Origin of the sequence: Micromonospora chalcea, from assembly GCF_002926165.1 — a bacterium.
GTDB classification, from domain to species: domain Bacteria; phylum Actinomycetota; class Actinomycetes; order Mycobacteriales; family Micromonosporaceae; genus Micromonospora; species Micromonospora chalcea.
This window is the reverse complement of the sequence record NZ_MAGP01000117.1, coordinates 1-55702: the sequence shown is the minus strand read 5'-3', so window position 1 is coordinate 55702 and position 55702 is coordinate 1. Positions and strand designations below refer to the sequence as shown.

Annotated in this window: 54 protein-coding genes and 2 tRNA genes (1 of these 56 cut by a window edge); 24 read left to right on the top strand and 32 right to left on the bottom strand. The window is 73.8% G+C overall.

All coding sequences use genetic code 11. The features are described 5' to 3' along the window. On the bottom strand, positions 1-134 hold the 5' portion of the coding sequence (locus tag BAW75_RS17415) for a biotin/lipoyl-binding carrier protein (RefSeq protein WP_043328500.1). Its footprint begins 82 nt before the window's first position; only the first 134 of its 216 coding nucleotides appear in the window; the start codon lies at positions 132-134; the stop codon falls past the left edge of the window. A gap of 238 nt (positions 135-372) precedes the next feature. Between BAW75_RS17415 and BAW75_RS33495 the strand changes: the two genes are divergently transcribed. Continuing rightward, on the top strand, positions 373-447 hold the full coding sequence (locus tag BAW75_RS33495) for a 50S ribosomal protein bL37 (protein ID WP_369752275.1): 75 nt from the start codon (positions 373-375) through the stop codon (positions 445-447). Positions 448-530: 83 nt separating this feature from the next. Here the strand turns inward: BAW75_RS33495 and rsrA are convergent, their stop codons facing one another. The 5 genes from rsrA to BAW75_RS17390 form a co-directional block, all read right to left on the bottom strand. After that, on the bottom strand, positions 531-818 hold the full coding sequence (gene rsrA, locus BAW75_RS17410; protein ID WP_043330951.1) for a mycothiol system anti-sigma-R factor: 288 nt from the start codon (positions 816-818) through the stop codon (positions 531-533). 2 nt (positions 819-820) lie between these two features. After that, a complete protein-coding gene (locus BAW75_RS17405; RefSeq protein ID WP_043328498.1) occupies positions 821-1627 on the bottom strand; it encodes a sigma-70 family RNA polymerase sigma factor in 807 nt (268 codons plus the stop codon). 228 nt (positions 1628-1855) lie between these two features. After that, a complete protein-coding gene (locus BAW75_RS17400) occupies positions 1856-2467 on the bottom strand; it encodes an alpha/beta hydrolase family protein (RefSeq protein ID WP_104114251.1) in 612 nt (203 codons plus the stop codon). 96 nt (positions 2468-2563) lie between these two features. After that, positions 2564-2956: a WhiB family transcriptional regulator gene (locus BAW75_RS17395; protein WP_030503699.1), complete on the bottom strand. Its 393-nt coding sequence runs from the start codon at positions 2954-2956 to the stop codon at positions 2564-2566. 212 nt (positions 2957-3168) lie between these two features. Next, positions 3169-3876: an SOS response-associated peptidase gene (locus tag BAW75_RS17390; RefSeq protein WP_104114250.1), complete on the bottom strand. Its 708-nt coding sequence runs from the start codon at positions 3874-3876 to the stop codon at positions 3169-3171. Between the two features lie 102 nt (positions 3877-3978). Between BAW75_RS17390 and aroA the strand changes: the two genes are divergently transcribed. The 5 genes from aroA to BAW75_RS17365 all read left to right on the top strand — a co-directional run bounded on the left by aroA (position 3979) and on the right by BAW75_RS17365 (position 9039). Beyond that, positions 3979-5280 carry a 3-phosphoshikimate 1-carboxyvinyltransferase gene (gene aroA / locus BAW75_RS17385; protein WP_104114256.1) on the top strand — a complete coding sequence of 434 codons (1302 nt, stop codon included), beginning with the start codon at positions 3979-3981 and terminating at the stop codon, positions 5278-5280. A gap of 204 nt (positions 5281-5484) precedes the next feature. Beyond that, positions 5485-6378 carry a ribosome small subunit-dependent GTPase A gene (gene rsgA, locus BAW75_RS17380; protein ID WP_205798140.1) on the top strand — a complete coding sequence of 298 codons (894 nt, stop codon included), beginning with the start codon at positions 5485-5487 and terminating at the stop codon, positions 6376-6378. Between the two features lie 55 nt (positions 6379-6433). After that, positions 6434-7126, top strand: coding sequence for a DUF6348 family protein (locus BAW75_RS17375; protein ID WP_104114249.1), 693 nt, complete (start codon positions 6434-6436; stop codon positions 7124-7126). A 68-nt stretch (positions 7127-7194) separates the two neighbouring features. Then, a complete protein-coding gene (hisN, locus tag BAW75_RS17370) occupies positions 7195-8013 on the top strand; it encodes a histidinol-phosphatase (RefSeq protein WP_104114255.1) in 819 nt (272 codons plus the stop codon). Between the two features lie 60 nt (positions 8014-8073). Beyond that, complete coding sequence (locus tag BAW75_RS17365; RefSeq protein WP_176722743.1) at positions 8074-9039, top strand: hypothetical protein; 966 nt, start codon at positions 8074-8076, stop codon at positions 9037-9039. On the opposite strand, the gene BAW75_RS17360 is transcribed toward BAW75_RS17365, so the two are convergent. Beyond that, on the bottom strand, positions 8922-10190 hold the full coding sequence (locus tag BAW75_RS17360) for a glycosyltransferase (protein ID WP_064447891.1): 1269 nt from the start codon (positions 10188-10190) through the stop codon (positions 8922-8924). The two genes, BAW75_RS17365 and BAW75_RS17360, sit on opposite strands and share 118 nt — an antisense overlap. A gap of 194 nt (positions 10191-10384) precedes the next feature. Between BAW75_RS17360 and BAW75_RS17355 the strand changes: the two genes are divergently transcribed. The 3 genes from BAW75_RS17355 (at position 10385) to BAW75_RS17345 (ending at position 12764) form a co-directional block, all read left to right on the top strand. Beyond that, complete coding sequence (locus tag BAW75_RS17355; RefSeq protein ID WP_043328486.1) at positions 10385-11383, top strand: SDR family oxidoreductase; 999 nt, start codon at positions 10385-10387, stop codon at positions 11381-11383. An 80-nt stretch (positions 11384-11463) separates the two neighbouring features. Further along, positions 11464-12111 (top strand): ATP-binding protein, encoded by a 648-nt coding sequence (locus BAW75_RS17350; RefSeq protein ID WP_244206160.1) that lies wholly within the window; start codon positions 11464-11466, stop codon positions 12109-12111. A gap of 80 nt (positions 12112-12191) precedes the next feature. Continuing rightward, entirely contained in the window at positions 12192-12764 is a 573-nt protein-coding gene (locus tag BAW75_RS17345) for a DUF5709 domain-containing protein (RefSeq protein ID WP_104114248.1), read from the top strand. On the opposite strand, the gene BAW75_RS17340 is transcribed toward BAW75_RS17345, so the two are convergent. Next, on the bottom strand, positions 12765-13397 hold the full coding sequence (locus BAW75_RS17340; protein ID WP_176722742.1) for a response regulator: 633 nt from the start codon (positions 13395-13397) through the stop codon (positions 12765-12767). A gap of 11 nt (positions 13398-13408) precedes the next feature. Beyond that, positions 13409-14530, bottom strand: coding sequence for a MacS family sensor histidine kinase (gene macS / locus BAW75_RS17335; RefSeq protein ID WP_064447892.1), 1122 nt, complete (start codon positions 14528-14530; stop codon positions 13409-13411). Between the two features lie 115 nt (positions 14531-14645). Here macS and BAW75_RS17330 point away from each other — a divergent pair, with 115 nt between their 5' ends. Beyond that, complete coding sequence (locus BAW75_RS17330; RefSeq protein ID WP_104114247.1) at positions 14646-15101, top strand: ATP-binding protein; 456 nt, start codon at positions 14646-14648, stop codon at positions 15099-15101. Here the strand turns inward: BAW75_RS17330 and BAW75_RS17325 are convergent. Continuing rightward, positions 15082-16020: a ribose-phosphate diphosphokinase gene (locus BAW75_RS17325; RefSeq protein WP_069087346.1), complete on the bottom strand. Its 939-nt coding sequence runs from the start codon at positions 16018-16020 to the stop codon at positions 15082-15084. The two genes, BAW75_RS17330 and BAW75_RS17325, sit on opposite strands and share 20 nt — an antisense overlap. Positions 16021-16084: 64 nt before the next feature. Here BAW75_RS17325 and glpK point away from each other — a divergent pair, with 64 nt between their 5' ends. Further along, the gene (gene glpK / locus BAW75_RS17320; RefSeq protein ID WP_208635265.1) at positions 16085-17569 is read left to right on the top strand and encodes a glycerol kinase GlpK; all 1485 of its coding nucleotides are present in this window, start codon (positions 16085-16087) and stop codon (positions 17567-17569) included. Between the two features lie 3 nt (positions 17570-17572). On the opposite strand, the gene BAW75_RS17315 is transcribed toward glpK, so the two are convergent. Then, a complete protein-coding gene (locus BAW75_RS17315; RefSeq protein ID WP_043328477.1) occupies positions 17573-18406 on the bottom strand; it encodes a phosphoribosylaminoimidazolesuccinocarboxamide synthase in 834 nt (277 codons plus the stop codon). A gap of 124 nt (positions 18407-18530) precedes the next feature. Here BAW75_RS17315 and BAW75_RS17310 point away from each other — a divergent pair, with 124 nt between their 5' ends. After that, positions 18531-19856, top strand: coding sequence for an ABC transporter substrate-binding protein (locus tag BAW75_RS17310; RefSeq protein WP_104114245.1), 1326 nt, complete (start codon positions 18531-18533; stop codon positions 19854-19856). A gap of 65 nt (positions 19857-19921) precedes the next feature. On the opposite strand, the gene BAW75_RS17305 is transcribed toward BAW75_RS17310, so the two are convergent. From BAW75_RS17305 to BAW75_RS17275, 7 genes are all read right to left on the bottom strand, one after another. Continuing rightward, positions 19922-20170: a hypothetical protein gene (locus BAW75_RS17305; RefSeq protein WP_043328474.1), complete on the bottom strand. Its 249-nt coding sequence runs from the start codon at positions 20168-20170 to the stop codon at positions 19922-19924. Positions 20171-20278: 108 nt separating this feature from the next. After that, positions 20279-20352, bottom strand: a tRNA-Met gene (locus BAW75_RS17300). A gap of 136 nt (positions 20353-20488) precedes the next feature. Then, positions 20489-20562: transfer RNA gene (locus tag BAW75_RS17295), tRNA-Met, on the bottom strand. Between the two features lie 50 nt (positions 20563-20612). After that, the gene (locus BAW75_RS17290; protein WP_104114244.1) at positions 20613-21542 is read right to left on the bottom strand and encodes a hypothetical protein; all 930 of its coding nucleotides are present in this window, start codon (positions 21540-21542) and stop codon (positions 20613-20615) included. Continuing rightward, entirely contained in the window at positions 21532-22041 is a 510-nt protein-coding gene (locus tag BAW75_RS17285; RefSeq protein WP_043328470.1) for an RNA polymerase sigma factor, read from the bottom strand. The genes BAW75_RS17290 and BAW75_RS17285 overlap by 11 nt, the downstream gene beginning before the upstream one ends. Positions 22042-22189: 148 nt before the next feature. After that, positions 22190-25186 carry a UPF0182 family membrane protein gene (locus tag BAW75_RS17280; RefSeq protein ID WP_222949565.1) on the bottom strand — a complete coding sequence of 999 codons (2997 nt, stop codon included), beginning with the start codon at positions 25184-25186 and terminating at the stop codon, positions 22190-22192. A gap of 127 nt (positions 25187-25313) precedes the next feature. Further along, a complete protein-coding gene (locus tag BAW75_RS17275) occupies positions 25314-26327 on the bottom strand; it encodes a YlbL family protein (RefSeq protein ID WP_176722737.1) in 1014 nt (337 codons plus the stop codon). Positions 26328-26442: 115 nt separating this feature from the next. Between BAW75_RS17275 and BAW75_RS17270 the strand changes: the two genes are divergently transcribed. After that, positions 26443-27714, top strand: coding sequence for a zinc-dependent metalloprotease (locus BAW75_RS17270; protein ID WP_104114243.1), 1272 nt, complete (start codon positions 26443-26445; stop codon positions 27712-27714). Positions 27715-27877: 163 nt separating this feature from the next. On the opposite strand, the gene BAW75_RS17265 is transcribed toward BAW75_RS17270, so the two are convergent. Both BAW75_RS17265 and BAW75_RS17260 read right to left on the bottom strand, forming a co-directional pair. After that, the gene (locus BAW75_RS17265; RefSeq protein WP_104114242.1) at positions 27878-28498 is read right to left on the bottom strand and encodes a glycosyltransferase family protein; all 621 of its coding nucleotides are present in this window, start codon (positions 28496-28498) and stop codon (positions 27878-27880) included. 107 nt (positions 28499-28605) lie between these two features. After that, positions 28606-29127, bottom strand: a complete 522-nt coding sequence (locus tag BAW75_RS17260) for a M48 metallopeptidase family protein (protein ID WP_043328464.1) — start codon at positions 29125-29127, stop codon at positions 28606-28608. Positions 29128-29598: 471 nt separating this feature from the next. Between BAW75_RS17260 and BAW75_RS32360 the strand changes: the two genes are divergently transcribed. The 3 genes from BAW75_RS32360 to BAW75_RS17250 all read left to right on the top strand — a co-directional run bounded on the left by BAW75_RS32360 (position 29599) and on the right by BAW75_RS17250 (position 32405). Further along, positions 29599-29766 (top strand): DUF5679 domain-containing protein, encoded by a 168-nt coding sequence (locus tag BAW75_RS32360; protein ID WP_007464795.1) that lies wholly within the window; start codon positions 29599-29601, stop codon positions 29764-29766. A gap of 169 nt (positions 29767-29935) precedes the next feature. Beyond that, complete coding sequence (locus tag BAW75_RS17255) at positions 29936-31048, top strand: TOMM precursor leader peptide-binding protein (protein ID WP_146074852.1); 1113 nt, start codon at positions 29936-29938, stop codon at positions 31046-31048. Positions 31049-31058: 10 nt separating this feature from the next. Then, a complete protein-coding gene (locus BAW75_RS17250) occupies positions 31059-32405 on the top strand; it encodes an ABC1 kinase family protein (RefSeq protein WP_104114240.1) in 1347 nt (448 codons plus the stop codon). Positions 32406-32722: 317 nt separating this feature from the next. Here the strand turns inward: BAW75_RS17250 and BAW75_RS17245 are convergent, their stop codons facing one another. From BAW75_RS17245 to BAW75_RS17235, 3 genes are all read right to left on the bottom strand, one after another. Then, entirely contained in the window at positions 32723-33088 is a 366-nt protein-coding gene (locus BAW75_RS17245) for a WhiB family transcriptional regulator (RefSeq protein WP_030503670.1), read from the bottom strand. Positions 33089-33219: 131 nt separating this feature from the next. After that, positions 33220-33474 (bottom strand): hypothetical protein, encoded by a 255-nt coding sequence (locus BAW75_RS17240; RefSeq protein WP_082931090.1) that lies wholly within the window; start codon positions 33472-33474, stop codon positions 33220-33222. 129 nt (positions 33475-33603) lie between these two features. Beyond that, positions 33604-35727, bottom strand: a complete 2124-nt coding sequence (locus BAW75_RS17235) for an ATP-dependent DNA helicase UvrD2 (RefSeq protein WP_104114239.1) — start codon at positions 35725-35727, stop codon at positions 33604-33606. Positions 35728-35818: 91 nt separating this feature from the next. Here BAW75_RS17235 and BAW75_RS17230 point away from each other — a divergent pair, with 91 nt between their 5' ends. Further along, positions 35819-36061: a mycoredoxin gene (locus tag BAW75_RS17230; protein WP_043328458.1), complete on the top strand. Its 243-nt coding sequence runs from the start codon at positions 35819-35821 to the stop codon at positions 36059-36061. Positions 36062-36118: 57 nt separating this feature from the next. On the opposite strand, the gene BAW75_RS17225 is transcribed toward BAW75_RS17230, so the two are convergent. Continuing rightward, positions 36119-37372: an MFS transporter gene (locus BAW75_RS17225; protein WP_104114238.1), complete on the bottom strand. Its 1254-nt coding sequence runs from the start codon at positions 37370-37372 to the stop codon at positions 36119-36121. Between the two features lie 205 nt (positions 37373-37577). Here BAW75_RS17225 and BAW75_RS17220 point away from each other — a divergent pair, with 205 nt between their 5' ends. The 3 genes from BAW75_RS17220 (at position 37578) to BAW75_RS17210 (ending at position 39336) form a co-directional block, all read left to right on the top strand. Continuing rightward, entirely contained in the window at positions 37578-38558 is a 981-nt protein-coding gene (locus tag BAW75_RS17220) for a helix-turn-helix domain-containing protein (protein ID WP_104114237.1), read from the top strand. Between the two features lie 71 nt (positions 38559-38629). Next, positions 38630-38869 (top strand): DUF397 domain-containing protein, encoded by a 240-nt coding sequence (locus tag BAW75_RS17215; protein ID WP_064447901.1) that lies wholly within the window; start codon positions 38630-38632, stop codon positions 38867-38869. Positions 38870-39066: 197 nt separating this feature from the next. Beyond that, complete coding sequence (locus tag BAW75_RS17210; RefSeq protein ID WP_064447902.1) at positions 39067-39336, top strand: hypothetical protein; 270 nt, start codon at positions 39067-39069, stop codon at positions 39334-39336. 184 nt (positions 39337-39520) lie between these two features. Here the strand turns inward: BAW75_RS17210 and nudC are convergent, their stop codons facing one another. Genes nudC through BAW75_RS17195 form a run of 3 tightly spaced genes read right to left on the bottom strand, consistent with a single transcriptional unit; the run spans position 39521 to position 43115 of the window. Then, positions 39521-40468 (bottom strand): NAD(+) diphosphatase, encoded by a 948-nt coding sequence (gene nudC, locus BAW75_RS17205; protein WP_064447903.1) that lies wholly within the window; start codon positions 40466-40468, stop codon positions 39521-39523. After that, complete coding sequence (locus tag BAW75_RS17200; RefSeq protein ID WP_104114236.1) at positions 40465-41808, bottom strand: M16 family metallopeptidase; 1344 nt, start codon at positions 41806-41808, stop codon at positions 40465-40467. Before BAW75_RS17200 ends, nudC begins: the two co-directional genes overlap by 4 nt. Then, on the bottom strand, positions 41805-43115 hold the full coding sequence (locus tag BAW75_RS17195) for a M16 family metallopeptidase (RefSeq protein ID WP_064447904.1): 1311 nt from the start codon (positions 43113-43115) through the stop codon (positions 41805-41807). Before BAW75_RS17195 ends, BAW75_RS17200 begins: the two co-directional genes overlap by 4 nt. 148 nt (positions 43116-43263) lie before the next feature. Between BAW75_RS17195 and BAW75_RS17190 the strand changes: the two genes are divergently transcribed. From BAW75_RS17190 to BAW75_RS17175, 4 genes are read left to right on the top strand one after another with little or no spacing between them, the layout of a single operon-like run. Beyond that, positions 43264-44325 (top strand): ABC transporter substrate-binding protein, encoded by a 1062-nt coding sequence (locus tag BAW75_RS17190; protein ID WP_064447905.1) that lies wholly within the window; start codon positions 43264-43266, stop codon positions 44323-44325. Beyond that, on the top strand, positions 44322-45101 hold the full coding sequence (locus tag BAW75_RS17185; RefSeq protein WP_030503658.1) for an ABC transporter ATP-binding protein: 780 nt from the start codon (positions 44322-44324) through the stop codon (positions 45099-45101). Before BAW75_RS17190 ends, BAW75_RS17185 begins: the two co-directional genes overlap by 4 nt. After that, positions 45091-45975 (top strand): ABC transporter permease, encoded by an 885-nt coding sequence (locus BAW75_RS17180; protein ID WP_104114235.1) that lies wholly within the window; start codon positions 45091-45093, stop codon positions 45973-45975. The genes BAW75_RS17185 and BAW75_RS17180 overlap by 11 nt, the downstream gene beginning before the upstream one ends. A 4-nt stretch (positions 45976-45979) precedes the next feature. After that, positions 45980-46423, top strand: coding sequence for an RrF2 family transcriptional regulator (locus BAW75_RS17175; protein WP_043328446.1), 444 nt, complete (start codon positions 45980-45982; stop codon positions 46421-46423). A 150-nt stretch (positions 46424-46573) separates the two neighbouring features. On the opposite strand, the gene BAW75_RS17170 is transcribed toward BAW75_RS17175, so the two are convergent. The 5 genes from BAW75_RS17170 to BAW75_RS17150 all read right to left on the bottom strand — a co-directional run. Further along, positions 46574-46759: a hypothetical protein gene (locus BAW75_RS17170; protein ID WP_043328445.1), complete on the bottom strand. Its 186-nt coding sequence runs from the start codon at positions 46757-46759 to the stop codon at positions 46574-46576. Between the two features lie 163 nt (positions 46760-46922). Continuing rightward, on the bottom strand, positions 46923-48176 hold the full coding sequence (locus BAW75_RS17165) for a DEAD/DEAH box helicase (RefSeq protein WP_030503654.1): 1254 nt from the start codon (positions 48174-48176) through the stop codon (positions 46923-46925). A 178-nt stretch (positions 48177-48354) separates the two neighbouring features. Next, positions 48355-48558, bottom strand: coding sequence for a transcription antiterminator/RNA stability regulator CspE (gene cspE / locus BAW75_RS17160; protein ID WP_013288421.1), 204 nt, complete (start codon positions 48556-48558; stop codon positions 48355-48357). A 204-nt stretch (positions 48559-48762) separates the two neighbouring features. Continuing rightward, a complete protein-coding gene (locus BAW75_RS17155; RefSeq protein WP_104114234.1) occupies positions 48763-52167 on the bottom strand; it encodes an ATP-dependent helicase in 3405 nt (1134 codons plus the stop codon). After that, positions 52164-55702: ATP-dependent helicase (locus BAW75_RS17150; RefSeq protein WP_420915016.1), on the bottom strand; the 3539-nt coding region annotated here is incomplete at its 5' end. The genes BAW75_RS17150 and BAW75_RS17155, both read right to left, overlap by 4 nt.

Here is a 55702-nt window from a genome sequence, read left to right as displayed (position 1 = left end):
TCGGCGACCACCGGGATCTCCATCTTCATCGACTCCAGGATGACGAGCGTGTCGCCCTCGGACACGGTGTCGCCGGCCGACACCACGACCTTCCAGACGTTCGCCACCATCTCGGCGCGGATCTCCTCGGCCATCTTCCGGCCCTCCCTCTCCCCGACGACTCCCCGACAGTCCTGCGAACGGTATCCAATCATGACGCCGGTCACGCCGGGCCGCGCACCACCGGGCACGCGATGCGCCCCAGCGCGCTCCGGCGGGCTGCGTCGGCACTAGCATCGTGCGGGTCGGCCACCGGCGAGCCGGGGAGCCACACCGCGACCTCCGCCGCGGCCAGCCGCGGACGGAACCGTGACCAGCACAAGGAGGCAGAGCATGGCGAAGAAGGCCCGCAAGAAGAAGGCCCGGAAGAAGAGCAGCGCCAACCACGGCAAGCGCCCCAACTCCTGATCATCGGGAGCAGCGCGGCACCTGCCGGAAACGCGTGACGGCCCGGGTCCGATCATTCGGACCCGGGCCGTTCCGTCGCTTGTTCAGTCGGCCAGTTCGCGGGACTCGGTGGTCTCGAAGACCACCAGCTCGGTCAGCCGCAGACGCAGCCGCTCACGCAGCTTCTCCGGCGCCGAGTCGTTGCCGCAGCACCGGGCCACGAGCGCCTTGACCTCCTGCTCGATGCCGTACTCGCGCAGGCACGGCCCGCACTCGTCCAGGTGGTGCCGGATCAGCAGCCGGCGCTCCTCGCCGCACTCCAGGTCGAGGTAGAGGTAGACCTCGGCGAGCACCTCGCGGCAGTCCGTCTCGTGCGGTTGTCCACAGCTCACGGTCACACCTCCCGGCTGGCGGCGGCGGTCGAACCCTTCTTCGACGAGGCGGCGCTGAAACCGCGCTCCGCCGCGTACTGCTCGAGCAGCTTCCGCAGATTACGTCGGCCACGGTGCAGACGGGACATCACGGTGCCGATCGGCGTGCCCATGATGTCGGCGACCTCCTTGTAGGAGAAGCCCTCGACGTCGGTCAGGTAGACGGCCAGGCGGAACTCCTCCGGCAACTGCTGGAGGGCCTCCTTGACGTCGCTGTCCGGGAGCCGGTCGAGCGCCTCCGTCTCGGCCGAGCGCAGGCCGCTGGAGGTGTGCGACTCGGCCTCGGCGAGCTGCCAGTCGGTGATCTCCTCGGTCGGCGCCTGAATGGGCTGCCGCTGCCGCTTACGGTAGGTGTTGATGTAGGTGTTGGTCAGGATCCGGTAGAGCCAGGCCTTCAGGTTCGTGCCCTGCTCGAACTGGTGGAAGGCGGCGTACGCCTTCAGGTACGTCTCCTGAACCAGGTCCTCCGCGTCGGCCGGGTTGCGGGTCATCCGCAGACCGGCGGCGTAGAGCTGGTCGACGAAGGGCATAGCGTCCCGCTCGAAGCGGGCCCTGCGCTCGTCCGTCTTCTCGGTGGTCAACCGCACATCCCCTCGCGTCGGATGCTTTCCCGCTGAGGATACGCGTACCCACTTTCCGGCAGATTCACTTCCGGAGTCTGTGCCGGTGCTCACGACCGACGCCGCGGGCCACTCCGGCGCGTCGAGCAGCCGCCTGAGCTGCCGCTCGTCCCGTTCGTCCCGTTCCCGGCTCCGTGTCTGTATCGGCACCGGTCACCCCCCTCGCGCTGGCACTGTCGTCGTCCACAGGGAGGTAACGCGAGGTACGGGGTGCGGCATTCCACAGGTCCCACCCGATCCTGGCCCCGGCGGCGGCCGCGACCGCCGCTGGGACCAGGAAGGGCCTGGGAGGGTGGCCCCGGCGCACCCGAACCGGGCGGCCGGCACCAACCGGTGCAACGACCCGCCGCGGGCGACGGTCACGGCGCGCGCCGCCGCTCAGGACAACCATCCGTGTACGCGCAGCCAGTCCCGGACCACGGCGGCCGTGCCGGCCGGGTCGCCCCGCAGGTCGTGCCGCTGTCCCAGCCGGACCACCACCTCGATCCCCGGGCCGGATTCGGGCACGCCGAACGGGTCCCGGTCGCCGTTGACCACGAGCGTGGGCAGCCCGGTGAGCAGTTCCGCGGCCCGGGAGCGTTCCGGCCGGCCCGGCGGGTGCAGCGGGAACGCCAGCGCGACGACTCCAGCCGCCCCGACGGCGGCGGCGGTGCGGCAGGCCACCCGGGCGCCGCTGGACCGGCCGCCGACCACCCAGTCGCGCACCTGCGGGGCGCGCCGGCGAAGCTCGGCCAGCACCGCCGTCCACGCCTCGTCGAGGTGCCCGGCGGGAGCGGGCGCGCGCCGCCCGGCGACCCGGTACGGCTGGGTCACCAGGGCCACCCCGGCCCCGGCGTCGCGCACCGCGTCCCGGACCGCCGTGAGGTCCGGCGCGTCCACGTCGCCGCCTGCCCCGTGGCCCAGCACCAGCACTGTCGCGCCGTCTGCGGGCGGGTGGAAGCGGAACCGGGCCCGTCCCCGGGGTGTGTCGATCTCGTCGTCGTGCCGCACCGGCCCATTCTGCGCGTGCCGGTCGGCCGGCGGCGCCGGGACGGGCCGAACCGGTCGTCGCCCGTGACCTGCGAACAGGCCACGGGCGACGAGGGATCAGCTCAGCGGCACCAGGGTGAGCAGGCGGTCACGCACCGGCGGGCCGGCGTCGTCGATCGCGTCCGGATCGGGCTGGACCTCGCTGCGCCAGGCCACGAGCATGGCTCGGCGTTCGCGCGGCGTGGTGCCGCCCCAGACGCCGTGGCAGTCGCCCACCTCCAGCGCCCAGGCCAGGCAGGAGCCCTGGACGTCGCACGTGCGGCAGAGCGCCACCGCCGCGTCGGCCGGCTCGTTCGGCGCCGGGAAGAACGTCTCCGGATCGACGTTCTGACAGGTGCCTCTGGTGCGCCACGCCTCGTCCTGGCGTCGTTCGTGCAGAGCCCGCAGCAGTCGTGGGTCGCGCCGTGCCGCGGCGACCTCGTGCGGGCGGGGCATGCGTGCCCGTGTCAATACACCCACCTCCCCCGTGGGACCGGCAGAGATCTTTCAGCAAGATCGATGGGTGTCGTCGCCCCGTGCGAACCAACGCCCATCACCGGCGCTGTGTTCTATCGCATTCGCATACGTAAGGACAAGAGTCTTCAATGAAACTGACTGAACGTCCGGGCGACTTTTCCGGCGCAACCCCGGCAAACGGGGCGCGTCGATGTGGCGGAGCGTGATCAGAACAGGGTCGGCCCGGAGACCGCCTCCACGCCCTCCGGAGACACCCGCGCGATCAGCTCGGGACCGTCGTTGCGGACGTCGCCGACCGCCCGGGAGACCGGGCGGATCTCCAGCCCGGCGAGCAGGCCGGCGTCGGGCGGCGCGAGCAACCCGGCCGGGTCGTCGGCGGGGCCGAGCCAATCCGCCCAGCGATCCGGCGCCAGCAGCAGCGGCATCCGGTCGTGCACCTCGGCCAGCTCGCCGACCGCAGCGGTGGTGAGCACGCTGAACGTGAGCCGGGCCACCCCGGCCGACTCCCACACCGACCAGATGCCGGCGAAGGCGAGCACCGAGCCGTCCCGGGGCGTCATGAAGTAGGGCTGCCGCCCGCCACCGGCGAGCCGGACCCACTCGTACCACCCGTCGGCCGGCACCAGGCACCGGCGCCGGGCGAACGACGGCGCGTACGCCCGGCTGGTCGCGACCGTCTCGGCCCGCGCGTTGATCATGCGGGCGGCGCCGGCGGCGCTGCGGGACCACCCCGGCAACAGCCCCCAGCGGCCCAGGGAGAGCAGCCGGTGCCCCTCCGGAGCGAGCCGGACCAGCGGCACCGGATCGGTCGGGGCGACGTTGAAGTCCGGCGCCACCCCGCCGGTCTCGTCAGCCGAGGAGAACAGCGCGCTCAGGTCACCGGCGCTCCGGGTCGTGGCGTACCTCCCGCACATGGCGCCCACGCTAGCCCCATCCGGACGTTTCGGCTGTCCCGCCCAACGGGAGCAGCGGCCACGGACGGTTCCACCGGGCCGGGAACTTGGCAGAATGTGACCGTGGGGAATCCGATCGCTACCCGTCAGCCGCAACCGTGGACCGCGCCGACCGCCAGCGACCCGGTCGCCGCGACACTGCGCCTGCCCGGCTCCAAGTCGATGACCGCCCGGGCCCTGGTGCTCGGCGCGCTGGCCAGCGGGCCGTCGACACTGGCCCGGCCGCTGCGCGCCCGGGACACCGAGCTGATGGCCGGCGGCCTGCGCGAGCTGGGCGCGCACATGTCCATCTCCGACGACGACCGCTGGCTGGTCCGCCCGCATCCGCTCGCCGGGCCGGCGCACGTCGACGTCGGCCTGGCCGGCACGGTGATGCGCTTCCTGCCGCCGGCGGTGGGGCTGGCCGCCGGCCGGGTCACGTTCGACGGCGACCCGCACGCCCGCACGCGCCCGCTCGGCCCGCTGATCGGCGCGCTGCGGGCGCTCGGCGTCCGCATCGACGCCCCGCCGACGGGCAGCCTGCCGCTCGTCGTGCTCGGCGCCGGGCAGGTGACCGGCGGCGACGTGGTCATCGACGCCTCCGCGTCCAGCCAGCTCGTCTCCGGGCTGCTGCTGGCCGCGCCCCGGTTCGACCGGGGCGTGGTGGTCCGGCACCAGGGTCCCCCGGTCCCGTCCGCGCCGCACCTGCGGATGACGGTGCAGATGCTGCGCGCCGCCGGCGCCGCGGTGGACGACACCACGCCGGACGTCTGGGCCGTCGAGCCGGGCCCGCTGTCCGGGCGGGGCTGGGAGATCGAACCCGACCTCTCCGGCGCCGCGCCGTTCTTCGCCGCCGCGCTGGTCACCGGCGGCGAGGTGACGTTGCAGGACTGGCCGCGCAGCAGCCTCCAGCCGGTCGAGCGGCTGCGGGAGCTGCTGCACCGGATGGGCGGCGAGGTGACGCTCGGCACCGACGGCCTGACCGTGCGGGGCACCGGCACGGTACGCGGGCTGGACGCCGACCTCTCCGACGTCGGCGAGCTGACCCCGGTGCTGACCGCGCTCACGCTGCTGGCCGACGGCCCGTCCCGGCTCACCGGCATCGGCCACATCCGGGGCCACGAGACCGACCGGGTCACCGCACTCGCCAAGGAGTTCACCGCGCTCGGCGCGGACATCACCGAGACCCCCGACGGGCTGGACATCCGGCCCCGCCCGCTGCGCGGCGGGACGTTCCGCACGTACGCCGACCACCGGATGGCGCACGCGGCGGCGGTGGCCGGGCTGGCCGTCCCCGGCATCGAGGTCGACGACGTGGCGTGCACCTCCAAGACCATGCCGGAGTTCCCGGCACTATGGTCGGGGATGGTGACCGGCAAGAACTGACAGCGGGGGGACGTCCTGGCGACGAAGCGGCGCGAGTACGACGAGGACGACGTCCGGGTCCGACCGGGCCGGTCGTCGCGGCCGCGTACGCGCACCCGCCCCCGGCACGCCGACGCCGTCGACGGGTTCGTCATCGCCGTCGACCGGGGCCGCTACACCTGCGTGCTGCCCGGGGCCGGGCCGGATGCCCCGCTCGTCACCGCCATGCGCGCCCGCGAGCTGGGACGCAAGTCGGTGGTGGTGGGTGACCGGGTGGGTCTGGTCGGGGACACCTCCGGCGCGCCGGGCGCGCTGGCCCGGATCGTGCGCATCGCCGAACGGACCTCGGTGCTGCGGCGTACCGCGGACGACGACGAGACCACCGCCGAGGGGCGGCTGGAACGGGTGGTGGTGGCGAACGCCGACCAGTTGGTGATCGTCAGCGCGCTCGCCGACCCGCCGCCGCGTACCGGGTTCATCGACCGCTGCCTGGTGGCCGCGTACGACGCCGACATCGAGCCGCTGCTCTGCCTCACCAAGGCCGACCTGGGCGGCCCGGAGGCGGTGCTCGGCTACTACACCGAGCTGGAGCTGCCGTACGTGCTGATCCGCCCGGACTCCGACCTGGCCGCGCTGCGCGCGCTGCTCGCCGGCCGGGTGTCGGTGATGGTGGGTCACTCCGGCGTGGGCAAGTCGACGCTCGTCAACCGCCTGGTCCCGGACGCCGAACGCGCGGTGGGCACGGTCAGCGCGATCGGCCGGGGCCGGCACACCTCGACCAGCGCGGTGGCGTTGCGGCTGCCCGCCGAGCCCGGCGCCGACGGCGACACCGGCTGGATCGTCGACACCCCGGGGGTACGCAGCTTCGGGCTGGCCCACGTGTCCGCCGAGAGCCTGCTGCACGGCTTCCCGGACCTCGTCGAGGCGACGGTGGACTGCCCGGCCAACTGCCCGCACACCGCCGACGAGGCGGACTGCGCGCTGGACGCCTGGGTGGCCGCCGGGAAGGCGGACGCGCGCCGGCTCGCCTCGTACCGCCGGTTGCTGGCCTCCCGCAGCGGCGAGGGCGACCCGCGCGAGCCGGAGCGCAACCCCGGCGATCCGCTCGCCGGGTCCTGACCGGCGTCGCCGGCCGGGCCCACGGCGCCGGGCCTCACCGGTACGCTGACCCACCATGATCGATCCCCGGCCGACCCCACGGCCTCTGCCCGCCGAGCGGGTGCTGGAGCTGGCCGCGCCGATGCTCGCCGAGGTGGGTGGCGAGTGGCGGATGACCGACGGGCCGATGCTGCGGTCGGGATCGCTGGGCGTCCGGGTCCTTCCACCGGACAGCGACGACTACCGCCACCTGGACCTGGAGCTCCTGCTGAACGCGGACCGGCCGGACGTGCCGACGATCGTCGACTGCACGCTCGGCCTGGCCGCCGACCCGGTCGAGGTGGCCCGTCAGGCGATCGGGGCGTGGATCGAGACCTGCCTGGTGACGGTCCTGGAGATGATCGAGCAGCGAGGGCGGCTGGCGAGCCACTTCAGGTCGGGCGACAAGGGCGGGTTCGCCGGCTGGCATGCGATCGTCGGCGGCGTGACCGGATGGTCCGCCGACGGCTCGCAGCACAAGCAGGAGTGGTTCGCCGAGGCGATGCCGTGGTCGACCCTGGCGCCGGTGATCGCGGCCGGGCTGGACCGTCCACATCTCAACGGCATTCGCATGCTGGTCGGCCAGGGTGGTGACGTCACCGAGTGCGAGGTGCGGATCAACGGCCGGCGGCACGAGCCGTCCGCCGCCGCGCTCGCCGCTCTGGACTGGCCGCGCACCGACCGTTTCGGCCTGGCACGCACCTTCGTCCTCCTGGTCGGCCCCGACTGAGGCGGTGACAGCGCTCGGGTGACGCCCCGACGACCGACGGTCGTGGTCACGCCACTAGCGTGTCCGTCATGACCGGGTACGCCGACGATCTCGCCCTCGCCCACCTGCTCGCCGACGCCGCGGACGCGGTCTCCTCGGCCCGGTTCCGCGCGCTGGACCTGCGCGTCGAGTCGAAGCCGGACCTGACCCCGGTCTCCGACGCGGACACCGCCGTGGAGCGGGAGATCCGCGCGCTGCTGGCCACCCACCGTCCCGGCGACGGCCTGCTCGGCGAGGAGTACGGCGAGCAGCCGCCGGCCGGTCCGGACGGGCGGCGCTGGGTGATCGACCCGATCGACGGCACGAAGAACTTCGTCCGGGGCGTACCGGTCTGGGCCACCCTGATCGCGCTGCTGGAGCACGACCGGCCGGTGCTCGGCCTCGTCTCCGCCCCGGCGCTGGGCCGCCGCTGGTGGGGCGCGCTCGGCGCGGGCGCGTTCGCCGGCGCCGGACCGGCGGACGGCACGCCGATTCGGGTCTCCGGCGTCACCGCGCTCGGCGACGCGAGCATCTGCTACTCGTCGCTGACCGGGTGGGAGCAGGCCGGCCGGCTGGAGGCGATCCTCCAGCTCATGCGGGACACCTGGCGCAGCCGCGCGTACGGCGACTTCTACGGTTACATGCTGCTGGCCGAGGGGGCGCTGGACGTGATGGTGGAGCCGGAGCTGTCGCTGTGGGACATCGCCGCGCTGGTGCCGATCGTCACCGAGGCGGGTGGCGTGATCACGGATCTGGCCGGCCGGCCGGCCCCGGCGGGCGCGGACTCCGCCGACATCAGCGCCGTGGCCAGCAACGGCGCGCTGCACGACGACATCCTGGCCCGGCTCGGCCGTCCAGCCGAGCGCTGAACCGGGAAGAGCCTCTATCCTCGCCAGGTGGTTTCCTCCGGTTGGTGCTTCCTGGCAGCGATGATCGTCGCGTACGGCTTCGCCAACCTTCTCCAGTCGGTCGCCGCGGCGCGGACAACCGTGCACCACACGTTCGACCCGGGGCTGCTGCTGCGCCTGGCCGGGCACCGGACGTACCTGATCGGCCTGACCTGCCAGGTGGTCGGCTTCGTGCTGGCGTTCCTGGCCCGCCGCGACCTGCCGCTGTTCCTGGTGCAGGCGAGCGTGGCGGCCGGGCTCGGGGTGACCGCCGTGCTCGGCGTGCTGGTGCTCAAGTGGCGGTTGCCGGCCGCCGAGGTGGTGCTGCTGGTGCTGCTGTTCGCCGGCATCACCGCGCTGGTGCTGTCGGCCCAGCCGGCGCCGTCGCGGCAGCTCGGCACCGCCGGACTGGTCGGCCTGGCGGTGGCGGTGTTCGCGATCGCCGGGTCCGGGTTCTTCGCCGCCCGGCTGCACGGCGCGCTCGGGTCGGTGGTGCTCGGCTCGCTGGCCGGGATGGCGTTCTCCGCCGCCGCGGTGGCGGCCCGCCCGCTCGCCTCGGCCGGATCGGTGGAGGCGTTCGTCCGCGACCCGCTGCTCTACCTGCTGATCGTGCACTCGGTCATCGGCCAGCTGCTGCTCGGCCTGGCCATGCAGCGCGGGTCGACCACGGCGGCGGTGGCCGCGATGGACGCCGCCGGGGCGGTGCCCGCGGCGATCGTCGGCCTGCTGCTGCTCAACGACAAGATCTGGCCCGGCCGGGAGTGGCTGGCCGGTCTGGGCTTCCTGGTCACGCTCGCGGCGGTGGTCGGCCTGACCCGGTACGCCGAACCGCAGCACCACCACGCCAGCGCCCGCCAGAAGGCGATTGTGGGCGCCGGGATGGTGCCGGTTCAGGCCGCCTCGACCGGTCCCCGTTCCGAGACGGCCACCTCGACCGGCGGCGTCACCTCGACCGGCGTCGGCTCGATCGGCGTGGCCGGGCGGCGACGCCCGATCACCCGCTCGTAGAGACGTTCCAGCGCGGCGGCGGTACGTTCCCAGGTGTAGCTGCACCGGACCCGGTCCACCGCGGCGTGCCCGTACGCGAACCGCCCGGCGTTGTCCGACAGCAGCCGGCGCAGCGTGACCCCGAGCGTGCGTACGTCACCGGGCGGCACCAGCTTGCCGGTCACCTCGTCCACCACCGCGTCGGCGATGCCGCCCATGGCGTAGCCGACCACCGGCACGCCGCAGGCCATCGCCTCCAGCGACACCCGCCCGGCCGACGCGTAGTGCGGCGTGCAGGCCACCACGTCGGCGGAGCGGTACCAGGTCGCCATCTGGTCGTGCGGCACCGCGCCGACCAGCTTCACCTGCTCCGCCACCCCGGCCCGCTCGGCCAGCTCCCGCAGCCGGCGCGCCTCGGCGTGCCCGTCCAGCCGCTCGGCCGGCGGGCCGCCGGCGATCACCAGCTCCGCGTCGCCGACCAGCCGCATCGCCCGGATCAGGTCGTCCTGCCCGTGTCCGGGGGCGAGCCCGCCGACGGAGAGGATCCGGGCCCGCTGGTCGCGGGGCGCCGCCTCGCCGTCCGGGTGGAACTGGCCGGTGTCCACCCCGGTCGGCACCATCGCCACCGACGTGCGCTGCAGGCCCATCCGGGTCAGCTCGTCCACCTCGTCGTTGCACTGGGCCACCGCCACGTCCACCGCCCGGGTCAGCGCCCGTTCCAGCGGGATGCGCTCGCCCGGGCCGCCGTACCGGGGCCCGAGGTGCCGCAGCTGCTCGACGCCGAGCGAGTGGAACGTCTGCACCACCGGGATGTCGGTGGCGCGTACCGCGTGGGCGGCGGCCAGCCCGCCGACCCAGTAGTGGCCGTGCACCACGTCGGGGGTCCAGTCACCGGCCCACTGCCCGGCCAGCCAGCGGCCGTACTCGGCGACGAAGGGCACCAGCTCGGCGGTGGAGAGCACGTCGGGCGGGCCGACCGGCACACGTTCCACCCGGTAGCCGTCGAGTTCGGTCAGGGCGGGCTGGGCGGCGGCGGCACGGCGCTCGTACACGCGGACGTCATGGCCCCGGGCGGCGAGCTCCGCCGCCACGCGCGCAATGTGCTCCTGCGTCCCGACGGTGGGACCGTCGGTGGACGAGCCGGCGTGCGCGCATACAAGGCCGACGCGCATGGTGCACCTCCATGCGTTTCTCGCGTAGCGGGGTCTCCGGTCAGAGCGTCCCATTAACCCAGGTCCGGCGCGCCCAAACCTGGCAGATCGGGGTCACCGGGCCACCGCTGTCCCGCGAGCGGGACGGCCGACCGAACCCGATCACCGTCGAAATCGGTCGGCATGACCGGGCGGTCCGGGGGTACCGCCGGAGAATGCCGCTCACCCGCAGCCTCTCCGACGCCACGGTCGTCATCACCGGCGCCTCCAGCGGGATCGGCGCGGCGACCGCGTACGCGCTGGCCCAGCGGGGCGCCGACGTGGTGCTCGCCGCCCGGACCGGGTCGGCGCTGCGCCGGGTGGCGGCGAGCTGCCGGGAACTGGGCGGACGGGCCCTGGTGGTGCCCACCGACGTGACCGACCCGGAGGCGGTGGAGCAGCTCGCGGCGCGGGCGGTGGCCGAGTTCGGCCGGATCGACGCCTGGGTCAACAACGCGGCGGTCGGCACCGTGGGACTGTTCGACGAGATCCCGGTGGCCGAGTTCCGCCGGGTGGTGGACGTGAACCTGCTGGGGGCCGTGTACGGAACACGCGCGGCGCTGCCCTGGCTGACCGCCGCCGGTGGCGGGGTGCTGGTCAACAACGCCTCGGTGCTGGCCGAGGTGGCGATGCCGTACCAGTCGGCGTACAACGCCACGAAGCACGCGATCCGCGGCCTGGCCGACACGGTCCGGCAGGAGCTGCGGGTGACCGGGCGGGGCAACATCTCGATCTGCACGGTGCTGCCGGCCACCATCGACACGCCGTTCTTCCGGCACGCGGCCAACCACACCGGCCGGGAACTGACCCCGCCACCGCCGGTGTACCCGCCGGAGATGGTCGCCGAGACGATAGTGAAACTGCTGCGCCGGCCCCGGCGGGAGGCGTACGCGGGCGGCGCGGCCCGGCTGATCGGGCTCCAGTGGCGGCTCGCCCCGGCGCTGGCCGAGCGGGTGATGGGCTGGTACACCGCGCGCACCCAGTTCGGGCCCGGCGTACGCGCCGACTCCACCGGCGCCGTCTTCACCCCCGGCGCGGCGGCGGAGCGGACCGACGGCTGGTCCGGGCGGCGGGGTCAGTTGCTGCGGCTCACCGCGGCCGTCGGTCTGGCGGCCGGCACCGCTGTCGGCACGGCGGCGGCGATCAGCCGCCGGTCCCGGACGGGCCGGCCGTGAGTCCCGCCGACCGGACCGGTGCGCGGGCGGCGGCCGAGGTGCACAATGGGGCGATCATGCCGACGGATGCGCGTTGCCTGGTGGAGACCGACGATTCCTCCGCGAGAGTCCGGCTGACCGGCGTGCTCGACCGGGCCGAGGTGGAGGCCGTGCGGGACGCGCTGCTGGCCCGGCTGTGGCAGCGCCCCGGCCTGCTGCTCGTGGACCTGTCCGGGGTGCGTATCGCCGACCCGCTGGCCCGCGACGCGCTGGACGAGGTCTGCCGGGCGGTGTCCGACTGGCCGGCCAGCGAGATGCTGCTCGACCCGGACGCCACGCCGCCGGACCCGCCGCCGGACCCGCTCGGCGTCGAACTGCCCCCGGTGGTCGAGGCCGCGCGCGAGGCACGGTCGCTGGTCTCCGCCGGGTGCCTCCGGTGGGGCCTGCCGGAGCTGGTCGAACCGGCCTGCATCGCGGTCACCGAGATGGTCAACAACGTGGTGGCGCACGCGCTGACCCCGATGACGCTCCGGCTGGCGCCGCGCGGCAACGCGCTGCACGTGGCCGTCCGCGACCACTCGGCCGGGCAGCCCGCGTACGCGGGTCCGGCGGCGGCGGACGCGCTGGGCGGGCGCGGGCTGCTGCTCATCGACACGGTGGCCCGGCGCTGGGGCAGCACTCCGCTGCCCGACGGCAAGGTGGTGTGGTGCGTGCTGTACGTCGAGGACGAGGCGGCGGTCCGCAACTGAGGTGCCCTTTCGCCCTGTTGCTCCCGATCCACCCGGCCGGTTGCGGTTAGGGCGGGGAGCGCAGTGGGTAGTTCCCGAGCATGCGCGACGACGAGTACCCCACCCCCGTGTCCGATCCCGAGGCGGCGGGCCTGCCCGACACCGCCGACGACGACTCCACCGCCAACGACGACGTGCTGACCGGGCGCGAGGCGGACGGCCCCGAGCCGGCCCAGCTCCCCGGCGACCGCACGCCGGTCGCGGTGGACGAGTTCGGCACCACGGCGGAGGAGCAGCTCGACGGCGAGTCGCTGGACTACAAGCTCCAGCGCGAGCAGTACGAGCGTCCCGCCGACGACCCGCTGGCCGGCCCGGTCGACCCGGACATCGCCGCCGAGGCGGACAGCGAGGAGGCCGCCGCGCAGGCCCGGCTCGACGCCGACGTGATCGACCCGGGCCCGGTATCCGACCCGGACTCCCCCGTCTCCGTGTACGACCACGGTCAGCTCGGCACCGTCGCCGACCACCAGGTGGGCCGGCTGGTCGAGCCGGACGAGGGCGCGCACACCGACCAGGAGACCGACAACGTCGCCTACGACGCGGGCGCGGCCGGTGGCGGGGCCAGCGCGGAGGAGCTGGCGGTGCACGAGACCCGCCCGCCGGACGCCCGCTAGCTAGCCGTCCAGGCCCCGCTCGATGGCGTACCGGGTCAGCTCGACCCGGTTGTGCAACTGGAGCTTGCCCAGGGTGTTCTGCACGTGGTTCTGCACGGTCCGGTGGGACAGGCCCAGCCGGTCGGCGATCTGCTTGTAGGACAGCCCCTTGGCGACCAGGCGCAGCACCTCGGTCTCCCGCTCGGTGAGCCGGGGTGCGTCGTCGTCCGGGGCGGGCGGCGCCGCGGCCAGCCGCCGGTACTCCCCCAGCACCAGGCCGGCCAGGCCCGGCGTGAACACCGGCTCGCCGGCCGCCGTACGGCGCACCGCGTCCAGGAACTCCGCCGGGGCGGCCGACTTGACCAGGTAGCCGGTGGCGCCGGCCTTGACCGCGTCCAGCACGCCCTGCGGCTCGCCGCTGGCCGAGAGCATGAGCACCCGCACCTCGGGCAACGCCGCGCGCAGCCCCCGGATCACCTCGACGCCGGAGATGTCCGGCAGCTGGAGGTCGAGCACGACCAGGTCGGGGCGGGCCGCCGCGGCCACCCGTACCGCCTGCCGCCCCTCGCCGCTGGTCGCCACCACCTGGTGACCCGCCTCGGTGAGGTCGCGGGCCACGCCCTCGCGCCACATCGGGTGGTCGTCGACCACCATCACCCGGATGCTCACCCGCGGCTCCTCGGCACGATCAGCTCGATCTCGGTGCCGGCGCCCGGCGCGGACGCGATCCGCACCTCGCCGCCCAGGTCGGCCACCCGGCCCCGGATGGACTGCGCCACCCCGAGCCGCCCCTGCGCGGCGGCCTCCGCCAGCCGCCCGTCCGGGATGCCCGGCCCCTCGTCGCGTACCGAGACGGTCACCGTCTCCTCCTCGTCCTCGATCAGCACCCAGGCCCGCCCACCGGCGTGCCGGGCCACGTTGTCCAGCGCCGCGCCGACCGCCGCGCCCAGCTCACCGGCGGTCCGCGCGGGCAACGGCACCGGGGTGGCGGGCGCGGACACCACGACGGTGGCCGAGGCGTACCTGTCGATCAGGTCGCGCAGGTCCTGCTCGGCCCCGGCCGGGTCCGGCGGCGCGCCCGCCCGGCCGATGAGCGCCCGCAGCGCGGCCTCCTGCTCGCCGGCCAGCCGGGCCAGCTCGGCCGCCTCGCCGTCCAGGTCCGCGCCGCGCCGCCGGACCAGCGCGAGCACCTGGAGCACGGAGTCGTGGATGTCGCGGGCCAGCCGCTCCCGTTCCCGGGTCGCCGCCTCCAGTTCCACCGCCCGCTGCAACCGCTCCTCCGCCTGCACCGCCAGCCGCGCCACGTGCCCGACCACCACACCGGCGAGCAACATCAGGATCGCCCCGGTCAGCGCGGACGGGCTGATCCGGTCCCGGGTGGCGAGGTCGGCGCCGCCGAGCACCAGCGCGGCCACCGCGCCGCGCCGCCGCCCGCCGGAGACCGCCCAGGCGAGCACCGGCCCGGCCAGCCAGGCGGCGGTCAGCATCGGCACGCCGGCGGCGAGCGCCGCGCGCCCGACCACCCAGGGCGTGACCAGGATGATCGCCAGCACCACGCCGAGGTCGGCCAGCAGCAGCGGCCAGCGCCGCCCGGCCGGGCGGCCGTAGCCGGCCGCCGTCACGCCGCTCCAGGCCAGCATCGCCAGCAGGACGCCGCCCGCGGCGACCGGGTGCGCGTAGCGGTCCGCGTCGCGCAGCACGACCAGCCCGACGTACGCGAGCGCGGCGAACCGGAACACCGCGATGGAGCGCCAGAACGGGCCCTCGAGGCCGGAGGACGACGGCATGTGCGTCACCCTGTCACAGCCGGTCGAGGGGACCCCGGCCGGTGCGGCCTGAGAAACCCTGACGTACGGTTGAAATGCCGCGAAAGTCGTCGAGAGCCATCGTCGGGACGGGGTCATGACAGACGCAGAACTCCCCGCACCGCGTACGGTTGTGCCCATCGAACCTTCCCTCCTTCTCGCCACGGCCTTCGGTCAGGCGCAGGTGACCGAGCTGCGGCACTCGGTGACCTCCTGCGCGCAGGACTCCGGCCTGTCCGGTCAACGGCTGGACGACTTCGTGCTGGCGGTCAACGAGCTGATCACCAACGCGGTGCGGCACGGCGGCGGGCAGGGCTGGTTGCGACTCTGGCAGCGCGAGGGCGAGCTGGTCTGCCAGGTCGCCGACCACGGGCCCGGGATCAGCGAGCGGCGGCTGCGCGACCGTGACCGGCCGGCGCCGGACACCGCCGGCGGCTGGGGCCTCTGGCTGGCCCGGGAGCTGAGCGACACGATGGAGGTGGAGACCGGCGACGCCGGCACCGTCGTCCGGATCACCGCCGCGCTCGCCACCGTCAGGCGAACAGGGCGCTGACCGACTCCCCGTTGTGGATCCGCCGCATCGCCTCGGCCAGAGCCGGCGCCACCGACAGCACCTCCAGCTTCGGCACCCGCTTCTCCGCCGGGATCGGCACGGTGTTGGTGCAGACGATCTCCAGTACGCCCTCCTGCCCGCTGAGCCGCTCCAGCGCCCCGCTGGAGAACAGGCCGTGCGTACAGGCCAGCCGGATCGAACGGACCCGCCGCTCGCGCAGGTGCGAGATCAGCTCGATCACGGTGCTGCCCTTGGCGATCTCGTCGTCCAGCACGATCACGTCCCGGTCCGTCACGTCGCCGATGATCGTGCTGATCTGCACCCGGTCGTCGCTGAAGCGCTGCTTCGCGCCGGCCGCCACCGGCGTACCCAGCATCCGGGCGAACGCGGCGGCCTCCTTGGCGTTGCCCAGGTCCGGCGAGACCACCACCGCGTTGCCCAGGTCGTGCCCCTTGAAGTGGGCGGCCAGCTCCCGCAGCGCGTGCAGGTGGTCCACCGGGACGCTGAAGAAGCCGTGCACCTGCGGCGAGTGCAGCGTCATGGCCAGCACCCGGTGCGCGCCGGCGGAGGTGAGCAGGTCGGCGACGAGCCGGCCGCCGATGGAGATGCGCGGCGCGTCCTTCTTGTCCGACCGGGCGTACGCGTAGTGCGGCAGCACCACTGTGATCCGGGCGGCCGACGCGCCCCGGGCCGCGTCGATCATGAGCAGCAGCTCGACCAGGTGCTCCTGCACCGGCGGCACCAGCGGCTGGATGAGGAAGACGTCGCGCTCCCGGCAGTTCGCCTGCAACTGCACCTCCAGGCAGTCGTTGGCGAACCGGGACACCCGCACCGGATGCAACGGGACGTGGAGGTGGGCGCAGATCTCGGCGGCGAGGACCGGATGGGCCGACCCGCTGAACACGGCAATGTCACGCACGTCTGATGATCGTACGGGCCGCCGGGAGGAGACGGTGGACACTCGCGGCGGGTACGGTGCTGCCGTGACCGCAGAGTTCGTCGCCGCCATCGACCAGGGCACCACGTCGTCGCGCTGCATCGTCTTCGACCGGGCCGGCGAGATCGTCGCCGTGGCCCAGCGCGAGCACCGGCAGATCTTCCCCCGGCCCGGCTGGGTGGAACACGACGCCGAGGAGATCTGGACGAACGTCGAGCACGTGGTCCGCGAGGCGCTGGCCAGCGCCGACATCGGCACCGAGATGCTGGCCGCGGTGGGCATCACCAACCAGCGGGAGACCACTGTGGTGTGGGACCGGGAGACCGGCCGCCCGGTGGCGAACGCGATCGTCTGGCAGGACACCCGCACCGGCCCGCTGCTGCGGGAGCTGACCGAGACGTACGACCAGGAGCGGCTGCGGGCCCGCACCGGCCTGACCCCGGCCACCTACTTCGCCGGGCCGAAGCTGCGCTGGCTGCTCGACCACGTCGACGGGCTGCGCGAGCGGGCCGAGCGCGGCGAGGTGCTGTTCGGCACCATGGACAGCTGGCTGATCTGGAAGCTGACCGGCCGGCACGTCACCGACGTGACGAACGCCAGCCGCACCATGCTGATGGACCTGGAGACGCTCGACTGGGACCCGGAGCTGCTCGACGCGCTGCGCGTCCCGGCCGCCGTGCTGCCCGAGATCCGCAGCTCGGCCGAGGTGTACGGCACCGCTCAGGGGGTGCTGGCCGAGGTGCCGGTGGCGAGCGCGCTCGGCGACCAGCAGGCCGCGTTGTTCGGGCAGACCTGCTTCCAGCCCGGCGAGGCCAAGTGCACCTACGGCACCGGCAGCTTCCTGCTGCTCAACACCGGGGCCAGCCCGGTGCCGTCGCGGCACGGCCTGCTCACCACCGTGGCGTACCGGATCGAGGGCCAGCCCGCCGTGTACGCGCTGGAGGGCGCCATCGCGGTCACCGGCTCGCTGGTGCAGTGGCTGCGCGACAACCTCGGCCTGATCTCCTCCGCCCCGCAGGTCGAGGAGCTGGCCCGCACCGTCGACGACAACGGCGGCTGCTACGTGGTGCCGGCCTTCTCCGGCCTGTTCGCCCCGCACTGGCGCAGCGACGCCCGGGGCGTGATCGCCGGGCTGACCGGCTACATCACCAAGGGGCATCTGGCCCGCGCGGTGCTGGAGGCGTCAGCGTTCCAGACCCGCGAGGTGGTCGACGCGATGAACGCCGACTCCGACGTGGCGCTGCGCCGGCTGCGGGTCGACGGCGGGATGACCGGCAACGAGCTGCTCATGCAGTTCCTCGCCGATGTGCTGGCCGTGCCGGTCGTACGGTCCCGGATCACCGAGACGACGTGCCTCGGCGCCGCGTACGCCGCCGGCCTGGCCGTCGGGTTCTGGCCGGACCTGGCCACGCTGCGCGAGAAGTGGCGTTCGGACGCGCAGTGGGAGTCGACGATGGACCCGGCGCACCGGGAGCGTGAGCTGCGTCAGTGGCACAAGGCGGTCCAGCGCACGCTCGACTGGGCCGAGTGAGCGTCAGTCCCAGCGGTTGCCGGTGAGCTTCTCGTACACCTCGACGTAGCGGGCCCGGGTCGCCTCGATCACCTCGGCCGGCACCTCCGGCGCGGGCGGCTGCTTGTCCCAGCCGCTGGACGTGGCCCAGTCCCGCACGTACTGCTTGTCGTAGGAGAACTGGGCGCGGCCCGGCTGGTACGACTCGGCCGGCCAGAACCGGGACGAGTCGGAGGTGAGCACCTCGTCGCCGAGAACCAGCGTGCCGTCCGCCGCCCAGCCCAGCTCCAGCTTCGTGTCCGCGATCAGGATGCCCCGCTCGGCGGCGATCTCCGCGCCGCGCCGGTAGACGTCGATGGTGATCTGCCGCAGCCGCTCCGCGACCTCCGGGCCGACCTTGTCCACCACCTGCTCGTACGTGATCGGCTCGTCGTGCTCGCCCTTCGGCGCCTTCGTCGACGGCGTGAAGATCGGCTCGGGCAGGATCGACGCCTCGACCAGGCCGCGCGGCAGCGGCACCCCGGAGACCGAGCCGGTGCGCTGGTATTCGGCGAAGCCGCCGCCGGTCAGGTAGCCCCGGGCCACGCACTCGACCGGCACCATGTCCAGCCGGCGGCAGCGGATCGCCCGGCCGGCGAACTCCGCCGGCACGTCCGTCGCCGAGATCACGTGGTTCGGCACCAGGTCGGACAGCTGCTCGAACCACCACAGCGACAGCGCGGTGAGCAGGCGGCCCTTGTCCGGGATCGGGGTCGGCAGCACCACGTCGTAGATGGAGACGCGGTCGGTGGCGACCAGGATCAGGTCCTCGCCGTCGGCGTAGACGTCCCGGACCTTGCCCGAATGCAGAAGTTCCACGGCGCTAGTACACCATGACCGGCGAGGGCCGCCCGGCGCGCCCACCGGAGGTCCCGCCCGGCGTTGACACCCCGCCGTAGGGGCCGGTGAAATGATCCGTCCACCGACGTTCGGAGAGAGATCCGTGCCCGCTGCGCAGTCCGTACCCCGTCCCGGCCTGGACCGGCGACGGCTTCTCGGCGCGCTCGCCGGGCTGCCGCTGCTCAGCGGCGGGCTGCCGGCACTGGCCGGGTGCAGCCCGGAGGAGGCGGCCGTCGACGACGGCCCGGTCGAGCTGTCGGTGTTCTGGTGGGGCGGCGACCGGCGGGCGGCGGCCACCGAGCAGGCGCTGCGCCTGTACTCGCAGCAGAACCCCCGGGTCAGCTTCCGGGTCACCTGGCAGGGGTTGAGCGGCTACTACGACCGGCTGGCCACCCAGGCCACCGGCGGCAACCCGCCGGACCTGTTCCAGATCGACGACACGCTGCTCGCCGAGTACGCCGGCCGGGACATCCTGCTCGACCTCAGCCCGTACGCCACCGACGGGCGGATCGACCTGCGCGAGGTGCCGGCGCAGCTGGCCCGCTACGGCCAGGTGGACGAGCGGACCGTGGGCGTGGCGGCCGCGCAGACCAGCGCGGCGCTGGTGTTCAACCGCGCGCTGCTGCGCCGGCTGGGCCAGCCCGAGCCGCGCACCGGGATGTCCTGGAAGGAATACGTCGCCTGGGCCGCCCGCGTGACCCGCGCCTCCGGCAACCGGGTGGCCGGCACCATGGACGCCTCCGGCGACTACCGGGCGCTCTGGCTGTGGCTGCGCGGCCAGGGCAGCGAGATGTACCGGGGGCGGCAGCTCGGTTTCAGCTCGGCCGAGCTGCTCGACTGGTTCGAGTTCTGGGAGGTGGCCCGCTTCGGCCGGGCCACCCCGAGCGCCGCGCTGGTCGAGCAGGCGGACAGCGGCGAGCTGGCCCGCCAGCTCGTGGTCACCGGGCACACAGCGGCCTCGTTCGCCTGGTCGCACCAGTTGCCGGAGCTGCAACGCCTGACCGACGACGAGCTGGCGGCGGTGGCCTTTCCGGGCACGCCCGCCGCCCAGTGGCCCCGGGCGTCGATGTACTGGGCCGGCTTCCAGGGCACCCGCCACCCGGAGGTGGTGGCGAACGTGATCGACTTCCTGACCACGAACGTGGCGGCCGGCCGGCTCCTCGGCGTGGAGCGCGGCCTCAACGCCAGCAAGCAGGTGCGCTCGTTCGTCGCCGGCGAGCTGACCGACCGGTCCGAGAAGCGGATGGCCGCGCTCGGCGCCGAACTGGACGGGCTGGCCGGTCCGTCACCCGCGCCGCCGCCCAAGGGACACGCCAAGGTCCGCACCCTGCTGATCGACGCGGCCGAGAGCATCCGCGGCAAGCGCTCCGGCGCCCGCACCGCCACCTCGCGCTTCATGGCCCAGGCCAACGCCGCCCTGGCGAGCTGACCCGCCCGCCGCGTCCGATTTGTCGCCGCCAACCTCATGATCGCCGGGCAGGGCGGGCCCGGGGGTCAGCGCGGAGGTCGGTTGCGGCGTCCGCGTGTGAGCAGCAGCACCAGCAGGACGATGCCGCCGACCACCACGAGGCAGCAGAGCAGGCCGAGGAAGCCGAACCCGCCGCGGCCGCGCCGGCGCGCCGCCTCCACCACGATCTCGCCGGTGCCCGACGACGCCCAGGCCGCGACCGGCACGAACACCGAGAGCACGACCGTACCGAGGACCGCGCCCAGGCGGCCCCACCACTTGTTCCATGCAGACATGCCCCCCATCCTCGCCGAGACCCGCAACCGGGGCACGGCGGATGAGGGCGGATGTCGCCGGACACGGCGAAGGGCCCCGGAAAGAATTCCGGGGCCCTTCGTCACGAGTAGCGGGGACAGGATTTGAACCTGCGACCTCTGGGTTATGAGCCCAGCGAGCTACCGAGCTGCTCCACCCCGCGTCGGCTCGTAAAGCTTATCGCACTCCGATCCCGGAGATCAGCCGGGTCCCCGATCCTGCCGCCGGCCCGCGCGGACCGGCGGCAGGCGGAAACGGCGAAGGGCCCCGGAGAGAACTCCGGGGCCCTTCGTCACGAGTAGCGGGGACAGGATTTGAACCTGCGACCTCTGGGTTATGAGCCCAGCGAGCTACCGAGCTGCTCCACCCCGCGTCGGCTCGACAACCGTAGCGCACCGACCCGGGGAGGCGCAAAACGGGTACTCAGTCCAGCCACCGCCGGACCGCCTCGACCGCCCGGCGGCTGTCCGCGTCGAACTGGGCGCGCTCGGTCGAGGTGCTCTCCCAGCCCTGCTCCCACAGCAGCGACACCACGTCACCGACGCGGACCGCCCGGATCAGGTGCACCTCGTCGCCGCCGCTCGGATCGCCGTTCGCGTCCCGGTACGGCGTCCGCGTCTCGAACAGCACCGACTCGTCGCCGTACCCGCTGTCGGGCAGCAGACGCTGCCGCACCGTCACCGGCGGCGTACCCCGGGCGGGCTGCTCGGGGCAGGCCCGCACCGCCGCGCGCAGCTCGGCCAGCGCGGCGCCGGCGCCGCCGGACCGGTAGATCGTGATGCTGTGCCGGTAGTTGCCCGACGGCACCTCGTCGGCCGTGGCCCCGGCCCGCCGGTACGGCAGCGACCGGGCCCGCCGCGCCACCACCCGCTCGTCGCCGGGGCTCGCGCCGCAGAGCACCGGCAGCACCGGCCCCGGGCCGAAGTAGTTGCCGGTACCGGCGTCGTTCGCGGCCGGCAGCACGAAGAACGCCCGGTCCGGGATGCTGGTCGGGGTACTCGCGGCCGGAGGCGTGGTGGTCACGACCGGGCTGCGCGAGCCGGGGGTACGGCCGACGGACGGCGACGGCGGAGGCAGCGACGACGGCGCGGCCGAAGGCGCGACGGACGACGGCCGCGGGGTGGGCGTACCCGCGGGCGGTGGAGCCGGGTCGGGGCCCGGCTCGGCGGCGAGCACCAGCTGGCTGCCGGCCACCGTGCCCGCGACCAGCCCGGCGGCGGCCAGGACGGTCAGCGCGGCCCGGCGGCGGGCCCAGCGGTCGGCGCTGCGGCGCAGCCGGTCCGGCGCCGGCAGCACCCGCTCGTCCGTGTCGGCGGCGAGGGACCGGTAGTAGCGGTGCAGTTCAGGCGACATCGTTGACCTCCAGCTCCTCGGCGGCGACGCCGGGCAACAGCTCGGCCAGCCGGGCCCGTCCCCGGGACAGCCAGGACTTCACAGTGCCGGCGGGAACCCCGGCCTCCCGGGCGATCTCCTCCACCGGCAGGTCGAACAGGTAGTGCAGGGCGAGCGCCTGCCGGTGCCGGGGCGGAAGCTGCCGCAGCGCCCCGACCAGCAGCACGGTGTCCTCGCCCGGCGGCCCGACGTCGGGCGGCGGCCCGGTGCGGCTGGCCGCGAGGCGCCACCCGCGCAGCCGCCGGAACCGGTCGGCCGCCAGCCGGCTGATCACCAGCCGCAGCCACGCCTCCGGAGCGGGATGGGCGGCGAGCTTCGCCCACTGCCGCCAGGCCCGCGCGTACGCCTCCTGCACGAGGTCCTGGGCCTCGGCCGGGTCGCCGGCCACCGCGTAGCCGTACCGGATGGCCCGCCCCGACGTGCTGCGGTAGAAGTCGTCGAAGCTGTTCGCGTCCCGCATGTGCCCTCCCGCCCCCACACGTCCACCTGCACTGTTGACGGCGCAGTGCGGTCCGGGGTTGCGGGCGGGGAGTCCGGAAGACGACACGAGCCCGGGTCCGGGTGACCGTTGCGGTCCCGGACCACGGGCTCGTGGTGTCGGCTCGGCGTCAGCCGCTCGGCGTGGGCGCGGGCGACGTGGGCGCCGGCGGTGAGGCGCTGCCCGACGGCGCCGGGTTGCCCGAGCCGCCGGCCGCGGACTGTGCCTGCTGGAACGCGCTCATCGCCTCGTCCAGCGCCTTCAGCGCGCGCCCGTACCGCTCGAAGTCACCGGACGCCTGCGCGGCCTTGACCTCGCTGATCGCGGTCTGCACCCGGGCCGCCGCCTGGGCCAGTTCGCCGGTCGCCGGCGGGGTGTTGTTGTCACCCCCGGTCGGCGTCGGCGTCGGCGTCGGCGTCTCGTTGTCGTCGGTGCTCGGCGGCGGGTTGTTGTTCGGCGCCCGCTTGCCCTGTTCGACGAGCTGCTTGATGCCGTCGTTGAGGTTGTTGGCGAGCACCACGTACGAGCCGCCGTCACCGTAGGAGAGCAGCACCTTCTGCAGCAGCGGGTACGCGTCCTGGTTGCTGCTCTTCACGTAGACCGGCTCGACGTAGAGCATGCCGTCGGCGAAGGGCAGCGAGAGCAGGTTGCCGTACTGCACCTGGGCCTGGTTGGAGGAGAGCAGGTTGAGCTGCTGCCGGATGTCGCCGTTGTTCGTCATCTGCTGGTGCACCTGCGTCGGCCCGGAGATCCGGGTCTGGTCCGGCAGCTCCAGCACCTCCAGCTGTGGCTTGCCGTCGACGTACGAGCCGGAGACCAGCGCGGCGAGGTTCTGCCGCCCGTTCGGAGTGACCGCGGAGGTCAGCTGGAAGCGTGGCCCCTCCTGCCCGGGGAACTGGGTGAAGAGGTAGTACGGCGGCTGCTTCTGCCCGCTGTCCGGCGCGTCCGGCACGTTCGGCACCTGCCAGAAGTCCTGGCCGGAGTAGAAATCGCCGGGGTCGGTGACGTGGAACTTGGTGAGCAGGTTGCGCTGCACCTTGAACATGTCCGCCGGGTAGCGGAAGTGCTCGGCCAGCTCGGCCGGGATGTCGCCCTTGGGCAGCACCAGGTCACCGCCGAACGCCTTGTTCCACGCCTTGAGCACCGGGTCGGTGTCGTCGTACGAGTAGAGCTTGACCGTGCCGTCGTAGGCGTCGACAGTCGCCTTCACCGAGTTGCGGATGTAGTTGACGTTCTCCCGGGCGAGCTGGAACGTGCCCCGGCCGGTCAGCTCGTCGGCGGTCTCCGCCTGGAGGTTGACCCGCTCGGCGTACGGGTAGGTCGCCGCCGTGGTGTAGCCGTCGATGATCCACAGGACCCGGCCGTTCACGACCGCCGGGTACGGGTCGCCGTCGAGCGTGAGGAACGGGGCGACCTTCTCCACCCGGTCACGCGGGTTGCGCACGTAGAGCAGCTTCGAGTTCTCGTTGACCGCCTCGGAGAGCAGGAAGTTCGGCTCCTGCTCCTTGATCGAGTAGAGCAGGCGGCGCGGGAACGAACCGATCTTGACGCCACCCTCGCCGCTGTAGGTGTAGTACTGCTCGCCACCGGTGGAGGTGGGCCGGTCGAACTCGACGTTGCGGTCGCCGTTCTGGCCGACGATCGCGTAGTCCCCGGGCTCCATCCGCTCGCCGTAGTAGATCCGCGGCTGCTGGGCCGGGATCTCCTCGGCCGGCGAGGAACACGCCTCCTGCGCCTTCTCACCCAGGAAGCCGGAGACGAAGTACGGCTGACCGCCGCAGACCACCTGGTTCGCCGGGGCGGCCACCAGGCCGTACCCGTGGGTGTAGACGGTGTGGCGGTTGATCCAGTTGCTCTGCTGGTCGGTCAGCTCGCCGTAGTTGATCTCACGGACGCCGACCACGTAGTCGGAGGTCTTGTCCTTGACCGAGTACCTGTCGATGTCCAGCTTCGAGCCGAAGTCGTAGAAGCCACGTACCTGCTGGAGCTGGGTGTACGTCTCGGAGACCAGCTGCGGGTCGAGCAGCCGGATGTTCTGCACCACCGAGGTGTCGGTGGCCAGGCTGGCGGGTGGAACGAGGTTGCTCGCCGCGTACGGTGTGGTCTTCGTGCCTTCGAGGCCGAACGCGGTGCGGGTGGCCTTGATGCTGCGTTCGATGTACGGCGCTTCCTTGTCCCGGGCGCTCGGCTTGACCTCGAACGTCTGCACGGCCCACGGGTAGATGCCGCCGATCGCGACCGCGGAGACGCCGAGCAGGGCCAGCGAGATGCCCGGCCAGACCAGGTTCCGCATGACCGCGTTGGAGAACACGATGATCGCCAGCGCCACCAGGACGGAGATCCAGGCGAGGATCTCCTTCGCCGGCAGCAGCGCGTTGACGTCGGCGTAGCCGGCGCCGTAGAGCTTGGCGCTGTCGTTGTACTCCAGCAGCATGGCCCGCCGGTCCAGCACGTACGCGACGGCCTTGAGCAGCACGAAGAACGCGACCAGCGAGCTGAGGTGGGCGCGGGCGGCGTTCGTCATCCGGTCGCCGACGCCCTGCAGCCGCACCCCGCCGAAGATGTAGTGCACGGCGAGCGCGCCGAGCAGGGACAGCACGACGGCGGTGAAGCCGACGCCGAGCAGGTAGCGCCAGAACGGGAGCTGGAAGACGTAGAAGCCGACGTCGATGCCGAACTCGGGGTCCTTCACGCCGAAGTCGCCGCCGTTGCGGAACAGCAGCCACTGGCTCCACCGGCTCTGCGCGGACAGGCCGGCGAACAGTCCGACGACGGCGGCGGCGAGCGCGATCCAGGTGCCGAGGCGAGGGCTCAGGAGCATCCGGTAGCGCTCCAGCGTGGCCTGCTCGGCCGAGTGCGGGCGCATCCGGGGTCGCAGCCGGTAGGCGAGCCAGAGGTTGCCGGCCACGATCAGCGCCATGCCGACGCCGACCACCAGGAACAGCAGCAGCCGGGTGGCGAGCACGCCGGTGAAGACCTGGGTGTAGCGGACCTCGTTGAACCAGAGCCAGTCCGTCCATGCGTTGACGCCCCAGCCGAGCAGGGTGAACAAGACGAACACCCCGATCAGGACACCGATGGTGACGCGTCCGCGTCGGCTCATCCTCGGCAAGGGACTGCTACGCATGACCACTGTTGGCTCCGCACGCTCGATGTGATCGGCTCCGACCAGGCACCAAGAGTACGGGGTCATCCTGAGCACGTCGGGTCAAGGTCACGTCACGATCGGCACAGCAGTCGTGGTCCCGGCCGGTTCAGCAGCGCGTCGGCTGCCCCCCGGTACGCAGCGCCTCGAGTGCCTTCAATGCCTCGTCCAGCGTGGCGACCTTCAGCATCGGCAGGCCCGGCTGCGGGTTGCGGACGGCCTCGGCGCAGTTGTCGGCGGGCACCAGGAACGCGTTCGCGCCGGCCTCCTTGGCGCCGACGAGCTTCTGCGCGATACCGCCGATCGGGCCGACGCGGCCCTCGTCGTCGATGGTGCCGGTACCGGCGATGATCTTGCCGCCGGTCAGGTCGGCCGGCTCCAGCTTGTCGATGATGCCGAGCGAGAACATCAGCCCGGCGCTCGGCCCGCCGATGTCCCCCAGGTCGATCTTGAGGGTGAACGGGTGCGGCTGCTGCTGGTCGATCTCCACGCCGATCCGCGGCCGGCCGTCCTGCTCCTGGCTGGTCACCGTGGCCGTGCCCGGGGTGTCGCCGCGGGTGTAGCCGATCCGCAGCGCGGTGCCGGCCGGCTTCGACCGGATCAGCTCGGTCAGCTTGGCCGCGCTCGTCACCGGTACCCCGTCGACCGAGGTGAGCACGTCGTCGGGGCGCAGCACGTCGGCCGACGGCCCGCCCGCCGTGACCGCCTTGACCAGCACCTTGATCGGGTAGCCCAGCTCACGCAGGGCCGCCGTCTCGGCGCTGGTCTGCGAGTTCTGGAAGTCCTCCGCGTTGCGCTTCTCGACCTCCTCCTGCGACTGCCCCGGCGGGTAGACCAGCTCGCGCGGCACCACCGCCTCGTCCGAGGAGAACCATCCGGCCAGCGCCGACCGGAGCCGCACCGTCGGCTGCACGCCGACCGTGGTGAGCCGGAGCTGACCGGCGGACGTCGACGTCGAGCGGCCGGTCACCTGGATGACCTCCTTGCCGTCCTCGCTGCCCAGCGTGTTCACCGTCGGACCCGGGCCGAGCACCACGTACGGCAGCGGCACGCTCAGCACACCGACGCTGAGCAGTGCGGTGAGCAGGGCACCGAGCAGGACGGTCACGCCGCGACGTCTCATGCGCCAGAGCGTACCGATCCGCGCCCCGCCGCCCGGCGCGGTGACCCGAGGACTTCGCCCTCAGCGCAACGCCGAGTGGCACGACCTGCGGCGGGGCCCGCGTACCGTAGACGTCGTGCCTGATATTCCGTTCGGTTTCGCGCTCCCGGGTGGTCAACCACCGGACCCCAACGATCCCGCGGCGATGCAGCAGTTCATGTCGCAGTTGCAGCACCTGCTCTCGGCGCCGGGCAGCGGGCCGGTCAACTGGGACCTCGCCCGGCAGGTAGCCGCCAGCCAGCTCGCCGCCGCCGGCGACCCGGCGGTGTCGCCGTTCGAACGCAACGCGGTCGAGGAGGCGCTGCGCATCGCCGACCTCTGGCTGGAGCCGGCGACCTCGTGGCCCTCCGGCATACGCACCTCGGTCGCCTGGAACCGCAACGAGTGGATCTTCAAGACGCTCGACGTGTGGCGCAAGCTCTGCGACCCGGTCGCCAGCCGGATGGTCGGCGCGATGGGCGACCTGGTGCCGCCGGAGGCCCGCGCCCAGCTCGGCCCGATGCAGTCGATGGTCGCCACGCTGGGCGGCGCGCTCTTCGGCGGCCAGCTCGGCCAGGCGCTCGGCTCGCTCGGCGCCGAGGTGCTCTCCGCCGGTGACATCGGCCTGCCGCTCGGCCCCGCCGGCACGGCCGCGCTCGTCCCCGCCAACATCAAGGCGTACGGCGAGGGCCTGGAGCTGCCCGAGGACGAGGTACGCCTCTACGTGGCCCTGCGCGAGGCCGCCCACCAGCGGCTGTTCCAGCACGTGCCGTGGCTGCGCGGGCACGTGCTGACCGCGGTGGAGAACTACGCCGCGGGCATCCGGGTCAACCGGGAGGCGATCGAGGAGGCGATGGGCCGGGTCGACCCGACCGACCCGGAGTCGATGCAGGCGATCGCGCTGGAGGGCATCTTCACGCCCGAGGACACGCCCGCGCAGAAGGCGTCGCTGGCCCGGCTGGAGACCGTACTCGCCCTGGTCGAGGGCTGGGTCTGCCACGTCGTCGACAGCGCCGCCGGTGACCGCCTCCCCAACGTCGTACGCCTCGGCGAGGCGTTCCGCCGCCGCCGCGCCGCGGGTGGCCCGGCCGAGCAGACGTTCGCCGCGCTCGTCGGTCTCGAACTGCGGCCCCGTCGGCTGCGCGAGGCCACTGTGCTGTGGGCGGCGCTGACCGAGCACCGCGGCATCGCCGGCCGGGACGCGATCTGGGGCCACCCGGACCTGCTGCCCTCCGACGACGACTTCGCCGCGCCGGAGGCGTTCGCCACGACCAGCACCGATCGCGACGACGAGCTGGCGAACTTCGACTTCTCCGCGCCGGGCGCCCCGGAGGAGAAGTCCCCCGGCGAGGACGACGACAAGCGCTGACGCAGTACACCCCCGGGCCCGCCCCGGCCCGGCCCGGCCCGGCCCGGCCCGTCGATCTTGAAGTTGTGGCGCCCAGGATGCCCGAGTAGCGACGTCTGTCAGGCACCACAACTCCAAGATCGGCGGAGTGGCCGGATGCGCGGCGAGGCAGTAGGGACAGGGGTCAGACGGGGCGGCCGGACAGCAGGGCCCGGGTGGCCTCCCAGCCCTCGACGGCCGGGTCGAGCGCGGCCAGGTCGGCGGGACCGCGCATCCGGCGCCAGCCGGCGGTGACCGCCACGTCCCCCGGGCTCGGCGCGGCCCGGCGCACCTCGGCCGGCGCGGTCGTGTCCAGGTCCAGCGCCGGCAACCACGCCGGTACGGGCAGTCGAGCAGCCACTCCCAGCAGCCCGGTTCCGCCTCCCTCGACCGGGGCCACCGCCACCGGCCGGGTGGTCAGCGGCCGCAGCAGCTTGCCGAGCGTCAGCCCCGGCACGTCCGGCGCGTCCGCCGCCACCACTGCCACCTGGTCGTAGACCACCTCCGGGCCGGCAGCGGCGAGCGTCGCGAACACCGCGTTCGGCGTCGGCTCCGGCACCTCGTACACCGGGGTGCCGGGCCAGACCACGGCGTCGGCCAGCCAGCGGTCCCGCGCGGCGACCGCGACGGCGGTCTCCACCTCGTTCAGCGTGGCCAGCAGGTCCACCACGTCCTCGGCGAGGGCGGTACGCCATCGCGCCGGCTCGATTCCGGGCGGCGTCCAGGTCACCGGGCCGAGCAACGCCACCACCACACGTCGGGACACCCGCCGACCTTAACCCCACCCCACACGCGATCATGAAGTTGACGGTGACGAAACGGACGGATCAACAGGTCAACCTCATGATCAACCGCGCGGGGGCGGGGGCGCGGTCAGGGAATGGCGGCGGTGGCGGCCACGCCCTCCAGGTAGCCGCGCGCCCGCTCCGAGCGCGGGTACCGGGCGACCAGCGCCCAGAACTCGGCGTTGTGACTGGGCACGATGAGGTGCGTCAGCTCGTGCAGGAGGACGTAGTCGATCACCCAGTCGGGCATGTCCTGGATCCGGTGCGAGATCCGGATGGTGCGGTCGGCGGGGGTGCAGGAGCCCCAGCGGCCGTTCTGGTTGGTCACCCAGCGCACGCTCGCGGGCACGGCGGCCGAGCCGTACTCGGGAAGGTAGCTGTCGATCAGGCGGCGGGCGCGGGCGAGCAGTTCGGCGTCCGAGCGGGCGAGCCGGCCCTCGCGGGCGGCGAGCCGGGCCAGCATCCGGTCGACCCACTCGCTCTCCTCGGCCCGGGAGAACTGGTCGGGGATCAGCACGACGACGCGCTCCCCGTCCCGGTACGCGGACACCGTGCGCCGCCGGCGCTGACTGCGCCGTACCTCGACGACGGGCTTCCGCGTCACGGCCATTACCGGCCCGCGCAGCCTCGGTTGACTGTCACGATGGAAAGCTAATGCGTACTGACCAGGACTCCGCAAGAGTCAACACGACGACACGCGCCCGGAAAATGGCGGTTGATTGTCAGGAGTCCAGAAAAAATTCTTTGCGCTGGTAGATGACCATCACCAACCGACCCTCTGCAACGTTAAGTGATCTACGGTGAGTGACCGGCGTCAGGGGCACACGAAGGGGATCTGGGCGCTTTTACCCGGCGTGTCCGCGCGAAACTGACTTATCCGACGTAACTCGGCATGCACACTCTCGACGTCGACTAGCTCACAGAGTCGGCGTACAGCTGACATGGAACCGCCCAGACCTGGGTAGGGTCCGCCAACCACGGTCAGGTGACTGATCGCGGAGAACCCCCCGGCGCCGACGTCACGTTCGGCCGCAGGGAGACCGCCGGGACAACCTCCGGCGGACGAGACGAGGAGGCTACCGTGGCCGACCAGGCCCAGACCTACAACGGTTACTGCGTCAAGTGCAAGGAGAAGCGGGACTTCGAGGGGCACGTGGAGGTCTCGAAGACCGGCATGAACATGGCCAAGGGCAAGTGCCCGGTGTGCGGCACAACAGTGAACCGCATCCTGGGCAAGGCCAAGGTCTGACCGCTCCACGGGGAGGGCGGCCCTCGGCCGCCCTCCCCGTCGGGTAACCGACACAGTTACCCGCCAGTTGTGGAAAACCGGCGAGGTCCTGTGGACAAGGCTGGCCACGGCTCGCCGCACCTGTGGACAACGAACGACGGAGCGCTTGGAGACGGTCACTATCGGTGCCGTGACCGATCCGACACCGCTCGTCCGTCCGATCCTGCTGCCCGGCCTGACCCGGCTCTGGCGCGACCGCCACACGCTCCAACTCGGTGAGCTGCCCGGCCGGGCGGTGCTGCTGGAGATGTCCTCGCCGGGCACGGCCCGCCTGCTCGACCTGCTCGACGGCACCCGCAGCGAACGCGCCGTGCTGGCCGAGGCCGGCGCCGCCCGGGTGCCGCCCGACGAGGCACGCGCGCTGCTCGACACGCTCCGCGACGCCGGCCTGGTGGTGCCCGCGCAGGCCCTGTTCCCCCGTGACCTCGCCGGCGCGGCCCGGACCCGGTTGGCAGCCGAGGCCGCCGCGCTGGCGCTGACCTGCCCCGACCTGCCCGGCACACCGGCCCGGCTACTGCGCCGCCGCCGGTCCGCCCGGGTGCTGGTCACCGGCACGGGACGACTCGGCGCGGCGGTCGCCGTCGCGCTGGCCCAGGCCGGCGTCGGGCACGTCGTACCCGATCTGGCCGGCCCGGTCGGCGCCGGCGACCTGGTCGGGACCGGCCTGACCGCCGCGGAGCTGGGCCGGCCGCTGGGCCCGGCGGTACGCGCGGCGCTGGAGCGGTGCGCGCCGGGCACTGCCACGACCCCGATCCGGGCGGCCCGGCCGGACCTGGTGGTGCAGCTCGGCGTGGACCGGCCGGCCGAGCTGCTGGCCACCGGGTACGCCCGCCGACGTCAGCCCCACCTGCTGCTCGACCTGCGCGGCGGCGTACCCGTGATCGGCCCGCTGGTCCGCCCACCCGTCGGTCCGTGCCTGCGCTGCCTCGACCTGCACCGCGGCGACCGGGACCCGGACTGGCCGGCGCTCGCCGCCCAGCTCGCCGCCGACCGGGGCGAGCGGGCCTGCGCCGCCACCACCCGGCTCGCCGCCGCCGCGTTCGCCACGGCCGAGGCGCTGGCCCAGCTCGACGGCGGCCACCCGGAGACGCTCGGCGGCGCGGTGGAGGTCGCAGCCCCGGGCCGGGTGCGTCACCGACGGTGGCCGCCGCACCCCTCCTGTGGCTGCTGCCGGCGTCGCCCGATCCGGTCGGCCCCGGCCGCTCCCGGCCGCACGGCAGCAGCGAGGGCCCCGAGTCGGTAACAATGGCCGGGTGACCGACATCCCGCGCCGGGCCGTGTCCCGCACCGCCAAACTCGCCGCCCTGCCGCTCGGATTCGCCGGTCGAACCGTCCTCGGCATGGGCAAGCGGGTGACCGGGCTCGCGTCCGACGTCATCTCCGCCGAGATCCAACAGCGCACCGCCGAGCAGCTGTTCAGCGTGCTCGGGCAGCTCAAGGGCGGGGCGATGAAGTTCGGCCAGGCCCTGTCGGTGTTCGAGGCGGCGCTGCCCGAGGAGGTGGCCGCACCCTACCGGCAGGCGCTCACCAAGCTCCAGGAGGCCGCCCCGCCGCTGCCGGCGGCGACAGTGCACAAGGTGCTCGCCGAGCAGCTCGGCCCGGACTGGCGCGACCGGTTCGTCGAGTTCAACGACACCCCGGCCGCGGCGGCCAGCATCGGCCAGGTGCACCGCGCCCTCTGGCGCGACCCCGGGTACGGCCCGAACGGCGGCCCGCAGCACCGGGACGTGGCCGTGAAGATCCAGTACCCGGGCGCAGGTGACGCCCTGCTCGCCGACCTCAAGCAGCTCTCCCGGCTCGGCGGCATGTTCCGGGCGATCCAGCCGGGGCTGGACGTGAAGCCGCTCCTGGCCGAACTGCGCGAGCGCATCACCGAGGAACTGGACTACGAGCTGGAGGCGGAGTCGCAGCGCGCGTTCGCCGCCGCGTACGCCGACGACCCGGACATCTTCATCCCGGAGGTGCTCGACGCCGCGCCCCGGGTGCTGATCACCGAGTGGGTCGAGGGCATCCCGCTGTCCCAGATCATCCGGGAGGGCACCGAGGAGCAGCGCGACGAGGCCGGCCGGCTGATGGCCGAGCTGCACCTCTCCGCGCCGGAGCGGGCCGGGTTGCTGCACGCCGACCCGCACCCGGGCAACTTCCGGCTGCTGCCGGACGGGCGGCTCGGCGTGATCGACTTCGGCGCGGTGGCCCGGATGCCGCAGGGCACGCCGGAGCCGATCGGCCGGATCGCGGCGCTCGCGCTGAACGGCGACGCCGACGCCGTGGTGGAGGGGCTGCGTGCCGAGGGCTTCGTCAGCCGCACCGAGTCGATCGACGCCCCGGCGGTGCTCGACTTCCTGCGTCCGATGCTGGAGCCGATCGCGGCCGACGAGTTCCGCTTCACCCGGGCCTGGCTGCGCGCCGAGGCGACCCGGCTGGCCAGTCCCCGCTCCCCCGCGTACCAGCTCAGCCGCCAGCTCAACCTGCCCCCGTCGTATCTGATGATCCACCGGGTCACGCTGGGTTCGATCGGCGTGCTCTGCCAGCTGGAGGCGAAGGCCCCCTACCGGTCGATCCTGGAACGCTGGCTGCCCGGCTTCGCGCCCGTGCCCTGAGCACCGGCTGGGCACGGAGCAGGCGAAGGGGCGGTGACCAGCAGGTCACCGCCCCTTCCTCACGCGATCGTTCTACAGGACGCCCAGGTCGCGTGCCGACTGGCTGCGACTCCGCATGGCGACGGTACGGGCGGAACGGGTTGCCTCAGTGCTCGTGGTGGTGCGACCGGCCTGAGGCCGGCGCATTCGGGCCCTGGACAACGCTTCGTGGAGTAGTTGCATCTCGAATCCGTTCGGCAGGTTCAGCATCAGAATTTCTCTCTCAGGTCGGCCGGTGGAGGGACACCGGCATCGGTCGGTCTTGGAACGTAGGTGTGTCAGGCTGCCAGCCGGACGGCGCTACGCGACTCGGACAGCCCGCTGGCCGCCAGTCGCGCCTCCGCCTCGACCCGGAGCTGCGCGTCGCGGGCGAGGTCCTCCTTGCGCGGACGGCCACGGGGCCGCTTGCGCGGGACGACCGCGCCACGCTCGAAGATCTCGCCGCCCCAGACGCCCCAGGGCTCGGCTCGCTCGACCGCCCCGGCCAGGCACTCGACGCGCAGCGGGCAGTCCCCGCAGAGCGACTTGGCCAGCTCGAGCTCGGCGGGCGAGTCGGAGAACCACAGGTCGGGGTCGAACTTCCGGCAGGGCAGGTTCGCCTCCACGTCGACGCTCACGTCGAGGGGGGCCAACGCCAGACTCATCCTCCGGTCACCTCTCTCTCACTTCGATCTCGTGGATCGCATTCCGACGTACTTCGGCGGGACAAAAAACTGAGGCCGCGGATCCCGGTATGCGGGTTCCGCGGCCTCGAGGTGAGCCGGCGTCTGATGGATCAGACCGGTCTACCTCGAGGTGGAACGCCGCGGACATCCGTGCGCTTCTTGGCGCCATCGATGCCCTTGCCCGCGAAGCCACTGGTCCCCTCGACTCCGGCGATCGGCGCAACGGTCAGGTTCAGCTCGGCCTGAACCTGGACCTGGTGCACCTGCGGAGCCGACGGTCGAGCGGCGAGGGCCACCCGGACAGCCGACAGCGGAGCGACGGCAGACGGCATCGCCGCGAGACGCTCATAGTTGAAGATCTTCACTGGTGCCACCTCCCTACTCTCCTCGTGCCGACCGTGGACTCATCCCCGTTGAGCAGCCAGAACAGCGCCGCTCGCGAGGTGTGTCATGAGGCTATTCCTCGCCCTCGGGCGAGGGCAAACGATTTACGGCTAGTTTTCAGAAGTTTTCTGTGAGCAGACCTCGTCCACCGTGGCGCCCGCCACCAGGGCGAGGACCGTATCACCGTAAAGCCCGACTTTTCGGGGCCCGATCCCGGCGATCGCCACCAGTTCCTCGGTCCGACCGGGCTTCCGTTCGGCCAGCGCGGTGAGCGTGGCGTCGGTGAAGACCACGTACGCCGGCACCTTCTGCGCTCCCGCGACCCGCTGCCGCCAATCGCGCAGCCGCTCGTACAGCTCCTCGTCGATGTCCGACGGGCAGGTCGGGCAGCGGCCCAGTTTGCGGTCCGCGCCGGCGAGCAGCGTCGCGCCGCAGATCCGGCACGAGACCACCTGCGGCCGGCGCCGCTCGGCCCGCCGCGCCGGTCCGCCGCCGCCGGCCCGCTCGCCGCCGCCGGAGCGGTCGAGCTGCGGCAGGAACCGCGACGGCCGCCGGGCCCGCCCACCCGGCGAGCGCGACGTGGCGTACGACAGCCAGAGCCACTCCCGGGCCCGGGTGATCCCGACGTAGAGCAGCCGCCGTTCCTCCTCGACCTGCTCCATGGTCTTCGCGTACGTGGTGGGCAGCGTGCCCTCGGCCAGCCCGACCAGGAACACCGCGTCCCACTCCAGCCCCTTCGCCGAGTGCAGCGACGCGAGCGTGACCCCCTCGACGGTGGGCACGTGCTGCTGGGCGGCCCGCCGGGCCAGTTCCTCGGTGAACCCGGTCAGCCCCGGCTCCGCCTCGGCGTCGGCGGCGTACTCCTCGGCGAGCTGGACCAGCGCGGCGAGCGCCTCCCACCGCTCGCGAGCGGCGCCGCCGGGCGGGGGCGCGTCGGGCGCCCAGCCGACCGCCGAGAGCCCTTCGACCACGGCGGCCGGCAGCGGCGTGTCGACGGACGCCGACCGGGTGGCGGCGCGCAGCGCGATCATCGCCTGGCGCACCTCGGGCCGTTCGAAGAACCGCTCCGCGCCCTGGAGCACGTACGGCACGCCGGCCTCGGAGAGCGCCTTCTCGTACGCCTCGGACTGCGCGTTGGTGCGGAACAGCACAGCGATCTCCCGCGCCGGGGTGCCGCCCGCGACCAGCGCCCGGCAGCGGGCGGCGACCGCGTTCGCCTCGGCCGGCTCGTCGGTGAAGATCCGCAGTTCCGGCTCCGGACCGGGCCGGCGCTGGCCGTGCAGCTCCAGCCGCAACCGCGCCTCGGTGCCCCGCGCCTGGGAGATCACCGCGTTGGCCAGCCCGACCACCTGCGGGGTGGAGCGGTAGTCGCGGACCAGCCGGACCACTGTCGCGCCCCGGTGCAGCCGGGGGAAGTCGACCAGGTACGACGAGGTCGCGCCGGTGAACGAGTAGATCGTCTGGCTGGCGTCGCCGACCACTGTCAGGTCGTCCCGGCCACCCAGCCACGCCTCCAGCAGCCGCTGCTGGAGCGGGTTGACGTCCTGGTACTCGTCGACCACGAAGTGCCGGTACTGGTTGCGCACCTGCTCGGCGACGTCCGGGTGCTCCTCGATGCCCCAGACCGCGGCGCGCAGCATGTCCTCGAAGTCGATCACCCCGTTGCCGCGCTTGAGCCGCTCGTACGCGTCGAACACGTCGGCCACCCGGGCCGGCTCGTACGGCGTCTCGCGCAGCGCCTTGGCCGCGGCGACCACGTACTCCCCCGGCTCGACAAGCGACGACTTGGCCCATTCGATCTCGGCGGCGAGGTCGCGCGCGGCGGCCCGGTCGGCGCGCAGCCCGACCTTGGCGGCGGCGAGCGTGACCACCCGCACCTTGCTGTCCAGCAGCTCCGGCATGGCCCGCCCGGCCAGCAGCCGGGGCGCGAAGTAGCGGACCTGCCGCAGCGCCGCCGCATGGAACGTGCGCGCCTGCACCCCCTGGACGCCGAGCACGGTGAGGCGGCTGCGCATCTCGGCCGCGGCGCGGGCGGTGAACGTGACCGCCAGCACGTGCCGGCCGGCGATGTCGCCGGTCAGCGCCCGGTACGCGATCCGCGACGTCACCGCCCGCGTCTTGCCGGTGCCGGCGCCGGCCAGGATGCAGACCGGCCCGGCCGGGGCGGTCACCGCGGACCGCTGCTCCGGATCCAGCCCGGCCAGCACCCGTTCCGCACCTGAGTGAACGCCCACAGCAGGGAATCATCCCAGCATCGTGTGACGTTGCAGCGGTTAGCCTGGCCTGATCGGACCGGGCGCGAGCCACCCCTTGGAGGACCAGACCATGCTGACGATGTATTCCACCCCGTGGTGCGGCTACTGCCACCGGCTGAAGTCGCAGCTCGACCGGGAGGGCATCGCGTACGAGGTGGTCGACATCGAGCAGGACCCCGCGGCCGCGGACTTCGTGATGAGCGTCAACGGCGGCAACCAGACCGTCCCGACGCTGCGCTTCGCCGACGGCAGCGCCCTGACCAACCCCTCGATCAACCAGGTCAAGCAGCACCTGGCCGCGCTGCCCGGCTGATCTCCCGCGACACCGCGAGCGGCCGTACCCGATCCGGGTACGGCCGCTCGCCGTCGTTCAGGAGCCGCCGCGACTGAGCACGCCGTCGTCGGCCGGCTTCCGGGGCCCCGGGATCCGCACCGGTCCGGCGACCGGCGCGCTCAGCCCACGGCCCCGCCACAGATAGAGACCGGCCGCCGTGGTGACCGCCCCGACCAGAGCGAACAGCAGCCGGTAGTCGAACACGCCGACGAGCAGCGCGCCGGTGCCGATGGAGAGCGCCTGCGGCCCGCTGACCAGGGCCTCCGACGCCGCGGTGACCCGGCCCAGCAGCCGCGGCGGGGTCCGCCGCTGGATCAGCGTGTTCAACCCCACCATGGTCAGCGGCAGCGAGAGGCCGGCCAGCAGCAGCGCCACCACCCCGAGCCACAACCGGGGGTACGCGAGCGCCAGCGCGGCCGGTCCGAAGAACGTCACCCCGGCGGCCAGCGCCCCGACTTCGCCGTACCGGCGGACCACTGCGGCCGAGAACAGGCCGCCGACCAGGCCACCGACGCCCTGCACCATGACCAGCACGCCGACGAACGCGGCCTCGCGGCGCAGACCCAGGTCGACGTACGCGAAGATCAGCGACTCGGTGAAGCCCATCACCAGCGAGCCGAGCCCGTACCCGAGCAGCGCCCGGCGCAGCGCCGGCTCGCCGGTCAGGTGGCGCAGCCCGGCGCTCAGCTCGGACGGCCCGCGGCGGCCGGACCGGGACGGTTCCCGCTCCTGCGCCCGCAGCCGGCCGACCACCGCCGCGGCCACCAGGAATCCGGTCATGGCCAGGACGGCGAGCAGCCAGCCGCCGACGGCGGCGTAGACGCCCGCGCCGGCGAACGGCCCGATCAGCCGCAGGCCCTGCCGGACCGTCTGCAGCAGTCCGTTCGCGTCGGCCAGCGACTCGGCCGGAACCAGATGCCGGATCAGTCCGTTGAGCACGGCGGCGAGGGTGATGTACGACAGTCCGTAGAACGCCGCGACCACGTAGATCACCCAGACGTCGGAGCGGTCCCGGACCGTGAGCAGCGGACTGAGCAGCGCCGCGGCGACCAGGTTGGCGGCGATGAAGAAGGGTTTCCGGCGGTAGCGGTCGACCACCCAGCCGACGAGCGGGGCGAGGGCCATCGGTGCGATGACCGCGAAGATGGTCGCCCCCGCCATGCTGTCCGACCCGGTCAGATCCTTGACCCAGACGGCCAGGGCGAGCAGCAGCACCGACTCCGCCGCCATGCTCGCCACCACTGCGGCGAAGAGGAGACGGAAGTCGGGGCGGCGCAGGACGGTGCGCATCGGGTTGCCTCCGGCAGGGGTGCGCCACCAGGGGCGCGTCGGGGGTGGGCGCTGGTGAAGACACCCTCCACAGTCCTCTTTTTGTCTCGTGACACGCCCGTGCCGGAACCTCCGACGCCGGTCGCGACGTCCATACTGACCGTGGGGGGCGAATTTCATACAGTTACCGTCGCGTCCTGCGACGGTCGACGGGAAAGAGGACGCCGTGCCTCCTGCCGTACCAGGCCCGATTCTGCGCCGCCGTCGACTCGGCATCGAGCTGCGCCGGCTCCGCGAACAGGCCGGTCTGACCGGTGACCAGGTCATCGAGCGGATCGGCTGGGCCTCCGCATCCAAGTTGTCCCGCCTGGAGAACGGCCGCAGCCGGCCCGACCCGGACGACGTGGACGTGCTGTTGACGCTCTACGGCGCCGACGAGGAGCAGCGCGCGGAGCTGACCGGCATCACCCACGAGGCCGGCGACATGCGCGGCTGGCTGCGCAACTTCCCGGTGATGACCCAGCAGCAGCGCGCCTTCGCCGAGCTGCTGGCCGGCTGCGCGGAGATCTCCGAGTACAACCCGGTGCTGGTCCCGGGGCTGCTGCAGACGCCCGGGTACGCCCGGCACCGGATCATGTCGGCCGCGCAGGTCGCCGCCCAGGCCGGCGACCAGGAGCACGAGGACCCGGAGACCGAGGTACGCGCGCGGCAGGCCCGCCAGTCGCTGCTGACCCGCTCCCCCGACGTGCCCCGGTACACGGCCGTGCTGGAGGAGGCCGCCCTCGGCCGGCGGGCCGGCCCGCCGGAGGTGCTGCACGACCAGCTCGTCCACCTGTGCGAGATGGCCCTGCTCCCGAACGTGACGTTGCTGCTGCTGTTGCGGGACACCCGGGTCGGCGACTGGTACCTTCCGCCGACCGCGTTCTCGGTCTACCGGTTCGCCGATCCGCTCGATCCGGAGACATTGGCCATCGAAGGTGGGTTCACCGACGTCATGTCGACCGAGGTGAACACCCTAAATCGCTATAAAGTGGTGTTCGAGTGGCTATGCTCGTCGGCACTCTCCGCATCGGACACCCTCTCCTGGTTGATCGAGGCGACAGGACGGCTGACCGGCACGGCAGTCGAGTCCACGGCGGTGTACGGGCCGGCAACGGCGCCGACCCAGCGCCGCCGGGACTCGGGGCGCCTCACCACGGAGCGGTGATCCGGTAGGGACACCGTCCGCGCTCCGGCGTCGCTCGGTCCCATCGGAGCACCTCACCAGGAGCAAGCACCATGAACGAGATCCGTACCAGCACGACCGCCCTCTCGGGACAGCTCGTGGGCGCCGCCTGGCGCAAGAGCACCCGCAGCCAGACCTCCAACTGCGTGGAGGTCGCGCCGCTCGGCACCGGGCCGGCGACCATGGCGCTGCGGGACAGCAAGGACCCGAGCGGGCCGGTCCTGCTGTTCGACCGGGCCGGCTGGCTCGGCTTCCTCGCCGGAGCGAAGAACGGTCAGTTCGATCTGGACTGATCCGGCGAACGTTCGGGGCCGTCGGCGTCACGCCGGCGGCCCCCTCGCGTGTCCGGCCCCGACAACGGTCCTGACCTGGCATCCCCCGATCGGTCGAGGTGGCGCGTTCCACTTGTCGGGAGGACACATCGGCGTAACATGACGCGGGAGTGACGTGGAAGTTCCAGCGGGTAACCGTCCACTCTCCGGGGGACACCATGCGGTTCCTGATCGTCCGCACCGAGATCCGTACCGCCGCCGACGCCGACATCGCCGCCGCCTGGGCCGGTGGGGGCCGCCTGCGGGACGAGACGAGCACGCCGGAACCCCGCCGCCAGGTCGTCCACGCCGAGGACCGGGACGCCGCGCTCCTGCTCGCCCGAGCGCTGTCCGCCGTCGGGGCGGTACGCGCCGGCCGGCACCGGGTCAAGGTGCTGCCCATCGAGGAGCCCGCACCGGGGCAGCCGTACCGCTGGCACGGTGGATGACCGGACGCTGACGTCCGTCGTGGCCGGACCGGCTTCCCCCGCCGATCATCGTCTCACCCGGCCACGACGGCCCGTGTTCCCGGCCCGCGACCGTCGCGGCAACGACGGTCCGGGCCGGGACCGTGCCCGCCCGGCCCTGCGCCCGCCAGCCGAAACGCCCCAACCCGACGGGCGGGCGGGCGGGTCAGCAGTGGCCGTCGAGCCAGCGGTGCACCAGGAACAGCGCGATCGACGACGGCGGCGGCAGGATCAGCCGGTCTCCCCCGCCCACCGGCACCGGCTCGCCGGCCAGCGCGGCCCCGATCTCCCGGCGGGTGAACCAGCGCGCGTGCGCGATCTCAGCCAGGTCGACCCGGATCGGCGCGTCGGCGTCGGCGCGGGCCAGGAATCCGAGCATCAGCGAGCCGGGGAACGGCCAGGACTGGCTGCCCACGTACGCGATCTCCTCGACCGGGACGCCTACCTCCTCGCGGACCTCGCGGAGCACGGCGGCCTCGGCCGACTCGCCGGGCTCGACGTATCCGGCCAGGCAGGAGTAGCGGCGCTGTCCCGGGGTGCGCGGCCAGGCCGCGTTGTTGCCGAGCAGGCAGCGGCCGTCCGCGCCGTCCATGCCGTCGTGCACCAGCACGATCATGGCCGGGTCGGTACGCGGCCAGACCCGGTCGCCGCCCGGGTCGATCCGTGACCAGCCGGCCTCGTCGGCCTGCGTCGCCTTCCCGGTCGTGGACGAGTAGCCGTGCCGCAGGTGCCAGTTGAGCAGCGCCAGCGCGGTGGTGAACAGGCCCGCGTCCCGGTCGGTCATCAGGTGGCCGACCTCGCGCAGGTGCGCCGGGCGGGTTTCCGGCAGCGCCGGCAGCGGCCCGTCGACCGCGAAGACCGGCACGCCGTCCGGCTCGACGCCGAGGAACATCGGCACCGACCGGGGCACCTCGGGCAGGTCGCCGGGGCCGACCAGGACCAGTTCGGGTGGGCTCGCCACGCCCCGGACCAGGGCACGCCCCTCGGCGGCGGAGTCGAGCACCAGCACCCGCGCCCGCTCCCACGCCTCGGCCAGCCAGGCCGGGTCGGTACGCCGGTGGGCGGCCCGGTCGAGCGTGGACCGGGCCAGCGGCGGCGCGGGCTCGCCGCTCACGCGGATTCCGTACGCACCGGTGTCAGCGCGGCGAGCGAGTCGGCCACCCGTTCGGCGTCGCCGAGCACGACGGTTACCGCGCGGGCCGGCGCCAGGTAGCGGGCGGCCACCTCGGCCACGTCGTCCACAGTCGCGGCGGCGAGCCGGGCTGCGTGCTCGGCGAGGAAGTCCAGCCGCAGCCCGTTGCCGGCGTACGCGCTGGTCAGCGACGCGAGCCCGGCCTGGGTGGACATGCCGAGCTGAAGCGTGCCGAGCGCGTACTGGCGGGCCTGCTCCAGTTCGTCGGCCTTCGGCGGCACCGTGGCGAGTCGGCCCAGCTCGTAGTTCGTCTCCACCAGCGCCGCGGCGGTCACCTCGGTGGCCACCTCGGCGCCGGCGATGAGCACCGAACCGGCCACCGAGTGCTCGACGAGCGAGTGCGGCCCGTACGTGTAGCCCTTGTCCTCGCGGATGTTCTCCACCCAGCGGGAGGAGAAGTAGCCGCCGAAGATGAGGTTCGCCAGTTGCAGCGCGGCGTGGTCCGGGTGGGTGCGCGGCACCGCGGGCAGGGCGAGGCGCAGCGACGACTGCACCGAGCCGGGCCGGTCGACCAGCAGCAGCGGCCCGGGCTCCAGTGGCGGTGCGGGCGGCAGTTCGGCGACGTGGCCGTCGCCGCGCCAGCCGGCGAGCGCCTGCTCGGCCGCGTCCAGCGCCCGCTCCGGCGCCACGTCGCCGACGAGCACGAGCACCTCCCCGGCCGGGTGCACCCGCTCGGCGTGCAGCCGGCGCAACGCGGCCGGGCGGACCGCCCGGACCTGGTCCGGGTCGGGCGTCTGCACGGCGTACGGGTGGCGGCCGTACACCCGCTTGAGCAGGGCGGTCCGGGCCAGGTGCGACGGCTGGCTCTGGGCGACCTGGATGCGGTCGACAAGCCGGTCCCGTTCGGTCTCCACCCAGTCGGCCGGGTAGTTGGCGCCGGTGAGCACCTCGGCGAGCAGTTCCAGCATCCGGTCCAGGCCGGTGACCAGGCCCGCGCCGGAGAGCATCAACCGGTCCGGGTCGAGCCCGGCGGTCAGTCCGCCGCCGACCTTCTGCAGCTCGGCGGCGATCTCGGTGGCGCTGTGCGCCTGCGTGCCGGCGAGCATGGTCTGCGCCAGCATCGCGCCGCGGGCCAGGTGCGTGCGCCCGAACGGCATCCACAGTCGCAGCTCGACCAGCGGTACGGCGGAGCGGCGTACCGCGATCACGGTGAGGCCGTTGCGCAGCGTGCGCTCGGCCTGCTTGGGCACCTTGAGGCGGCGGTTCGGGCGCAGCGCCGGAAGCGGCCGGACGGCGGTGGCGGTGGTCGTACTCGTGCTCATCGGGCTCCTCCGGCGACGACCTCGACGGACGCGCGGCGCTCGGGCCGCAGGGTGGCGGCGGCGGCGCGGACCTGGTCCTCGGTCACCGCGCCGACCAGCCGGGGCAGCTCGTTGAGCAGGCCCGGCTCGCCGCGCTGCTGTTCCAGCACGGCCATCCGCAGCGCCCGGCCGAGCACCGCGTCGGTGTCGCGCAGCAGGTGGGTGGCCATCCGGGCCTGGGTGCGCGCCAGCTCTCCGTCGGTCAGCCCGTCGGTCGCCAGCCGGTCCAGTTCCTCGTCGATGGTGCGCAGCACCTTGTCCACGTCGCCGCCGGGCGGCAGGTGCGCCTGGAGCAGCAGCGCGGTGGGGTCGCGCACGTCGAACGGGTCGCCCATGAAACCGACGTACCCGCCGAGGCTGGTGACCGACCGGTCGCGCTGCACCAGCCGCTCGACCAGCCGGGACGCGTCGCCGTCGGTGAGCACCTCGGCCAGCACCACGTAGGGCAGGTAGCCGGCGAAGTCGTCGACCGGGTCGGGCACCCGCCACGCGCCGGCCACCGCCGGCAGCGGGGCCAGCGCGTCGGTGTACGTGCTGCGCCGCTCGGTGGTCAGGTCGGGCTCGGCGAAGTCGGGCCGCTGCGGGGCGGGACGGGCCGGGACGTCGCCGAAGTGCCGTTCGATGAGCGTGGTCGCCTCGGCCACGTCGATGTCGCCGCTGACCGCCAGTACGGCGTTGCCGCTGGCGTAGTAGCGGCGGAAGAAGTCGGCGGCGTCGGCCACCGTCGCCGACTCCAGGTCGTCGAAGGAGCCGTAGCCGTCGTGCGCGTTGGGGAAGGTGTCGAACATCACCGGGGGCAGCGTCAGCCAGGGGAACCCGCCGTACGGCCGGTTCAGCACGTTGACCCGGATCTCCTCCTTGACCACGTCGACCTGGTTGCGCAGGTTCTCCTCGGTCAGCCGGGGGCCGCGCATCCGGTCGGCCTCCAGGAACAGCGCGCGTTCCAGGGCGTTGGCGGGCAGCGTCTCGAAGTAGTCGGTGTAGTCCAGGTGGGTGGAGCCGTTGAACGTCCCGCCGGCGCCCTGGACGTGCCGGAAGTGGGCCAGCTTCTCCAGGTTCTCCGACCCCTGGAACATCAGGTGCTCGAAGAGGTGGGCGAAGCCGGTGCGTCCCTCCGGCTCGGAGCGGATGCCGACGTCGTAGACCACAGCCACCCCGATGACCGGGGCGCTGCGGTCCGGCGTGAGCACCACACGCAGGCCGTTGTCGAGGGTGAACCGTTCGGCCGGGTACTTCGTCGCTGGGATCTTCGCTCTCCGCGTGGACACGAGATCGACATTAGCGCTTCCGTACCGGCTCTATCGCCGGTGTGCCCTGGCCGAACGGTGGACTGTTGCGGGACGGGTCTTGACGCCGACGGCCACTTGCCCCACCCTTCCTACCAACTAAATAGGAATACTGCGGATTGGACATTCGATGAGAGGGCTTCCCCTGCGCCGCCTGGTCACCCTGGCGACCCTGGCCGCGGTCGGCGCGGCCACGCTCGGCACCACCGCCGCCTGCGGCGAGGACAGCGACGCCGCCGGCGGGTCCGGCCCGGTCACGCTGCGTCTGGGCTACTTCCCCAACATCACGCACGCCCCGGCCGTGGTCGGCGTGGAGAAGGGGATCTTCAAGGAGAAACTCGGCAGCGACGTCGAGCTGGACACCAAGACCTTCAACGCCGGCCCGGCCGCCATCGAGGCCGTCTTCTCCGGCGCGCTCGACGCCACGTACATCGGCCCGAACCCGACGGTGAACGCCTTCTCCAAGTCCAAGGGCGAGGCGGTCCGGGTCATCTCCGGCGCGGCGTCCGGCGGCGTCGCGCTCGTGGTCAAGCCCGGCATCACCTCGGTGGAGCAGCTGCGCGGCAAGAAGATCGCCACTCCGCAGCTCGGCAACACCCAGGACGTGGCGCTGCGCTTCTGGCTCAAGGAGAAGGGCCTGGAGACCACCAAGGAGGGCGGCGGCGACGTCAAGATCGTGCCGCAGGAGAACGCGCAGACGATCGAGACGTTCGGCAGCGGCGCCATCGACGGCGCATGGGTGCCCGAGCCGTTCGTCTCCCGGCTGGTAAACGCCGGCGGCAAGGTGCTCGTCGACGAGCGTGACCTCTGGCCGGACAAGAAGTTCGTCATCACCAACCTGCTGGTCAGCACCAAGTTCCTCAAGGCACACCCGGACGTGGTGAAGAAGCTGGTCGAGGGCCAGGTCGCGGCGAACGAGTTCGTCAACACCAAGCCGGACGAGGCGCAGCAGGCCATCTCCGACCACATCGGCAAGATCACCGGCAAGCCGCTGGACCTCAAGCTGATCAAGCAGGCCTGGCCGACGCTGGAGTTCACAAACGACCCGATCCCGGCCTCGCTGAAGACCGGCTTGGACCACGCCGTCGCGGTCGGGCTGACCCAGCCGGTCGACCTGAACGGCCTGTACGACCTCAAGTACCTCAACGAGGTCCTCAAGGCGCAGGGCAAGGCCGAGGTCAGCCAGCCGTGACGTCGACGACCACGACCCCGCGCAGCGCGACCGGCTCGGTCGCGCTGCGCGGCGTCACAAAGGTGTACGGCCAGGGCGACCAGGCCGTCCTGGCGCTGGACGGACTGTCGCTGGACATCGCGCCCGGCGAGTTCGTCTGCATGGTCGGCGCGTCCGGCTGCGGCAAGAGCACGCTGCTCAACCTGGTCGCCGGCCTGGACCGGGCCAGCGGCGGCACCATCGAGCTGGGCGAGGGCGTCAACCCGGGGCTCATGTTCCAGGAGCCGGCGCTCTTCCCCTGGCTCACCGTCGAGGGCAACGTCGAGGTGCCGCTGAAGCTGCGCGGTCTCCCCCGCGACCAGCGCAAGGAGCGGGTGGCCGAGCTGCTGCGCACGGTCCACCTGTCGGAGTTCGGCCGCAAGCGCCCGCACCAGCTCTCCGGCGGCATGCGGCAGCGCGTCGCGCTGGCCCGCACGCTCGCGCTGGAGACGCCGGTGCTGCTGATGGACGAGCCGTTCGGCGCGCTGGACGCGATGACCCGCGACATCCTGCACGACGAGCTGGAGCGGATCTGGACCGAGCGCAAGCTCACCGTCCTGTTCGTCACGCACAACGTCCGCGAGGCGGCCCGGCTCGCCGACCGCATCGTGCTGCTCTCCAGCCGGCCCGGCCGGATCATCTACTCCACCGAGGTCGCCGTGCCGCGCCCCCGGCGGATCGACTCGCCGGAGGTCTCGGCCATCGCCGCCGAGGTCACCGACCGGCTGCGCAAGGAGGTGGGCCGGCATGGCCAGTGACACCCTGTCCGCGTCGGCGCGGGCCGACGCGGAGATCTCCGGGCTCGACGCGCTGGAGATCGCCGGCCGGGAGAAGGGCCCGTCCCGGGTACGCCGCCTGTGGTCGGCCACCTGGCCCAAGCTCGCCGCGCTCGCGCTCGCGGTGGCGATCTGGCAGGCGGTGGTCTGGTCCGGGTGGAAGGAGCCGTGGGCGCTGCCCGGCCCGGCCGTGGTCTTCGGCGACCTCGGGGAGTACCTGCTCAGCTCGGCGCTCTGGGAGGGCCTCGCCACCACGGCCCGGCGGGCGGCGGTCGGGTTCGCCGCCGCGGTCGCGGTCGGCCTGCTGCTCGGCCTCGTCGTGGCCCGGGTCAAGGTGCTCCGGGCCGCGCTCGGCTCGATGATCACCGCGTTGCAGACCATGCCGTCGATCGCCTGGTTCCCGCTGGCCATCCTGCTGTTCCAGCTCAGCGAGCAGGCGATCTTCTTCGTCGTGGTGCTCGGCGCCGCGCCGTCGGTCGCCAACGGCGTCATCCACGGCGTGGACTACGTGCCGCCGCTGCTGGTCCGCGCCGGCCGCAACCTCGGCGCCCGGGGGCTCAACCTCTACCGGTACGTGATCGCGCCGGCCGCGCTACCGGCCATCGTGGCCGGGCTCAAGCAGGGCTGGGCGTTCGCCTGGCGCAGCCTGATGGCCGGTGAGCTGCTGGTGGTCATCGCCACCCGCACCTCGATCGGCGCACAGCTGACGTACGCGCGTGAACTGAGCGAGGCGCCCCGGCTGATGGCCATCATGATCGTCATCCTGGTGGTGGGCCTGCTCGTGGACACCGCGTTCGGTGCCGCCGACAAGGCGATCCGCCGCCGCTGGGGCGTGCTGGACCAGGCCGGCAACTGACGTCGTGTACATCTCCGCGCGCGCCGACTACGCGCTCCGGGCCATGCTCGCCGTCGCCGACGCCGCCGGTACCCCCGGCGACGCGGTGACCGGCGGCGGCGAGCTGGTCAAGGCGGCGAGCCTGGCCGAGAGCCAGGACATCCCGCTCAGCTTCCTCCAGGGGATCCTGCTCGACCTGCGGCGGGCCGGGCTGCTGCACAGCCATCGCGGCACCGAGGGCGGGTACGCGCTGACCCGCCCGCCGGACGAGATCAGCGTGGGCGACGTGCTCCGCGCGGTGGGTGGCGCGATCACCAGCGTCCGGGGCATCCCCGCCGACCGGGCCGGATACCACGGCGTGGCCACCGGCCTGCGGGACGTGTGGCTGGCGGTGGACGGCGCGATCGCCCTGGTCGTGGACCGGACCACGCTCGCCGACCTGCTGAGCGACCGGGCGACGGCACCCTGACGCGCGTCCGGTCACAGGGCGACGGCGCGCGGGGTCGCGGACCCGGCCGGTTGTCGGCCACAGAGGGCATGACTCCTGGCCGATATGACTCTCGGGCATATTTATACCTGAGAGTCATATCGCTTTCCGGGCATCATCCGCCCGGCGCGGCTACTGAGCGTGCGGGGCGCTCATCCCGGGCGTGAAGCTGCGGGCGGCGCCGCGATCCGGCGAGCCGCCGTCGGAGGGCCGCCAGGGCCCGAACGCGGCCACCGCGGCGAGCGCCAGGCCGGCCCCCGCCACCGCGAGCACCAGCAGCACTTCCCGTGCACCGCCCGATCCGGCTTCCCCCGCCATGAACCGCTCCCTCCGCGTCCGGCCGACCCCCCGACCGGTCCCCCGCCCGACAGCATCGCCGCCACGGCGAGGCCGGACAGTCGGACAGCCGACCGAACGTCGACTGATTCCCGACTCAGGGACGGTCGGCCGGCCCGCTCGAAGCCGAGCCGGTCAGGCGCGGTCAGCGGCGGCGCGGACGCCGGCGAGGACGGGTCGCCGGGGCGGGGTGCGCGGCAGCGGGCGCGGCGATGGTCACCGGCACACCGGACGGCTCCCGGGCGCCGGTGAGCCGGCTCAGCTCGCTGTCGCCGGGGCGTACCCGGGTGGTCTTGGGGTTGATGCCCGCGGTGCTCATCAGCCGGGCGACGTCGCGGCGCTGCTCCGGCAGCACCAGCGTGACCACGGTGCCCGACTCGCCGGCCCGCGCGGTCCGGCCACCCCGGTGCAGGTAGTCCTTGGCCTCCGCGGGCGGGTCGGCGTTGACCACCAGGTCCAGCCCGTCGACGTGGATGCCCCGGGCCGCCACGTCGGTGGCCACCAGCGCGGTGACCTGGCCGGTGCGGAACTGCTCCAGGATGCGGGTGCGCTGCGGCTGCGACTTGCCGCCGTGCAGCGCCGCGGCGCGTACGCCCTTGGCGAGCAACTGCCGGGCCACCCGGTCGGCGCGGTGCTTGGTGGCGATGAAGACGATGGTGCGGCCCTCGCGGGCGGCGATGTGGGCCAGCGCGGCCTGCTTGTCGTCCGCCTCGAGGTGCAGCACGTGGTGGGTCATCGCGGTGACGGTGGCGGTGCCCGGGTCGACGGAATGCGTCACCGGGTCGGCCAGGAATCGGCGGACCAGCCGGTCCACGCCCCGGTCCAGGGTGGCCGAGAAGAGCATCCGCTGCCCGCCCGGCGCGACCTGCTCCAGCAGCTTCGTCACCTGCGGCAGGAAGCCCATGTCGGCCATCTGGTCGGCCTCGTCCAGCACCGTGATGGTCACCTGGTCCAGCCGGGCGTCCCCGCGGTCGATCAGGTCGTGCAGCCGGCCCGGCGTGGCCACCAGCACCTCGGCGCCGGCGCGCAGCGCGGCCGCCTGCCGGGTCAGGGAGAGCCCGCCGACCACTGTGGCGCAGCGCAGCCCGAGCGTGGCAGCGTACGGGGTGAGCGCGGCGGTCACCTGCGCGGCCAGTTCCCGGGTGGGTACGAGCACCAGCGCGAGCGGACGGCCCGGGCGGGCCCGGCGGCCGGCCGTACGGTGCAGCAGCGGCAGCCCGAACGCGAGCGTCTTGCCGGAGCCGGTGCGGCCCCGGCCGAGCACGTCGCGGCCGGCCAGCGAGTCCGGCAGCGTGGCCGCCTGGATCGGGAACGGCGCGGAGATGCCCTGCGCGGTCAGCTCGGAGACGAGCGCCGGCGCCAGGCCGGTAGCGGCGAACGTGGGCAGGGTCGTGGTCATGCGGAAAGCCTTCCTCGAGGCGGCACGTGTCGAGGAAGGGCGCCGGGCTGCGGCGCGTCACCGGCGTCACCGGTGGTCACAAGCACGAACCGAAAGGGACGGGCCGGCCCGGCAGAGGCGGGCCGGCCCGTGCACCGCGCCCGAGAGGGCGCGGTGGTGGTGCCGGTTGATCCGAAGATCAGAGCGGGCGGATGTTCTCCGCCTGCGGGCCCTTCTGGCCCTGGGTCACCTCGAACTCGACCCGCTGGTTCTCGTCCAGGCTCCGGTAGCCGGAGGTCTGGATCGCCGAGAAGTGGGCGAAGACGTCGGCGCCGCCGTCGTCCGGGGTGATGAAGCCGAAGCCCTTGTCAGCGTTGAACCACTTGACGGTGCCAATTGCCATGTGTTTCGTCTCCTTGACGGAACGGTCGGCCCGCACGTGTTGCGGGCCGGAGAGGAGCACCCCGCGCGTGGAATACGCGGCGTGCCTGTCGCTGCTGGTCGCCCCGCCCGGAGAACTCCGGACACAACAAAGAGCGCCTGGGGCCACAATCCGCCAGGCGCACACAGAGTCTCTGGAAACCAAAACTGCAACCCGGACAACGTATCACGGACTCGTGCGCTGCGGTAGATCCCCCGGGATTTCCGGCACGGCGGCCACCAGATCGGCCAGCCCGTCCGCGTCGAGCAGGTCGGCCGGGCGGACGGTCACCGAGTCCCGGACGTAGTGGAACGCCGCGCCGACCCGCTGCACCGGCACCCCGGCCAGTTCCGCCCAGGCCAGCCGGTAGACCGCCAACTGCACCGCCGCCGCGTCGGCCTCCCGGCCGGTGGGCTGCCGCCCGGTCTTCCAGTCGACCACGTCGTAGCGCCCGCCCGGGCGGGCGAACACGGCGTCCATCCGGCCCCGGATCACCACCCCGGCGACGACAGTGGCGAACGGCACCTCCACCTCCACCGGCACCCGGTCGGCCCACTCGCTGGCCAGGAAGCGCTCCTGCAACTCGACCAGGGCCTCGTCCGGGGCCGCGTCCTCGTCCGCCGCGCCGGGCAGCTCGTCCACGTCGAGCAGCCGGTCCGCGCCGAAGCGCTGCTCCAGCCAGGCGTGGAACGCGGTGCCGCGCCGGGCGTACGGCGTCGGTTCGGTGGGCATCGGGCGGCGCAGCGTACGGGCCAGCGCCTCCGGGTCGCGGCGCAACGCCACCAGCTGGGTCACCGAGAGATGGCCGGGCAGTTCGACCTCGACCGCCTCGGCCTGCCGGGCCAGCTCCGCCCGCTCGGCGAGCAGCAGCTCGGCCTCACGCCGCCAGCGGGCCACCTCGGCGTCCTCCGCCGCGCCGGTGGTGGCGAGCAGCGCCGCCTCGCGCCGGGCCACCTCCGGGTCGGCGAGGTACCGGCGGACCAGCGCCGCCGCCTCGGTCAGCGCGGGCCGGCGGGCGCCCAGCGGGTCGGCCGGCCACTCGGCCCGCAGCACCGTCTCGGTGGTCGGGTTCACCGCGTCCCCGGCCGGCTCGGGCGTCCACGCGTCGACCACACGGCCGTCCGGGTCGGCCAGGCAGGCGTCGTGCACCTCCCGCAGGAACACCGACGGGCCGCGGAACCGCTTGGTCCCCTCCCCCCACCAGTAGCCGGAGCAGAGCAGCAGGCGGCGGGGGCGGGTCACCGCCACGTACGCCAGCCGGCGCTCCTCCCGCTCGTCGTGCGCCCGCCAGTCGTCGGTGAACTCGGTCAGCGCCCGGGCCACCCCGCGCTGGTCCTCCGCCTCCGGCAGGGCCAGCTCGGGCAGCCCGTCCGCGTCGCCGCGCAGCGGGAACGGCAGCACGCCCAGCCCGCCCAGCCAGTGGTCGGAGTTGCGCACCGGCCCCGGCCAGACGCCCCGGGTCATCCCGGCCACCGCCACCACGTCCCACTCCAGGCCCTTCGCGGCGTGCGAGGTGAGCACCTGCACCGCGCCGGCCACCACCTCGACCTCGCCCGGCGCCAGCCCGCGCTCCTCGTCCTCGGCGGCGGCCAGGTAGGCGAGGAAACCGGCGAGCGTCGCGCCGGGCGTCTCGCCGCTGAACCGGGCCGCCACGTCGCCGAGCGCGTCCAGGTGCGCGCGGGCCAGCCCGGCGTCGCCCGCGCCGTCCCGGCCGGCCCGGACCGCCACCTCGACGTCGAGGCCGATGGTCCGCTCGATGTCCGCGATCAGTTCCGGCAGCGACTGGTCCAGGCGGTAGCGCAGCAGCGCCAGTTCCATCCCGTACGAGCGCAGCCGCGCGTAGCCCTCGGCCGAGTACGCCTGCGCCGGCCCCAGGTCCGCCAGCGCCTCCACGAGCGTCGCCTCGTCCAGCACGTCCACGGTGATCTCCGGGCCCTCGTCGCCGGTCAGCTCCCGCCGGCTGCGGGCGATCGCGCGAGCGCGGCGGTGCAGGGCGACCAGGTCACGCGGGCCGATCCGCCAGCGCGCGCCGGTGAGCAGCCGCAGCAACGCCGCCCCGTCGGTCGGATCGGCGAGCACGCGCAGCGTGCACACCACGTCCCGTACCTCCGGGGTGTCCAGCAGCCCGCCCAGGCCGACCACGTCGACAGGAAGCCCACGGGCGCGCAACGCCGCCTCGATCGCCGGGATCTGGCTGCGCAGCCGCACCAGCACCGCGGTGGTCGGGCGGCGGTCGGCCGGGATGTGCTCGGGCAGCGCGCCGGGCATCCCGGCCGCGCCCCGCCAGGCCGCCAGCACGCTGTCCGCGATCCAGTCGGCCTCGTCGGCGTACGTCTCCAGCAGCGCGCAGTGCACGGTGCCGGCGGCCTGCCCGCCCGGGGTACGGTGCGGGATCGGGTCGCGGACGCTGAGCGCGGCGTGCAGTTCCGGCACCCGCGCGCCGGCCGCCCGCAGCGGCACCGACAGCGTGTTGGCGACACCGAGGATCTCCGGCCGGTTGCGCCAGCTCGTGGTCAGGCTGAGCACGTCGGCGGGGCTGCCGTCGGTGCGGGCGAACTCGGCCGGGAACCGGTCCAGCGTGCCGGCGCTGGCCCCGCGCCAGCCGTAGATGGACTGGCACGGGTCGCCCACGGCGGTGACCGGGTGGCCGCCGCCGAACAGCGCGTTGAGCAGCACCACCTGGGCGTGGCTGGTGTCCTGGTACTCGTCGAGCAGCACCACCCGGAACCGGTCCCGCTCGATCACGCCGACGCCGGGGTGGTCGCGGGCCACCCGGGCCGCGCGGGCGAGCTGGTCGGCGAAGTCCATCGCCTCGAAGTCGTCCTTGCGCCGGGCGTACGCGCGCACCAGCGGCAGCAGCTTCAGCCGGGTCCGCTGGAGCTGGAGCGCCTTGCGCACGTCGGCGTAGACCCGGCCGGGACGCGACTGCACCTCGGCGAAGAACCGGCCGGTCCAGCCGGCCAGCTCGTCCGGGTCGACCAGGTGCTCGTCCAGCTCACCGGCGAGCGCCAGGACCGCGTCGGTGATGGTGGACGGCATCCGGTCCACCTCGGACATGTCCCCGTCGTAGTTGCGCACCAGCATGTCGACGAGCTGCCAGCGGGACGCCTCGGTGAGCAGCCGGGTGGTCGGCTCGTACCCGGCGCGCAGCCCGTGCTCGGTGACGATCCGCCCGGCGTACGAGTGGTACGTGGACACGGTCGGCTCGCCCGCCAGCGGGTCGTCGTGCGGGTCCCGCCCCTGCCGGCCGAGCCGCCGGATGAGCTGGTCGAGCCGGGTCCGGACCCGGTGGGCCAGCTCGCCGGCCGCCTTGCGGGTGAAGGTGAGGCCGAGGATGTGCTCGGGGCGTACGTAGGAGTTGGCGACCAGCCACACCACCCGCGCGGCCATCGTCTCGGTCTTGCCGGAGCCGGCGCCCGCGACCACCAGCAGCGGTTCCACCGGCGCGGCGATGATCGCGGCCTGTTCCCGGGTGGGCGCGGGCAGCCGCAGCAGCCGGGCCAGCTCGACGGGCGTGTAGCGGGGCCCGGCGTCGGCCGCGCGCGGCGCGGGCGTGGCGGAGGCGCCGAACAGCGCCGGCTGAACGCTCATGAGTTCTCCGGGGGCGGCTCGACCACCTGGCGGCCCTGGCCGGAGACCGGGCAGCTGGTGCGTACCGGGCAGACCCGGCACTTGGAGTTGGCCACCGCGGCGAACGTCGAGGCGGCCATCGTGTCGGCGGTACGGCGCACCAGCGCGGTGGCCCACCCGGCCTCCGGCCCCTCCCCGGCCGCGGCCTGGGTCTGCTCCTTGGCGTCCCGCGCGCCGGTGCCGAGCTGCACCAGCGCGGCCCCGCCCGGTTCCTCGCCGAACTCGGCGAACCCGCCCGCCTCCACCGCCGCCTGGTAAGCGCCGAGCTGCGGATGCTCGGCCACCTCCCGCTCGGTGACCGCCGTCGACTTGCCGGTCTTCAGGTCGATCACCACGAGCCGCCCCTCGGCGTCGACCTCCAGCCGGTCGACCCGGCCGGTCAGCTCGATCGGGCGGGACGGGTCGTCGAGGCGGACCGCGAACTCGTGCTCGATCGCCAGCAGCCGGCGCGGGTTTCCGGCCAGCCAGCGCAGCAGCTTGTCCACCATCGCCTCGGCGCGCTGCCGCTCCGGGCCGGCCATCCACCGGGCGGCCAGCTCGATCGCGTCGAACCGCGCGGCCACGTACTCCAGCAACGCCTCCCGGTCGACGCTGGCGTCCTCGGCCAGCATCGCGGCGGCGTGCACCAGGTTGCCGACGCCCTGCGCGGCGCTGGCCGGCCCGCTGCCGCCGTGCCGTTCCAGCAGCCAGCGCAGGCTGCACCGCAACGCGCTCTCCATCGCCGACGGGGTGACCCGCACCGGCTCGCCCTCGTCGACCAGCGGCCGGTCGTCGGAGAGGCCGCGCAGCCCCCACCAGTCGTCCGGGTGCGCGCCGGGCACCCCGGCGGCGGCCAGCCGCGCCAGCTCACCCGCCGCCGCGTGCCGCCGGGTGATCGGCGCCGCCGGGTCGGTGACAGCGGTACGCAGCTCCGCCACCAGCGCGGACAGGGTGAGACCGCGTGGCGGCAGCGTGACCGGGAGTACGGCGGGCGGCCCGTCCTGCGGATGCTCGTCCCCGTGCGGCACCGGCCCGTCAGCGGTTTGCCCGCGCGTGACCTGGCCGGTCGGTCCGTTCCCGGCCGGGCCGGGGCCGGTCGGGTCCGGGCCGGTCGGGGCGGTGCCGCCTGCGCCGGTGGCGGGTGGGTCGGCGGCTGCGATTTCGTGCAGGAAGCGGCTCGGCTGCTCCTCGTGGTCGTCCCCGCCGACGGCGGCGGACGCCACAGCGGTGACCAGCAGCCGCCGCCGGGCCCGGCTGATCGCCACGTGGAACAGTCGCCGCTCCTCGTCCAGCAACGCCGACGTCTGCCCGACCAGGCTGGCCCGCAGGCCGGCCCCGTCGGCGCGACCGGCCAGCACGTCGACCAGGCGCTCCGAGCCGAGCAGGCTGCCGCGCAGGCGCAGGTCCGGCCAGACGCCCTCCTGCACCCCGGCCACCGCGACCAGGTCCCATTCCAGGCCCTTCCCGGCGTGCGCGGTGAGCAGGCGTACCGCGTCGCCCCGGTCGGCGGCGGCGGCGAGCGTGTCGGCGGGCAGTTCCTGCCCGAGAACGTGGTCGAGGAACACCTCGGTACGCGCGCCGGGCAGCCGGTCGGTGAACCGGGCCGCCGCGTCGAACAGCACGAGTACGGCGTCCAGGTCCCGGTCGGCGGCCTCGGCCCGCCACCGCTGGGCGGTCTCGTGCTCGCCGGTGGCCGCCCGCCCCCTGGTGATCGCCCCGGCCCAGCGTTCGGCCAGCCCGCTCTCCCGCCACACCGCCCAGAGCACGTCCTCGACCGTCGCGCCCGGGGTGGCGGCGGCCTGCCGGGCGGTCTCCAGCAGGTGCGCCACGGCCTGCGCGGGGGCCGCCCAGCGGCGCTCGATGGTGGACAGCTCGGCCGGGTCGCGCAGCGCCTCCACCAGCAGGTCGCCGGAGGGACGGCGGTCGCCGCCGGCCAGCGCCAGCGCCCGCAGCCCTTGACGCAGCCGCCGCTCGGCCAGCGGGTCGGCCCCGCCGAGCGGCGAGTGCAGCAGCGCGACAGCGGCCTCCTCGTCCAGCCGGTCCGGTTCGAGCGCACAGCGCAGCAGGAGCAGCAGCGGGGCGACCGCCGGCTGGAGGTGCAGCGGAAGGTCCTCGCCGTGCACGACGGTCGGCACCCCGGCCGTGTGCAGCGCGCGCCGCAGCGACGGCAGTTGCCGGCCGGTGGAGCGGACCAGCACCGCCATCCGGGACCACGGCACGCCGTCGAGCAGGTGCGCCTCGCGCAACGCGTGCGCCAGCCAGGCCGACTCGCTGGTGGCGGAGCGGAACGTCCGTACCTCCACCGTTCCGGCCGGCGCATCGGGCAGCGGGCGCAGCCGCCGGTGCGCCGCCGGGCCGCGCAGCCGCCGGGCCAGCCGGGCGGTGGCCGCGAGCAGTTCCGGCCCGGCCCGGTACGAGGTGGTGAGCGTGACCTGGGCCGCCGGCGCGCCGGAGGCGGTGCGGAAGCGGTGCGGGAACGTGGCGACGCCGGCCGGGTCGGCGCCCCGGAAGGCGTACGTGGACGAGTCCGGGTCGGCGAACGCCACCAGGGACCGCCCGCCTCCGGCCACCACGGCGAGCAGGTCGAGCTGCGCCGGGTCGGTGTCGGCCAACTCGTCCACGTACACGTGGGCCAGGCGGCGGCGCTCGGCGGCGAGCAGCTCGGGATCGTCGAGCAGCATGCCGGTGGCGGCCCGCACCAGCTCCGCCGGGTCGTACGCGACCGAGCCCCTGTTGCTCACGTCGCGCAGGGCGAGCACGGCGACGTACTCCCGCAGGAAACGCGCGGCGGCCGGCCAGTCGGCGCGGCCCAGCTTCTCGCCCAGCCGGGCCAGCTCCACCGGCCCGACGCCGCGCTCCGCGGCCCGCATCAGCAGGTCGCGCAGCTGCTGGGCGAACGCCCGGGTACGCAGCGCGGGGCGCAGATCCTCCGGCCAGCCGACCGGGTCGTCGCCGGGCTCCTCCCCCACCACGTCGAGCAGCTCGCGGATGATCAGATCCTGCTCCGGGCCGGTGAGCAGCCGGGGCGAGGGCTCGCCGCGTTCGGCAGCGGCACGACGCAGCAGCCCGAAGGCGTACGCCGGGAACGTGCGCACCAGCGGCTCGCGGACCACGCGGTGTCCGTCCCCGGCGATACGCGCCTCGATCCGGTGGCGCAGCTCGGTGGCGCCCCGCCGGCCGAAGGTGAGCACCAGGATCCGCTCCGGGTCGACGCCCTCGGCCACCCGGGCGGCGACCGCCTCGACGAGCGTGGACGTCTTGCCGGTGCCGGGACCACCCACGACGAGCATCGGCCCGTCGGTGTGCGCGACCACCTCGGCCTGCACCGGATCGACCCGGCGCGAGACGTTCGTGCCCGCCCCGGCCCCGGTCCCCGCCGAAGCGGCCGACGGTGACGACGCCCCGGTCCCGGTCTGCGGCGAAGCGCTGTCGTGCGGCGTGGCGGTCTGTGGGTGCGCGGCATCGCCCGCCGACCCCCCGGATCGCGGCTCCGCCTCGGCCGGCCCACCAGACCGAC

Coding starts and splice junctions, on each gene's coding strand:
- BAW75_RS17305 (WP_043328474.1), bottom strand. CDS start 20,170: ATGTCTGCATGGAACAAGTGGTGGGGCCGCCTGGGCGCGGTCCTCGGT.
- cspE (WP_013288421.1), bottom strand. CDS start 48,558: ATGGCAATTGGCACCGTCAAGTGGTTCAACGCTGACAAGGGCTTCGGC.
- BAW75_RS17230 (WP_043328458.1), top strand. CDS start 35,819: ATGCTGACGATGTATTCCACCCCGTGGTGCGGCTACTGCCACCGGCTG.
- BAW75_RS17330 (WP_104114247.1), top strand. CDS start 14,646: ATGACAGACGCAGAACTCCCCGCACCGCGTACGGTTGTGCCCATCGAA.
- BAW75_RS17215 (WP_064447901.1), top strand. CDS start 38,630: ATGAACGAGATCCGTACCAGCACGACCGCCCTCTCGGGACAGCTCGTG.
- BAW75_RS17375 (WP_104114249.1), top strand. CDS start 6,434: ATGATCGATCCCCGGCCGACCCCACGGCCTCTGCCCGCCGAGCGGGTG.
- BAW75_RS17290 (WP_104114244.1), bottom strand. CDS start 21,542: ATGTCGCCTGAACTGCACCGCTACTACCGGTCCCTCGCCGCCGACACG.
- BAW75_RS17210 (WP_064447902.1), top strand. CDS start 39,067: ATGCGGTTCCTGATCGTCCGCACCGAGATCCGTACCGCCGCCGACGCC.
- rsgA (WP_205798140.1), top strand. CDS start 5,485: ATGCGCGCCCGCGAGCTGGGACGCAAGTCGGTGGTGGTGGGTGACCGG.
- BAW75_RS17360 (WP_064447891.1), bottom strand. CDS start 10,190: ATGCGCGTCGGCCTTGTATGCGCGCACGCCGGCTCGTCCACCGACGGT.
- BAW75_RS17285 (WP_043328470.1), bottom strand. CDS start 22,041: ATGCGGGACGCGAACAGCTTCGACGACTTCTACCGCAGCACGTCGGGG.
- BAW75_RS17155 (WP_104114234.1), bottom strand. CDS start 52,167: ATGAGCGTTCAGCCGGCGCTGTTCGGCGCCTCCGCCACGCCCGCGCCG.
- BAW75_RS17245 (WP_030503670.1), bottom strand. CDS start 33,088: ATGAGTCTGGCGTTGGCCCCCCTCGACGTGAGCGTCGACGTGGAGGCG.
- hisN (WP_104114255.1), top strand. CDS start 7,195: ATGACCGGGTACGCCGACGATCTCGCCCTCGCCCACCTGCTCGCCGAC.
- BAW75_RS17260 (WP_043328464.1), bottom strand. CDS start 29,127: ATGGCCGTGACGCGGAAGCCCGTCGTCGAGGTACGGCGCAGTCAGCGC.
- BAW75_RS17225 (WP_104114238.1), bottom strand. CDS start 37,372: ATGCGCACCGTCCTGCGCCGCCCCGACTTCCGTCTCCTCTTCGCCGCA.
- BAW75_RS17180 (WP_104114235.1), top strand. CDS start 45,091: ATGGCCAGTGACACCCTGTCCGCGTCGGCGCGGGCCGACGCGGAGATC.
- BAW75_RS17165 (WP_030503654.1), bottom strand. CDS start 48,176: ATGACCACGACCCTGCCCACGTTCGCCGCTACCGGCCTGGCGCCGGCG.
- BAW75_RS17390 (WP_104114250.1), bottom strand. CDS start 3,876: ATGTGCGGGAGGTACGCCACGACCCGGAGCGCCGGTGACCTGAGCGCG.
- BAW75_RS17340 (WP_176722742.1), bottom strand. CDS start 13,397: ATGGTGGTCGACGACCACCCGATGTGGCGCGAGGGCGTGGCCCGCGAC.
- BAW75_RS17170 (WP_043328445.1), bottom strand. CDS start 46,759: ATGGCGGGGGAAGCCGGATCGGGCGGTGCACGGGAAGTGCTGCTGGTG.
- BAW75_RS17365 (WP_176722743.1), top strand. CDS start 8,074: ATGATCGTCGCGTACGGCTTCGCCAACCTTCTCCAGTCGGTCGCCGCG.
- BAW75_RS17275 (WP_176722737.1), bottom strand. CDS start 26,327: ATGAGACGTCGCGGCGTGACCGTCCTGCTCGGTGCCCTGCTCACCGCA.
- BAW75_RS17345 (WP_104114248.1), top strand. CDS start 12,192: ATGCGCGACGACGAGTACCCCACCCCCGTGTCCGATCCCGAGGCGGCG.
- BAW75_RS17190 (WP_064447905.1), top strand. CDS start 43,264: ATGAGAGGGCTTCCCCTGCGCCGCCTGGTCACCCTGGCGACCCTGGCC.
- BAW75_RS17280 (WP_222949565.1), bottom strand. CDS start 25,186: ATGCGTAGCAGTCCCTTGCCGAGGATGAGCCGACGCGGACGCGTCACC.
- macS (WP_064447892.1), bottom strand. CDS start 14,530: ATGCCGTCGTCCTCCGGCCTCGAGGGCCCGTTCTGGCGCTCCATCGCG.
- BAW75_RS17200 (WP_104114236.1), bottom strand. CDS start 41,808: ATGAGCACGAGTACGACCACCGCCACCGCCGTCCGGCCGCTTCCGGCG.
- BAW75_RS17355 (WP_043328486.1), top strand. CDS start 10,385: ATGCCGCTCACCCGCAGCCTCTCCGACGCCACGGTCGTCATCACCGGC.